This is a genomic window from Micromonospora sp. NPDC049240 (assembly GCF_040647835.1).
Taxonomy (GTDB): Bacteria; Actinomycetota; Actinomycetes; order Mycobacteriales; family Micromonosporaceae; genus Micromonospora.
Genome location: NZ_JBEZCX010000008.1, coordinates 1 through 53,044, shown reverse-complemented (window position 1 = coordinate 53,044; position 53,044 = coordinate 1). Strand labels below are relative to the sequence as shown.

Here is a 53,044-nt window from a genome sequence, read left to right as displayed (position 1 = left end):
AAGGGTGGTTCCGCGTGAGCGGGTCGGAGCGGCCCGTCGAGGGTGAGCGCCCGCGGGGGTACGACCGCGGCGCCGGCGACCGGCCGCGTGGCGCGGGTCGCGGCGGTGACCGGCCGTACCGGGGCGGCGCCGACCGGCGTGGCGGGCAGCGTCCGGTCCGGCCGACCGTGGACCTGCCCCGGCACGTCGCGTACGAGGCGCTGGCAGCGGTGCACCGCGACGACGCGTACGCCAACCTGGTGCTCCCGGCGATGCTGCGCGAGGCGGGGCTGAGCGGGCGGGACGCCGCGTTCGCCACCGAGCTGACCTACGGCACGCTGCGGCACACCGGCACGTTGGACGCGATCGTCACCGACGCGGCCGGCCGGGACGTGCAGCGGATCGACCCGCCGGTGCGGGACGCGCTGCGGCTCGGGGCGTACCAGTTGCTGCACACCCGGGTGCCGGCGCACGCCGCGGTGTCGTCCACGGTGGACCTGGTCCGCATGGTGGGGCCGGGCGCGACCGGGTTCGCCAACGCGGTGCTGCGGGAGATCGCCGGCCGGGACGCCGACGGCTGGGTGGCGAAGCTCGCCCCGGCCGAGGGCGTCGATCCGATCGGTCATCTCGCGCTGGCGTACAGCCATCCGCAGTGGATCGTGCGGTCGTTCGCCGAGGCGCTCGGCGGTGACCTGGGGGAGACCACCCGGCTGCTGATCGAGGACAACGAGCGCCCGCCGGTGCACCTGTGCGCCCGGCCGGGGCGGGCCGACGCGGTGGCGCTGGCCGACGAGGTCGGCGGCGCGCCCGGCGCGTTCTCGCCGTACGCGGTCTACCTGCCCGGCGGCGCGCCGGGTGACCTGGCGGCGGTGGCCGACGGGCGGGCCCACGTGCAGGACGAGGGCTCCCAACTGGTGGCGGACGCCCTGGCGAACGCGCCGGTGGACGGTCCGGACGGCCGCTGGCTGGACCTGTGCGCCGGTCCGGGCGGCAAGTCCGGTCTGCTCGGCGCGCTGGCCGCGCAGCGCGGGGCGCGGCTGACCGCGGTCGAGGTGGCGGAGCACCGGGCCCGGCTGGTCGAGCAGGCGACCCGGGGTCTGCCGGTCACCGTGCTGCACCTCGACGGGCGGGACGTCGGCGGTGACCCGAAGCTGCCGGAGGGGCACTTCGACCGGGTGCTGGTGGACGCGCCGTGCACCGGCCTGGGTGCGTTGCGGCGCCGGCCGGAGTCCCGCTGGCGCCGGCAGCCGGCGGACCTGCCGCCGTTGACCCGGTTGCAGCGCGAGCTGCTCACCGCCGCGCTGCGCGCGGTCCGTCCGGGTGGCGTGGTGGCGTACGTGACCTGTTCGCCGCACGTGGTGGAGACGCACGTGACGGTGACCGAGGCGTCCCGGCGGTGCGGTTTCCCGGTCGACTTCGTGGACGCCCGCCCGCTGCTGCCGGCCGGCATGCCCGGCCTGGGTGACGGCCCGACGGTGCAGCTCTGGCCGCACCGGCACGGCACCGACGCCATGTTCCTGGCGGTGCTCCGCCGCGGCTGACCCCGCGTCGGGTGCATCCCGGGCGGGGGAGGGGGGTGGTGGGATGTGACGGGCCGTTGACTAAGTGATCGATGCATGTAACTGTTCCGATCACCGGTCCTCGGCCGTCACCCCCGCCCGCACGACCCCCACGAGGAGTCTCCATGAGACGCAGTACGCCGACCACGAGCCTCGCGCTCGCCCTCGTCGCCACCCTGACGACGGCGAGCCTGGCCGGCACCGCCTCCGCCTCCGCCGCGCCCGCTCCGGCCGCCCCCGCCCCGGCCGTCGCCGCGCTCGCCGCACCGGACGTCTCGCTGACCAACGTCCAGGCCCACCTCACCCAGCTCAACTCCATCGCCAGCAGCAACGGCGGCAACCGCCGGGCCGGCTCGGCCGGCTACGCCGCCTCGGTCAGCTACGTCAAGGGCAAGCTCCAGGCCGCCGGCTACACGGTCACCGAGCAGACCTGCACCACCTGCACGTACCCGGGCAGCAACCTGATCGCCGAGTGGCCGCAGGGCCCGGCCGACCAGGTCGTCATGTTCGGCGCGCACCTGGACAGCGTCTCCGCCGGCCCCGGCATCAACGACAACGGCTCCGGCTCGGCCACGCTGCTGGAGAACGCGCTGGTGCTGGCCGCGCAGAACCCGACCATGACCAAGCGGGTCCGGTTCGCCTGGTGGAACGGCGAGGAGCAGGGCCTCCAGGGCTCGAAGCACTACGTCAACCAGCTCAGCAGCACCCAGCGGGGCTACATCAAGGGCTACTACAACTTCGACATGGTGGGCTCGCCCAACGGCGGCTACTTCATCAACCGGATCACCTCGGCCACCGCGGCGCCGCTGAAGGCGTACTGGGACTCGTTCGGCATCCAGCCGGAGGAGAACACCGAGGGGCAGGGCCGCTCGGACGACTACTCGTTCGCCAACGCCGGCATCCAGACCTCCGGCTACGCGGCCGGCGCCAGCTACACCAAGACCGCCGCCCAGGCCGCGAAGTGGGGCGGCACCTCCGGCGCGGCGTACGACGGCTGCTACCACCGCTCCTGCGACACCACCAGCAACATCAACACGACGGTGCTCAACCGCAGCGCGGACGGCGTGGCGTACGCGATCTGGGCGCTCGCGGTCGGCGGCGGCACCCCGGCCAACGACTTCTCCGTCGCGGTCAACCCCACCTCCGGCAGCGTCGCCCGGGGCGGCTCCACCACCGCCACCGTCAGCACCGCCACCACCAGCGGCAGCGCCCAGACGGTGGCGTTGTCGGCCAGCGGCGCCCCGAGCGGCGTCACGGTCGGCTTCAGCCCGTCGTCGGTCACCTCCGGCGGCTCCGCCACCATGACGGTCAGCGCCTCGTCCACGGCGACCACCGGCACGTTCACGCTCACCGTCACCGGCACCGGCTCGGCCACCCGCACCGCCACCTACACGATCACGGTGACCGGCGGCAGCGGCGGCTGCACCGCCGGGCAGCTCATCGGCAACAGCAGCTTCGAGTCCGGCACCACGCCGTGGACGACCAGCTCCGGCGTGATCACCAACGACGCCGGCCAGGCGGCCCGGACCGGGTCGTACAAGGCGTGGCTGAACGGGTACGGCTCCTCGCGTACCGACACGCTCTCCCAGTCGGTGACGCTGCCGACCGGCTGCACCAGCTACACGCTGGCGTTCTGGCTGCACATCGACTCGGCCGAGACCACCACCTCGACCGCGTACGACAAGCTGACCGTGCAGGTCGGCTCCACCACGCTGGCGACCTACTCGAACCTGAACAAGGCCACCGGCTACACCCAGCGCAGCTTCAACCTCGCCGGGTACGCCGGCCAGACGGTGACGCTCAAGTGGACCGGCGTCGAGGACGCCTCGCTCCAGACCAGCTTCGTCGTCGACGACGTGACGCTCCAGGTCGGCTGAGCGCGTGGGGCGGGGTGGGCCGACGCCCGCCCCGCCCGCGGCTCAGGTGATCGGCAGCGCCGAACCGCCGGCGCCCCGCACCGAGCGGGTCAGCGTCCGGTCGGAGATCCAGAGGAAGCACTGCACACCCCGGTCGCCGTCGCGCCACTGCTGCTCGTACGGGTGGTAGACGATGGTGCCCGCCCGGTACTGCATCTTCCCGTCGTTCGGCACCTTGGCGTACTTCGCGATCACCCCCCGGCACGCCTTGTGCGCGCGCAGCGAGGTGCGCTGGAACTCGGCGTAGCTGATGTCGGGCGCCTGGTAGATCCCGACGAACTCGGCGTGGTGCTTCGAGGTGCAGGCCACCGGCCGCATGGCCTGCACCTCGTCCTTGCTCAGCCTGGGGTTGAAGCAGCCCAGCGCCAGCGGAGAGCCGGGCTTGAGCGCGCCGCGCAGGCTGCCGGTGCGGGCGGCCACGTTGCCCTCGTCCAGGTCGGTCACCTCGGCGACGTCGCAGCGGTACCAGCGGGCGCCGCCGGACCAGGCCAGTGCGGACGGGAAGACCACGGAGAGTTGCAACCGCCCGGACCGCCAGTCCGCGCCGACGGCGCGGGTGACCTGCCGGGCGCACTCGGCGTGCGCGGAGCGGACGCCGGCCGAGCCGGCGCGCGGCGGCGCGGAGCGACCGGCGTCCGGGCCGCCCAGCGTGCCGACGTGCAGCGTCTCGGCGCGGTGCGAGGCGGCGCAGTCGACCGGCTGGTAGCCGCTGAGGTAGCCGACGTCGGCGACGGTCGGGTGGCAGACGTCGGCCGCGGGCACGAAGCCGACCGGGGCGGCGAAGGCCGGCCACTCGTCGGTGAGGTCGCGGTCCACCCCGGCCGGCGCGCTGCACCCGCCGACCGCCAGCACCGCCACCGCGCCCGCGGCGACCGCCGCCCACCATCGCCGCATCGCGACCGACCTCCCGCCGTCCGGAGCCGCCCGGCCGACCGGTACGCCTCGGCGACGCAGCATACGGCAACCGGGCCGGCGGCCGGTCGCACGAGGCGGCCGGCTCCTGGCGGAGCGGCGGTCAGATGACCGGCAGTCCCTCCGGGCCGGCGCCCCGCATGGAACGGGTCAGCTTGCGGTCGTCGCTCCACAGGAAACAGCGCACCCCCCGGTCGCCCTCCTCCCACTCCCGCTGCGACGGCGGGTAGAAGATGGACCCGGCCCGGTACGGCAGCTCGGCATTGTCCGGCACGTTGGCGAACGCGGCGATCAGCGTCATGCAGCGCCGGTGCGCGGACGGCGCGCGCCGGGCGAACTCGGCCCAGCCCATGTCGCGTTCGGAGTAGACGCCGACGAACTCGGCCCGGTGCGGCTCGGTGCACAGCACCGGGGCCATGTAGTTGAGGTTCGCGCCGATCAGCTTCGGGTCGAAGCAGCGGTGCACCAGCGGGTTGTCGCCGACCAGCGCGCCGCGCAGGCTGCCCACCCGGTTGACCGGCCGGGTGTTGTCGATGCTGTCGGTCTCGGCCAGGTCGCAGCGGAACCAGCGCGCGCCGGCCATCCAGGCGGTCGCCGGTGGCAGCGCGATGTTCAGGGTGAGCCGGGCGGCGTGCCAGTCCCCGCCGATCATCTCCCGGGCCCGCTGGTCGCACTCGGCCCGGGCGCCGCGCAGCTCCGGGGAGCCCGGCTCGGGGCGGGCGCCCTCGGCGGCCGAGCCGGTGAACGAGCCGACGTGCACCGCCTCGGCCAGGTGGCTGCCGGCGCAGTCCACCGTCTCGTACGTGGCCGCCTGCACCACGGCGGTGAGCCGCGGCAGGCACGCGTCGGTGGCCGGGACGAACAGTTGGGGCGCCGGCAGCGCCGCCCAGTCGTCGACGAGGTCCCCGTCGGCCCGGTGCGTCGGGGCGCAGCCGGCGAGCACCGCCGTCACGGCGCCGGCCAGCGTGAGGGCGTGGAGCCACCGTCGCATCGTCCGCTCCTTCGCCGGAGAGATGGCAACCGGTCGCCGCGGCCCGTGCGGCGTCCCCCGCGCCCGGGCGTGCAGCATATGTGACCGTCCCTGTAGGAGTTTCGTCATCTTTCAATCGGTCGGCCAGTCACCGGCGACTATTCGTGTCGATTTCCGCCCCGGACGACGGAATTCTGCACCGAAGGTGACGGGAGGGTCACAGTAGGTCCTTCGTGGTGCCGCGCCGCAGCCGGGGATGACCGCGTTCGTACACTGGCCCCGTGACCGTACCGCCGCCCGTCGTCGCGCCCAGCATCCTGGCCGCCGATTTCGCCCGCCTCGCCGACGAGGTCCGCGCCGTGGAGTCCGCCGCCGACTGGCTGCACGTGGACGTCATGGACAACCACTTCGTGCCCAACCTGACCATCGGCCTGCCGGTGGTGCAGAGCCTGCGCGCCGTCACCGAGATCCCGTTCGACGTGCACCTCATGATCGAGGATCCGCGCCGCTGGGCCCCCGGGTACGCCGACGCCGGCGCGTACAACGTCACGTTCCACGCCGAGGCGTGCGACGACCCGGTGGCGCTGGCCAAGGACCTGCGCTCGGCCGGGGCCAAGGCGGGGCTGGCGATCGACCGGGACACCCCGATCGAGCCGTACCTGGACCTGCTGCCCAGCTTCGACACGCTGCTGATCATGACGATCAAGGCCGGCTTCGGCGGCCAGCGGTTCCTGCCGGCGCTGCTGGACAAGGTGCGCGCCGCCCGCCGCCACGTCGACAGCGGCCACCTGGAGCTGCGCATCGAGGTCGACGGCGGCATCGCCGCGGACACCATCGAGCAGGCCGCCGCCGCCGGGGCCGACGCGTTCGTCGCCGGCACCGCGGTCTACGGCGCCGACGACCCGGCCGAGGCGGTACGCCGCCTGCGGGGCCTGGCGGAACGTGCGATGACCGGGGCCTGAGATGGACGCGGCCGGCGACCGACCCGACGTCATCCTGGTCGTCGACGACGACGAGGACATCGCCCGCTTCGTCGAGTTCAACCTGCGCCTGCACGGCTTCGAGGTGCTGCACGCCGCCGACGGCCAGGAGGCGCTGGAGGTGATCGAGCGGCAACGGCCGGACCTGGCCGTGGTCGACCTCATGATGCCCCGGGTGGACGGGCTGGAACTGACCCGCCGGCTGCGCGCCGACCCGATGACCTCGGCCCTGCCGGTGATCATGCTGACCGCCAAGGGCATGACCTCCGACAAGGTCAACGGCCTCAGCGCCGGCGCGGACGACTACCTGGTCAAGCCGTTCGACACCGCCGAGCTGGTCGCCCGGGTCAGCTCCACGCTGCGTCGCAACAAGGAGTTCCGGGAGGTCTCCCCGCTGACCGGCCTGCCCGGCAACAGCCGCATCCGGCGGGAGATCAGCGACCGGGTGCGCAGCGGCGTGGACTACGCCGTCGGTTACGTCGACATCGACCGGTTCAAGAGCGTCAACGACCGGTACGGCTTCGTCCGGGGCGACGAGTTCATCTCCGCGCTGGCCCGCAGCCTGCACCGCGCGGTGGTGTCGATCGGGCTGCCGCCGGCCTTCCTCGGCCACGTCGGCGGCGACGACTTCGTCATCGTCTGCGCCCCGACCCAGGTCCGGCCGCTGACCAGCCGCGCGGTGGTCGACTTCGAGAACGCCGCCGACACGCTCTACGACCCCACCGACGCCCAACGCGGCTTCGTCGAGCTGAAGGACCGGCGGGGCAACATCCGCCGGGCCGCGCTGGTCACGCTCTCCATCGGCGTGTCGCTGTCCGACAGCGGCAAGCGGTTCACCGACCCGCTGGAGGCCATCGCCGTGGCCTCGGAGATGAAGACGGTGGCCAAGAGCCAACCCGGGTCGTACGTCGCGGTCGACCGCCGCCGCGGAGTTACGTGATCGTGCGGTCCTGCTGTGAGGTAGCTCGCGCGGGTGGCGCGCGCCGCCGCGGAACGTGTAAGACTTCCGGAGTACCCACCACGCGCTGGCGGGGCTCGGTGAAATTCCGAACCGGCGGTGATCCACGGTCCGACCGTGGTAAGCCCGCGACCCGGACGGCTTCGGCCGGACGGTGGACCTGGTGAGAATCCGGGGCCGACGGTTGGGGTGCGGCTCGTCCGCTCCCCAGAAAGTCCGGATGGGAGACAGCGCGCGGAACGGGGGAGGCCCTGCCGGCCGCTGAGCACCCTCAGCCGCGCCTGTGGGCTCCCCGGGGTCGGCTGACGCCGTCCCCGGGTTCTCCGCCGCCGCGTGTCCGCGGCCCTCGTGCCGTCGCTCCCCACCCCGCCCGCGCGTGACCGGCGAGCGGAAGGGCAGGGCGGGCCATGGCGAGCGTCTCCGTCGACGAGGCGATGCGTCGCGCCGTCGCGCTGGCCGCCCGCGGCCTCGGCGCCACCAGCCCCAACCCGGTCGTCGGCTGCGTGCTGCTCGATCCCGACGGCGAGGTCGTCGGCGAGGGCTTCCACGCGTACGCCGGCGGACCGCACGCCGAGATCGTCGCGCTGGCGCAGGCCGGCACCCGGGCCCGCGGCGGCACCGCGGTGGTCACGCTGGAACCGTGCGACCACACCGGCCGCACCGGCCCCTGTAGCCACGCGCTCATCGCCGCCGGCGTCACCCGCGTGGTGATCGCCGTGCCCGACCCGAACCCGGTGGCCTCCGGCGGCGCGGCCACGTTGCGCGCCGCCGGGGTCCAGGTCGCGTTCGGGGTACGCGCCGAGGAGGCCGAGGCCGGCAACGTCGCCTGGCTCACCTCGATGCGCCGCGGCTGGCCGTACCTGATCTGGAAGTACGCGGCCACGCTCGACGGGCGCTCCGCCGCCGCCGACGGCACCAGCATGTGGATCACCTCGGAGGCGGCCCGCACCGACGTGCACGCGCTGCGCGGCACCGTCGACGCGGTGCTCGCCGGGGTCGGCACCGTGCTCACCGACGACCCCCGGCTCACCGCCCGCAACCTGCGCGACGGCACGCTCGCCATCCGGCAGCCGCTGCGGGTGGTGGTGGACAGCTCCGGGCGTACCCCGGTCGACGCCCGGGTCCGCGACGGCGCGGCCCGGACCTGGGTGGCCACCGCCGCGGAGGTCGGGGCCGGCCCGGACGGCCGGGTCGACCTGGCGGCGCTCCTGGCCGAGCTGCACCACCGCGGCGTGCGGGCCGCGCTGCTGGAGGGCGGTCCCACGCTGGCCGGCGCGTTCCTCGCCGCCGGCCTGATCGACAAGATCGTCGGCTACGTCGCGCCGAAGCTGCTCGGCGCCGGTCCGACCGCGCTGGGCCACGCCGGCGTGACGTCCATCGCCGACGCCGTCGACCTGGAGATCACCGACGTTACGCAGGTCGGTCCCGACCTGCGGATCACCGCGCTGCCCCGGAAGAGGGAGGCCTGACATGTTCACCGGCATCGTCGAGGAGCTGGGCGAGATCGTCCGGAGCACCGAGACCGGCGACGACTCGGCGCTGGTCGCCATCCGCGGTCCGCTCGTCACCTCGGACGCCCGGCACGGCGACTCCATCGCGGTCAACGGGGTCTGCCTGACCGTGGTCGACGTCGACGGCGGCGTCTTCACCGCCGACGTGATGGGTGAGACGCTGCGCCGCACCGCGCTCGGGGCGCTGCGCCCCGGCGACGCGGTCAACCTGGAACGGGCCGCGGCGCTGAACAGCCGGCTCGGCGGGCACCTCGTACAGGGGCACGTCGACGGCGTCGGCGAGGTCATCGGCCGGGAGCCGGCCGCGCAGTGGGAGACGGTCCGGTTCCGACTGCCCGCCGAGCTGGCCCGCTACGTGGTGGAGAAGGGCTCGATCACCGTCGACGGCGTGTCGCTGACCGTCGCGGAGGTGGGCGACGACTGGTTCTCGGTCGGTCTGATCCCCACCACGCTCAAGCTCACCGTGCTCGGCGGCAAACGGGTCGGTGACCCGGTCAACCTGGAGGTGGACGTGCTGGCCAAGTACGTCGAGCGACTGCTGGGCGGTGCCCGGTGACCGGCCCGCTCGGCTGGCTGCTCGACGCCCAGGTGCACGTCGTCGGCTCGCCGGTGCTGGTCCGGGAGATCGTCGGCAACGTCTTCGGGCTCGTCTCGGCGCTGCTCGGGCTGCGCCGGGTGGTCTGGGCCTGGCCGGTCGGCATGATCGGCAACGGGCTGCTGTTCACCGTGTTCCTCGGCGGCGTCTTCGCCACCCCGCAGGCGCACGACCTCTACGGCCAGGCCGGCCGGCAGGTCTTCTTCTTCGCGGTGAGCGTCTACGGCTGGTGGCGCTGGTCGCGCAACCGCCGGTCCGGCGACGGTGGGGAGCCGGCCGTGGTGCCGCGCTGGGCGACCGGCCGGGAACGGCTGGCCCTGCTCGTCGCCGCCGCCGTGGGCACCGCCGCCGCCTATCCGGTGCTGGCCGCGCTCGGCTCGTGGGGGCCGCTGCCGGACGCCTGGATCCTGGTCGGCAGCCTGCTCGCCACGTACGGCATGGCCCGCGGCTGGGTGGAGTTCTGGCTGGTCTGGATCGCCGTCGACGCGGTCGGCGTGCCGCTGCTGCTACGCGGCGGCTTCTACCCGTCGGCCGCCATGTACCTGGTCTACGGCGCGTTCTGCGCGGCCGGCTTCTACGCCTGGTGGCGCACGTCGCGGACCGCCACGCGGACCCGGATCCCGGCGACGTACTCGGAGGTCGTGGCATGAGCAGCTTCGGTTCGATCGAGCAGGCGGTGGCGGACGTCGCCGCCGGCCGGCCGGTGGTCGTGGTCGACGACGAGGGCCGGGAGAACGAGGGTGATCTGATCTTCGCGGCCGAACTGGCCACCCCGGAGCTGGTCGCGTTCATGGTCCGCCACACCTCGGGCTACGTCTGCGTGCCGTTGACCGAGGCCGAGTGCGACCGGCTGGACCTGCCGCCGATGCACCACACCAACCAGGACCGGCGCGGCACCGCGTACACGGTGACGGTGGACGCCCGCGAGGGCGTCAGCACGGGCATCTCGGCCGCCGACCGGTCGCACACCATCCGGCTGCTCGCCGACGCCGGCACCGACCCGACCGACCTGGCCCGCCCCGGCCACGTGGTGCCGCTGCGCGCCCGCGCCGGCGGGGTGCTGCGCCGGCCCGGGCACACCGAGGCGGCGGTGGACCTGACCCGGCTGGCCGGGTTGCGTCCGGCCGGGGTGCTCTGCGAGCTGGTCAACGACGACGGCACCATGATGCGCGTGCCGGACCTGGAGAAGTTCTGCGCCGAGCACGGGCTGACGCTGATCACCATCGCCGACCTGATCGCGTACCGGCGGCGGACCGAGAAGCAGGTGGAGTTGGCCGCCGAGGCGCGGATGCCCACGCCGTACGGCGTCTTCACGGCGCTCGGCTACCGTGCCGAGCACGACCCGGCCGAGCACGTCGCGCTGGTCTTCGGCGACCTCGGCGACGGCCGGGACGTGCTGGTCCGGGTGCACTCCGAGTGCCTCACCGGGGACGTGTTCGGCTCGCTGCGCTGTGACTGCGGCCCGCAGTTGCAGGCCGCGCTGGCCCGGGTCGCCCGGGAGGGCCGCGGGGTGGTGCTCTACGTGCGCGGGCACGAGGGGCGCGGCATCGGCCTGCTGCACAAGCTCCAGGCGTACCAGTTGCAGGACCAGGGGCGCGACACCGTGGACGCGAACCTCGACCTGGGGCTGCCGGCCGACGCGCGGGACTACGGCACCGGCGCGCAGGTCCTCTACGACCTCGGCGTCCGGTCGATGCGGCTGCTGACCAACAACCCGGCCAAGCGGGCCGGCCTGGAGGGGTACGGCCTGACCGTGACCGGCCGGGAGGGGCTGCCCGTGTCGTCGAACCCGGAGAACGTGCGCTACCTGCGCACCAAGCGGGACCGGATGGGCCACCTGTTGGACGGGCTGGACGAGGTGACCGAGGCGCCGATGGGCCGCCCGGTCGCCGGTGACGAGATCGGAGCGTAGGACGATGGCGGGTTTCGGGGAGCCGGGCGTCACCGAGGTGGACGCCGCCGGGCTGACCGTCGGTGTGGTGGCCGCGCGCTGGCACGGCGAGTTGACCGATCACATGGTGGAGCGCGCGGTGGCCGCCGCGCAGGCGTGCGGCGCGCGGGCCGTGGTGGCCCGGGTGGCCGGTTCGGTGGAGCTGCCGGTGGTGGCGCAGGCGATGGCCCGCCGCCACGACGTGGTGGTCGCGCTCGGCGTGGTGGTACGCGGCGCGACCGCCCACTTCGACTACGTCTGCCGGTCGGTCACCGACGGGCTGACCCGGGTGGCGCTGGACGAGGGCAAGCCGGTGGCGCACGGCGTGCTCACGGTGGACACCATCGAGCAGGCCCGGGACCGGGCCGGGCTGCCCGGCTCGGCCGAGGACAAGGGCTGGGCCGCCACCGTGGCCGCGCTGGACGCCGCACTGGCCATCCGGGCCCTGGACGCCGCCGGCGCCCACCGCGTGGGCTTCGCCTGACCGCCTGACCGCGCTCGGTGGCGGGCCGGCGCCCGACATGCGTGCCGCTCAGGCTACGAACTTGATGGCGTGGACGAGTCGCCCGGGGCCGCCTGCGGGCTCGGGCCTCGGGCTCGGGTCTTGGACCGGGACCCGGCCCCGCCGCCGGGTGGGCGCTTCGGCCGCTGCCGCTGTTCGCCGCGCCCGGGTGACTCGTCCGTGCCATCAAGTTCGTAGCAGACCATCCGCGACATCCGGCCCGCCACCGAGGCCCTCATGGGCCTGCCCCAGCACTGGCTCCGGCCCGATATCGTCAGGAGCCGCGAACGCGTCGCCCGTCAGCCGTCCGGTCGGGACCCGGACATCAGCCCGGACGGGCCGGCGGGGTGGGCCACCGTCGGGTCCTGCCGGGCGGCCAGGGGTGAGAGCCAGGCGACGCGGGTGGACCCGGTGGGCACGCTCACCCGGGGCGGCTGGAAGAATCGCGTTTCGTGAAGACGTTCGAGGAGTTGTTCGCCGAGCTGCAGGCCAAGGCCGCCGCCGGCACCCCGGGCTCGGGCACGGTCGACGCGCTCGCCAAGGGCGTGCACTTCATCGGCAAGAAGGTCGTCGAGGAGGCGGCCGAGTCGTGGATGGCGGCCGAGCACGAGGGCCCGGAACGGGCCGCCGAGGAGATCTCCCAGCTGCTCTACCAGGCGCAGGTGCTGATGCTGGCCACCGGCCTGGAGCTGAAGGACGTCTACCGACATCTCTGAGTGCCCGTCCGCTGATCATCCGATCGAACGAAGGAGCACTCCCATGCTGCGTGTCGCCGTACCCAACAAGGGCGCCCTGGCCGAGTCGGCCGCCGGGATGCTGCGCGAGGCGGGCTACCGCCAGCGCACCGACCCGAAGGACCTGGTCTGCCGGGACGAGCCCAACGACATCGAGTTCTTCTACCTGCGCCCCAAGGACATCGCCACCTACGTCGGCTCCGGCGACCTGGACGTCGGCATCACCGGGCGGGACCTGCTGATCGACTCCGGTGCGCCGGCCGAGGAGGTGGTGGACCTCAACTTCGGGCGGGCCACCTTCCGGTTCGCCGCCCGCCCCGACGACGTCGCCTCCGTCCAGCAGCTCGGCGGGCACCGGATCGCCACCGCGTACCCGGGTCTGGTCGAGCGGCACCTGGCCGAGCTGGACGTCAAGGCCGAGGTGATCCGGCTCGACGGGGCGGTGGAGAACGCCATCCGCCTCGGCGTGGCCGACGTGGTCGCCGACGTGGTGGAAACCGGCGCCACGCTGCGCCAGGCCGGCCTGGTGGTCTTCGGCGAGCCGCTGCTGCGGTCCTCGGCGGTGCTGGTGCGGCGGGCCGGCGCGCCCGGCAGCGCCCAGCAGGAGCAGCTCGAACGCCGGCTGCACGGCGTGCTGGTCGCCCGCCGCTACGTGATGCTCGCCTACGACGTGCCGGCCGGGCTGCTCGACCGGGCCAGCTCGCTCACCCCGGGCATCGAGTCGCCGACCGTCTCGCCGCTGCACCGGGAGGGCTGGGTCGCGGTACAGGCGATGGTGCTCCGCGAGGACGTCCACCGGATCATGGACGAGCTGTACGAGTTGGGCGCCCGGGCGATCCTGGTCACCAACATCCACGCCTGCCGCCTGTGAGGCCGCTGCCGCTCCCGGCCGCGCTGTCCGTCGTCGTCCTGGCCGGCGTGGCCTCGGCCGCGCAGGGCGTGGTCAACGCCGAGCTGGGCGCGCGGACCGATGCCCCGGTCCTCGGCGCGGTGGCGAACAACGTGGTCGGCTGCCTGGTCGTGCTGGTCGGGCTGGCGGTGGTGCCGTCGATGCGGACCGGGCTGGCCGCGCTGCGCCGGGCCGGCCTGCCCTGGTGGTCGTACCTGGGCGGGGTGGGCGGCGCGGTGGTCGTGCTGACCGCGCCGGTGGTGGTGCCGGTGCTCGGGGTGGCCGTGTTCACCATCGCCCAGGTGGCCGGCGGCAGCCTCGGCGGCCTGGCCGTCGACCGGGCCGGGCTGGCCGCGGCCGGCCGGCTGCGGCTCACCGCGCCCCGGGTGGCCGGCGCGCTGCTCGGCATCGGCGCGGTGGCGCTCGCGCAGCTCGGCCGGCCGGTGGGTGACCTGGCGATCGGCCTGGTGTTGCTCTCCGTGGTGGGCGGGTTGGCGGTGGCGTTCCAGTCCGCGCTCAACGGGCGGGTCGCGGCCGGGGTCGGGCCGGCCGCCGGGCTCGCGGTCAACTTCGTGGTCAGCACGTCGGTGATCGGCGCGGTGGCGCTGCTGGCCGGCGCGTTCGCCGGCCCGCCGCGCTGGCCGACCGAGTGGTGGCTCTACACGGGCGGCCTGTTCGGCGTCGGCATCGTGCTCGCGCTGCTGGTCGGGGTGCGGGCCGCCGGGGTGCTGCGGACCGGCCTGGCGCTGGTGGCCGGGCAGCTCGGCGGCGCGCTGCTGCTGGACCTGGCGCTGCCCGACGGCCCCGGCGTCCGGCTGCCGGTGCTGGCCGGCGCCGTGCTCACGCTGCTGGCGCTGCTGGTGGCGGGCGTCCGGCGGCGCGGTCCGGCCCGTGTGGCGGCCGAACGCGAGCGCGAGCCGGATGGCAGACTGGTCGGGTGAGCGATTCCGTGGTGACCGTGCGGCCCCGCCGCGTCCGGGTGGTCTGCTGGGCAGCGGCCGTCACGCTGCTGGTGGTGTTCAGCCTCGTCGCGACGTCCCTGACCGGCGCGACCGGCGACGGTTACGGCTCGTTCCAGCGCGGCGACCAGTTCGCCATGATCGGCCTGGGCGTCTTCGGCGCGCTCGGCTTCCTGCTGTTCACCCGTCCCCGCGTGGTCGCCGACGCCAGGGGCGTCCGGGTGCGCAACGTGGTCGGCTCCTACGAGCTGCCGTGGGAGGTGATCCGCGGGGTCCGGTTCGACCGGGGCGCCCCGTGGGCCAGCCTGGAGCTGCACGACGACGACCTGCTGCCGATGGTGGCGCTCCAGGCCGCCGACAAGGAGAGCGCGGTCGAGGCGGTCCGCGCGTTGCGCCGCCTGCACCAGGCGCACCTGGCCACGCTGGCCGCCGGGCAGTCCGCGCCCCGCTGACCTGCGGGCCCGGTTTGGGTGGGCCTGGGTCGAGGGTGTAGTGTTGCGGGGTCGACCAGACTGCCCCCGTCCCTGACGTGCGGGCGGTCGCTGAAGCGGAGCGCCCGCTCCCACCCGAGTCGCCGTCCAGGTGTCCGGGTCCGGTCCCCGGTTTCGGGCACGTCCCGATCCCGGATGCGCGATCCTGTGATCGTGCCGACCGGTCGAGTGGGCCCTGGCATACGCCGGGGCCTTCTGCTTTCCGGGTCGGCTCCCGCCCGGGAGCCCGCGGAGTCGGCACCGTAGGACACTCGACTCGAGGAGGCCCCATCAGCGTCGAACCACGCGTGAACGAGCAGATCCGGGCACGTGAGGTCCGACTGGTCGGCCCTGAGGGTGAGCAGGTGGGCATCGTCCCGCTGGAGCGCGCCCTGCAGCTGGCCGCGGACGTCGACCTGGACCTGGTCGAGGTTGCGCCGATGGCGCGCCCGCCGGTGTGCAAGCTCATGGACTTCGGCAAGTTCAAGTACGAGAGCGCACTCAAGGCGCGCGAAGCGCGGCGTAACCAGCAGCAGACCGTCATCAAGGAAATGAAGCTCCGGCCGAAGATCGACCCGCACGACTACGAGACCAAGAAGGGTCACGTGGTGCGGTTCCTCAAGGCGGGCGACAAGGTCAAGGTGACGATCATGTTCCGCGGTCGCGAGCAGAGCCGCCCGGAGCTGGGTTACCGGCTCCTGCGCCGGCTCGAGTCCGAGATCACGGACCTGGGATACGTCGAGGCCGCCCCGAAGCAGGACGGCCGAAACATGATCATGGTTCTCGCTCCGCACCGGGCCGTCAAGGCCTCCGCGGTCGCCGCCACGGCGTCCCGCGGTGGGCCCCGGGACCGGGCCGCGGAGGAGTCGGCAGCCCCGGCAGGTGGCGAGACCCCGGCGGCCGGCGAGACCGCAGCAGCCGGTGAGACCGGCCCGACCGCTGACACCAGCGGCCAGTAACAGGGAGAGACGTTCCACATGCCGAAGATGAAGAGCCACACGGGTACGGGCAAGCGGGTCAAGGTGACCGGCTCGGGCAAGATCGTTGCCCAGCAGGCCGGCCTCCGCCACAAGCTGGAGAAGAAGCCTTCCACCCAGACCCGCCGGCTGACCGGCACCGTCGAGCTGGCCAAGGCCGACGTGAAGCGCATCAAGAAGCTGCTCGGCCGCTGACGCGCGCCACCTGAACCGAAGAAGGAGTTGAGATGGCACGCGTCAAGCGGGCTGTGAACGCCCAGAAGAAGCGTCGTACCCTGCTGGAGACCGCGAGCGGTTACCGCGGTCAGCGCTCCCGGCTCTACCGCAAGGCCAAGGAGCAGGTGCTGCACTCGATGCAGTACTCCTACCGGGACCGCCGCGACCGCAAGGGCGACTTCCGGCAGCTCTGGATCCAGCGGATCAACGCCGGCGCCCGGGCCAACGGCCTGACCTACAACCGGCTGATCCAGGGCATGCGCCTGGCCGGCATCGAGGTCGACCGCAAGATCCTGGCCGACCTGGCCGTCAACGACGCCGCCGCGTTCGCGGCGATCGTCGAGCTGGCCCGCGCCGCCGTGGCGGCCGAGGGCACCGGTGGCGCCGCGGCCCAGGCCGCCTGACCCACCTGTACGCGGCCCCAGGCCGCCTGACCCACCCGTACGGCAGATCGAGGCGTCTCCCATGCAGTCACCGTCGCAGGGGAGACGCCTCGACGCCGTCTCCGGCCCGTTCACCCCGCGTACCCCGAGGGTCGTGGCGGCCCGCCGGCTGCACCGCCGGCGCGACCGCGAGCAGGCCGGCCGCTTCCTCGCCGAGGGGCCGCAGGCCGTCCGCGAGGCGCTCGCCCGCGCCGGCACGGTGGTCGAGCTGTTCGGCACCCCGACCGCGCTGGACCGGCACGCCGACCTCGCCGCCGTCGCCGCCCGCGCCGACGTGCCGGTCTCCGAGGTCACCGACGAGGCACTCGCCGCGCTCAGCGAGACCGTGGCCCCGCAGGGCCTGGTGGCGGTCTGCCGGCACCTCGACGTACCGCTGGCCGAGGCCGTGGCGCGCGGGCCGCGACTGGTCGCGGTGCTCGCCGGGATCCGCGACCCGGGCAACGCCGGGACGGTGCTGCGCACCGCCGACGCGGCCGGCGCGGGCGCGGTGGTCTTCGCCGGCGAGGCGGTCGACCCCTACAACGGCAAGTGCGTGCGGGCGTCCGCCGGCAGCCTGTTCCACGTCGACGTGGTGCGCGACGCCGACCCGCTCGCGGCCGTCGAGGCGCTGCGGGCCGCCGGTCTGACGATCCTGGCCACCACCGGGTACGGCGACAGCGACCTCGACGACCTCGACGACGCCGGCCGGCTCGCCGCGCCCACCGCGTGGTTGTTCGGCGCGGAGGCGCACGGCCTGCCCGAGGAACTGACTGCGGTCGCCGACGCCCGGGTCCGGGTGCCGCTGCACGGTCGCGCCGAAAGTCTCAACCTGGCTGCGGCGGCGGCCGTCTGCCTGTATTCTTCGGCCAGAGCACTGCGTGCCCCCAGGGCCACGCGGCATACCGCAGGGGAGTCCACCTCGTGAGGAACGCGCCACGGCGTTCGTTTAGCCAGCCCGCCGGTGTCGGCGGGCGGCAGGTCTGACCCTCCCCCTGCACGACTCCCACCGGCGGGCTGCGGCGAAGCCGCGCGTCCGTAGACTCGCCTGGCCGCCTGTAGTCGGGCCGGCGCCGCCCTTGAGGGAGTGCCCGTTCACCATGAGTTACCGCAACGATCCGTACGACCCGAAGCAGGTCGCCCTGCTCGACCCGGACGCCCTGGCCGGGGCCGTGGCCGACGCCGAGAAGGCGTTCGCCGCCGCCACCGACCCGGACGCGCTGACCGCGCTGCGCCCGGCGCACCTGGGGGATCGTTCCCCGGTGTCGCTGGCGCGTCGGGAGATCGGCGCGCTGCCGCCGGCCGCGAAGTCCGACGCCGGCAAGCGGGTCAACGAGGCCCGCCGAGCCATCGAGTCCGCGTACGCCGCCCGCCAGGAGGTCCTGGACCGCGAGCAGGCCGAGCGGGTGCTGGTCGAGGAGCGGGTCGACGTGACCCTGCCCCACGACCGCCGGCCGCGCGGTGCCCGCCACCCGCTGACCGTGCTGATGGAGCAGATCAGCGACCTGTTCATCGGCATGGGCTACGAGGTGGCCGAGGGGCCCGAGGTCGAGTTGGAGTGGACCAACTTCGACGCGCTCAACATCCCGGCCGACCACCCGGCGCGCGGGCTGATGGACACGTTCCACATCGCCCCCCAGGGGTCGGGCCTGGTGCTGCGCACCCACACCTCACCGGTGCAGGCGCGCACCATGCTCAGCCGCAAGCCGCCGATCTACGTGGTGGTGCCCGGCCGGGTCTACCGCACCGACGAGCTGGACGCCACCCACGCGCCGGTCTTCCACCAGGTCGAGGGCCTGGTGGTGGACAAGGGCATCACCATGGCGCACCTGCGCGGCACGCTCGACCACTTCGCACGCGCCATGTTCGGCGAGGGCGCCAAGACGCGCTGGCGTCCGCACTACTTCCCGTTCACCGAGCCGTCGGCCGAGTTCGACGTCTGGTTCCCGGAGCACCGGGACGGGCCGCAGTGGGTCGAGTGGGGCGGCTGCGGCATGGTCAACCCGCGGGTGCTACGCGCCTGCGGGATCGACCCGGAGGTCTACTCCGGATTCGCGTTCGGCATGGGCATCGACCGGACCGTGATGGTCCGGCACGGCGTCAGCGACATGCGGGACATGGCCGAGGGCGACGTGCGGTTCACCCGCGCGTTCGGCGCCTGAGCTACGGGAACGGTGGTAGAGGAATCATGCGAGTTTCAGTCAGTTGGCTGCGGGAGTACGTGGATCTCCCCGCCGACCTGCCCGCCGACGACCTGGAGCAGGCGCTCGTCGACCTCGGCATCGAGGTCGAGTCGATCGTGGACCTGCGGGCGACCGTCACCGGCCCGCTGGTCGTGGGCGAGGTCCTGGAGATCGAGGAGCTGACCGGCTTCAAGAAGCCGATCCGCTTCTGCCGGGTGGACGTCGGCGGCGCGAACGGCACCGGCGAGCCGCAGGAGATCGTCTGCGGGGCGCGCAACTTCGCCCCCGGCGACAAGGTCGTGGTGATCCTGCCGGGCGGCGTGCTGCCGGGCAACTTCGCCATCGGCGCGCGCAAGACGTACGGGCGCAACTCCCACGGGATGATCTGCTCGGCGCTGGAACTGGGCCTGGGCGACGACCACTCCGGCATCATCGTGCTGCCCGCGGACGTCAAGGCCCAGCCCGGCGACGACGCGCGCCCGGTCGTCGGCCTGGACGACGTGGTGGTCGAGATGGAGATCACCCCGGATCGCGGGTACGCGCTCAGCGTCCGCGGCATCGCCCGGGAGCTGTCGCACGCGCTCGGCGTGCCGTTCCGTGACCCGGCCGACGCGCCGGCGACGGGCGGGACCGCCGAGCCGGCGTACCCGGTGGAGGTCCGTGACCCGGTCGGCTGCGACCGGTTCGCGGCCCGGATGGTGCGCGGCGTCGACCCGACCGCGGCCACGCCCGGCTGGATGCGGCAGCGGCTCACCGCGGCCGGCGTGCGCAGCATCTCGCTGCCGGTCGACATCACCAACTACCTGATGCTCGAACTCGGCCAGCCGATGCACGCGTTCGACGCGGACCGGATCACCGGGCCGCTGGTGGTGCGCCGCGCCGAGCCGGGGGAGAAGCTGACCACGCTGGACGGGGTGAGCCGCAGCCTGGTCGCCGAGGACATGGTGATCTGCGACGACAGCGGGCCGATCTCGCTGGCCGCGGTGATGGGCGGCGAGACCAGCGAGGTGCTCGCCTCCACCACGAACGTGCTGTTCGAGGCCGCGCACTGGGACCCGGCCATGGTGGGCCGCACCGCCCGGCGGCACAAGCTGTTCAGCGAGGCCGCGAAGCGCTGGGAGCGGGGCGTCGACCCGACGCTGCCGCTCGTCGCGCTGGAGAAGGCGGTCCGGTTGCTCACCGACCTGGCCGGCGGCACGCCCGGCGCGGAGGTGCTCGACCTCGACCACGTCCGCCCGCCGTCGCCGGTGACGCTGCCGGTGGACCTGCCGACCCGCCGGGTGGGTGTGTCGTACCCGGCGGACCGGGTGGTGGAGCTGCTGGAGCAGGTCGGCTGCGCGGTCAGCCGCGGCGCCGACCGGCTCGGCGAGGACCCGGGCACGGTCGGGGTGGCCACCGGCGGGGCCGCCGAGGTGCTGACCGTGACGCCGCCGAGCTGGCGGCCCGACCTGACCGACCCGGCCGACCTGGTGGAGGAGGTGGTCCGCCTCGACGGGTACGACCGGGTGCCGTCGGTGCTGCCCACCGCGCGGCCCGGCCGGGGCCTCACCCCGGCACAGCAGCGCCGGCGCGCGGTGGCTCGCTCGCTCGCCGAGCGCGGCTGGGTCGAGGTGCTGGCGCAGCCGTTCGTCGCCCCGGAGCTGGCCGACCAGCTCGGCCTGCCGGCCGACGACCCGCGCCGCCCCGCGGTGCGGGTGGCCAACCCGCTGTCCGAGGAGGAGCCGCTGCTGCGCACCACGCTGCTCGGCCCGCTGCTCGGCATCGTCCGGCGCAACGTCGGCCGGGGCCAGCGGGACGTGGCGATCTACGAGATCGGCGCGGTCTTCCGTCCCCGTCCGGGCGTCGGCGCCCCGCCCGCCATGGGCGTGGACCGGCGGCCCACCGACGAGGAGTTCGCCGCCGCCGACGCGGTGGTGCCGGCGCAGCCGCGACACGTCGCGGTGGCGCTCTGCGGCGAGATCGAGCCGGCCGGGTGGTGGGGCGCGGGTCGCGCGGCAAGCTGGGCGGACGCCGTCGAGGCCGGCCGGGCGGTGCTCGCCGCCGCCGGCATCCCGGCCGACCGGGTGACCGTGCGGGCCGGTGAGTACGCCCCCTGGCACCCGGGCCGCTGCGCCGAGCTGCTCGTCGACGACACCGTGGTCGGGCACGCCGGCGAGCTGCACCCGGCCGTGGTGACGGCGCTGGAACTGCCCCGGCGCACCAGCGCCATGGAGCTGGACCTGGACGCGCTGCCCGCCGCGCCGCTGGTGGCCGGGCCGGCCATCTCCACGTTCCCACCGGCGCTGATCGACGTGGCGCTGGTGGTGGACGAGGCGGTGCCGGCGACCGAGGTCCGGGCGGCGCTCGTCGAGGGCGCCGGCGCGCTGCTGGAGGACGTCCGGCTCTTCGACGTCTACGCCTCGGCGCAGCTCGGCGCCGGACGGAAGTCGTTGGCGTACAAGCTGACGTTCCGCGCCCCGGACCGCACCCTCGCGGGTGAGGAGGCGGTGGCCGCCCGGGACGCCGCGGTGGCGCTCGCCGCGCAGCGCTTCGGCGCCACCCTCCGCGGCGCCTGACGTGCAAGGAAGGGCCCCCGCTTAACGCCTAAGGTAGAGGCGGGGGCCCTTCTCAACACTCGGACATCCGCAGGACCTCCCGCCGGCGGTTACTCCTCGTCGGCGGGCAGCTCGCCGAGTTCCCGCAGGCGTCGCAGGTCCCGCACGGTAATCCGCCGGTAGTCGGTGTCCACGAGCCGCTCGGCGCGCAGGTCGCGCAGCGCCTTCTGGATCGAGGTCTCGGCAGCCCCGCAGATCGTCGCCAGCTCGGGCTGGGTGAGCCGGACGTCGATGACGACTCCGTCCGGGCTCCGTCGGCCGTGCGTGCGGCACAGCTCGGCGATCACTCTGGCCACCCGGATCTTCACCGCGTACGAGCTGAAGTCGATGCGGCGGCGGTTGGACCAGCGCAGCCGGTCCGCGACCATCGCCGCGAGTTCGAGCGCGGCCTCGGGGTGCTCCCTCAGGAAGCGGGTGAAACGGTCCCTCGTGACGACGCTGTAGCGCGTCGGGCCGCAGGTGGTGATCGTGGCCGAGCGTGGCTGGTCGTTGAGGGCGGACATCTCGCCGACCAGGTCGCCGCCGACCCGCAGCGAGAGCAGCGCCGACCGGCCGTCGGGGAGACTCGCCGTCACCTTGGTCAGCCCCTCCTCCAGCAGCACCAGGTGCGACTCCCGAACGCCCTCATGGATGAGAATCTGCCCGGCCGGCACCTGACGCCGGACGCCGAGGTCGAGCACGATCGCGCGGGTGTCGGGCCGCAGCCGTTGCAGGAAGGTGCCGTACGGCCACTGGACGTCCGGGGGTGCACCTCGACGCATCGACAACCTCACTCTCGTCTTCCCGCGAAGGCGGTCGAAGCGTAGCCGAAACTGAGCGGAGCGCGACGCCCGGCGCAGCAGGGCGACGGCCCCGGCGTACAGCGCCACCAGGGCCAGCACCTGCGCCGGCTGCCAGCCTGCCGCGAGGAGCAGTTCGCTGAGGACCTCGACCATGTCCCCAGTGCAACGCGGATCCGGCCGCCGGATCCCGGACGGAGAGGGGAAGACCGGTTTCGGACGGTCCGGCGGATGCCGTACTTCTACGGGGTGCGGCCCGGGTGAGCCCGGTTCGATGTCCCTTGTGGTCCCGCCGGTGTTGGCGGGCGGGTGACGAAGGGGCGACACGTCGATGCACCATCCCGAGCGACGACTGTTGATCAGTGTGGACATGGAGCGGTACAGCCGCCGCAGCAACCTCCAGCAGTACGAGGCGCAGCAAGAGTTCCGGCGTCTGCTGCACGAGGCGGCCGCCGCGGTCGGGCTGGACCGGACGGCCTGGCGTACCCAGCAGGCCGGAGACGGCGAGCTGGCGATCCTGCCCCGGGACGCGCCGGAGGCGCGCGTGATCGGCCGGTTCGTGCCCGAACTCAGCCGACGGTTGCGGGGGTACAACAGCAGCCGCGTCCCGGCGGCGCGGATCCGCCTGCGGATGGCCGTACACCAGGGGATCGTGCACCTCGACGGCGCGAACGGCTTCCCGGGCACCGCCGTGGTGCGGGTCTGCCGACTCTGTGACGCCGATCCGGTGAGGCGTGCTCTGGCGGACTTCCCGGGCGCGGGCGTGGCTCTCGTCGTCTCCAGCGACATCTACCAGGACGTCGTCTGCGAATACCCGGAGGAGTTGCGGCCCGAACGGTTCCGCCGGGTTCGGGTCAGCCATCCTGGTAAGGACTTCGAGGAGCATGCCTGGCTCCACGTGGTCGACGAGGACATGTCGTCGGCGTCGCCGGAGGGCGGGGGACCGACCGCGCCGGCCGGTGACGCCGAGCGGGCCCCGAGCGCCGCTCCGGCTCCCGCCCCGGGCGTCGCCGGACCCGGCAGCTCCGGTATCCATATCGGTAGCCTCCAGGTGGACGGACAGAACGCCATCGGCGCGAACGCGACCGCGATCGGATCCGTCGGCCGGGACGCCAGCATCGGCCGGGACGGTGGTGACCGGTGACCGGGTTCGCGCCGCAGCCGGAGATGGACGCCGTGTCGGTGCCGGTCGCGCCGGCCGGTCAGGAATCTGCCGAGGAGCATTCGCCGCCCGTCACGGCGGACGCTGGGCCCGGGGAGGAGCCGGCGGAGGACGACCAGGGCGGTGTGGAGGACGTCGAGGACGATTCCCCGCTCGATCCCGGCGAGGTGCTCGACCGATTGTCCGCGCTGCTCGGCACCCCGGCCGGCGTCGAGGTCGGGGAGATGCGCGTCCGTGGGCAGAACGCGACCGGGGCCGGAGCCACCGCCATCGGTACGATGAACGTCACGATGGCCGGCGCCGTCGGTGGCCGGACCTGGTCCGAGACCCTGAGCGGGACGGTCGTCCGCCAGTCTGCCGACGGCTACGCGCCCGCGCCCAGCGACCAGCAGATCGACCGACGGCTGAAGCAGGTGGCCCTGGTCTGCCTCTCCGGGCCGGAGGGCACCGGCCGGCACACGGCGGCGCGTCTGGCCGCCGCTCGGCGGCACGGCTACGACCGCGTGGGACTGGTCAACGTGGAGGGTCCCGGGGATCTGATCCAGGCGGCCGGAGCCCTGCGTGCCGGTCACGGCTACGTGCTGCCCCTGAGTGATCGGGCGGTTCGGGAACTGGACGGTATGACGCTGGTCGGTGCGGCGAACCGGGTCGAGGCGGCGGGCTGCACGATGGTGCTCGTCGGCGATTTCCGGTCGCGGATCCGCGAGTTCACCGACCAGCTCGTCGAACACCGCCCCCCGGCGGCGGTGGATGTCTTCCGCGCCCAACTACGCCGGCAGTTGCGCGGCCGGTGCGTCGGCTGGTGCGGCAACGGTTGCGCCGGTGGGTGCGTCGACAGCTATGTCGAGGAGGAGTGCGCCGGGCATCCCCTGCTGATCGGCTATCTGGGTGGTGACCCGCGCCCGGGTGAGGTGGTCCGGGTGGTGCAGTCGATCGCCCGGAACCCGGTGAGCGGCGCGGACCTCACCCAGCAGTTGGAGCGCCTGCTGCCCCGGCAGGTGCGCGAACGGGCGGCGCGGATCCTCGACTGCGCCGACGCGGGGCGGGACCTGTCGGGGAGCTGGACCGCCGACGAGCGGCGCGCTTTCCGGCTGTCCTGCGCGGTGCTGGCCGGTCAGCCGGTGTCGGAGGTCCACCAGGCGGCCCGGTTGCTGACTCTGCCCGGGTTCGACGAGCCGGGACGGGCGTCCTCGGCGCGTACCTCGGCTGCGCTCGACGAGCTGCTGGGGCCGGAGCTGCGCCAGGCCGTGCGGGTGCTCGACGACGACCGGATCGCGGGTGGGCGGCGGGTGGAGTTCACCCCGGGCAATGACGCGCTGCGGGCCAGCCTGCTGGAGGTCGCCTGGCAGGACTGGTTCCTGCCGGGGCAGCTCCTGGGGTGGTGGGTCGAGCTCGCACGCGGTGACGTGCCGGGGGTACGGCAGGCTGCGGCGGGTGCGATCGGCTGGTCGGCGGGGCACGCCGTGCGTTCCGCGCTGGATGCCGTGGACCAGTTGGCCCGGGAACGCCGCGCGGGCGTACGCCAAGTGGCTGCCATCGCCCTGGTCGCCATGGCGATGCAACCCCCGCTGCGGCAGCGGATCCGCACCGAGTTGGACCGCTGGGCCGAGAGCGGCGCCGCGCACCGGCGCGACACCGTGGCCCGGGCGTACGCCCTCGGCCTGGCTCGTCTCTGGCCTGACACGGCGCTGCTCCAGCTACGGCAGGTCGCCGAGGCCCGTATGCAGCGGTGGCAGAACTCCGTGGTCCGTGGACTGGTGGAGGTCTACGACGCGGGCCACGCGCCGGCCGTGCTGGCCGCGCTCGCGGAGTGGGCCGCCTCGGCAGACCCCGAGGTACGCCTGCATGCGGGGCGGGCGTTGCGGACCCTCGCCGACCGCTGGTCGCCCGTCCCCCGGGAGCACTGGCCGGAACTGCTGGACCTGGTGCGAAGCGGCACGCTCCGACTGCCAGACCTGGCCATGTGTTGGGCCGCCGCGCTCTCCCTTCCCGGGACCGCGTTCCGTGCGTGGCGGACGCTCGGGTTCTGGCTCAACCGCGCGGACGGACATCCGGAGGTGGCGGCGTACTGCCTGGAGCTGCTCCGGGCGGTCGTGGCCGGCCGCGAACCGCTCCGGCGCCGCCTCGACCATCAGCTCCGGCACGTCTGGCGGCCCGTGATGCGCGGCAACCCCCTGCTCGACGACATTCGACGACTCACCGAAGAGGAACAGCGATGAGCACTCACCCCACGGCGCGTCCGGCCACCCGACCGTCCGTTCCCGACCAGCCGGAGCGCCGCCGCTGGTGGCACGCGATCTTCCCACCCACCACGGCGCCCCTGATCACCGCTCCGCCGGTGCCGGCGACTCCCGTCACCGTGTCGTACCGGCAGGAGGCGCCGCAGCCCGTCCTGGTGCCGGCGAGGGGCGACGCCTTCGACTTCCGGCTGAACCCGGTGTTCGTCTGGACTGCCCAGCACATGACGTCCGAGTATCTGCGGTTACGGGCGGACAGTTACCTGACCTGGGCCGGCGGCATTCTCCGGGAGGAGGCGGTCGGCCTCTCCCGGCAACACGAGCCCCATCGATCCCACGAACTGGAGCAGGCGTTGAACACGCGCCTGACGGGTCGACGCTGGCCCCGCGAGGGGACGGCGCCCTTCTTCACCGTCCAGGTACGGGTCAGTCCCGACGAGCGGGTGCGGGAACGGCTGCGGCCGTACTGGGAGGACCGGATCCGGTTGGAGTGCGACCACGAACTGCAGAAGATCCGGGCCCGTCAGGCCGACGAGCTGACCCGGCGGTGGTGTGCGGTGCTCCAGAACCTGGAGGACGACCCGGTGACGGCGCACGCCGCCCGGCTCACCGGGGAACAGTTCGCCGAGGTGTTCCGCCGCTACGTGGCGGAGCGCCGGGAGACCGTGCCGGAGCTGGTGGACCTGCTCCGTGAGGCGGTCCGGGGACACAACGACCTGAACATGGGGCCGTCGGAGTACACCCAGGCGTGGGACACGGCCCTGCGCACGTACCAGCAGCAGCACGGGCTCGCCGAGCATCGTCGCTGACCCTGAGCCGGCGCGGCCCTTCCCGACAGGTCCCCGGGAAGGGCCGTCGTCGTCTCAGGCGGTGTACGGGAGGGTGAGCTGCGACCCGTCGCCCACGGCGAGGGTGGACGGGGCGGCGCCGATGGCGTTCCACACCTCCACCCGTACGCTGCCGCCCCGCAGGTCGCCGAGGGTGCCGGTGGCCGTCGCCAGTCCCCGGTCCTGGGTGTAGTCCTCCCAGCCGGTGAGCGGGTCCGTGGCGAAGTAGTGGTACGTCTCCATCCGGTCCCAGGTGCCGTCTCCGGTCAGGTCGTAGGAGACCCGGAGCTGGGTGCCGTTGCCGACCGCGGTGCCGGCGTCGACGAGGAGACGGAACGAGGTGGTGCCGCCGGTCCACCGCGCGGTCAGGTGGTCCGCCCGATAGACCCGTGGCGTGTGTGGGGTGCCGACCCAGGTGCCGTCCGCTGCCGCGATCGTGGCCCGGGCCGTGCTCGCCGGACGCTGCCGGAGCAGGTCGGGTTCGCCGAGATAGAGCTGTGGCCCGAACGGGCTCGTCGTCGGTTCCGGCGACGGGCTGTCGGACACCGAAGGGGTGGGGTCCGGCGAGGTCGGCGTAGGCGTCGGGCTCGGGCCCGGGCCGCCGCCCGGACCGAACGGGCTCAGGTCGATGCGCGCGGCGCGCGGGTCGCCGTCGTGCACCAGCGACTCCTGGTTGAGCACGTCGTCGAAGGCGAAGCCGTACGCCTTCCCGTCGACCATGGTGGCGTGCACGATCCGGGAGTAGTGGTTGGTGAGCGTGCCCCGGTAGAAGTCGGCCGGGCCGCCGGAGGGCTGCACGTCGCGGACGCCCAGGGTGGAGCGGTGCAGCGCGGCGCAGAGCGTCCGGGCGATCGGGCCGACCACGAGGTCGTTCGGGGCGGCGAGCGCGCCGTCGCAGTCCCACACGTCGGAGCTGGTGGGCCTGGTGAAGCTGGCGACCCGCTGACCCGCGCCGTCGGTGAACGTCATGACGTCGCCGCTGGTGCGTCCGGTGTACCTGATCGCGGGCTGGTCGAGGAAGGGCGTCACGGTCAGCGCCCGGGTGGCGTACGCCTGCCAGGCCGAGGCGATGTACGGGTCGAGGTAGCCGGCGTCGAGAAGGCCGGCGTCGGCGGCCTTGCCGGGGGAGAGCACCCGCAGCACGGTGCCGTCGGCCCTGGTCTGCACCGTGCCGTCCCAGCCGGCCTGGGCGCGGATCGCCGCGACGACCCGGTCGCGGCCGTCGTCGACGAGTCGGCCGGTCTCCCGGGAGGCGCCGTCGGCGCCGGTCACGCCGACCACGTGCGGGACGGCGAACATGTCGACCTGTGAGCTGTTCAGCCAGAGCCCGGCGTCGTTGTAGGTGAACTCGGACCAGTCGAACAGGACGTCCCGGTTGGGGTCGCCGGGGGCCCAGGGCGCGGGCTGGACCAGGCCGTCCGGGGTGAGGCGGAACGTCAGTTTCGCGCCGAACGCGAAGTAGACCCGGCCGGAGATGTTGCGGGGGACCTGGAGCGTGGTGGCGCCGCCGTTGGCCGGGCCGGGGATGGCCACGTCGGGGGCGGGGGTGGGTGGCAGGCCGCCGGCCGGCCAGGGGGTGAACGTGCCGGCGGCGTCGACGTGACCGAGCCGGCCGGAGGCGAGGTCGGTGCCGAGCACGTAGAGCCAGGTGGCGTCGGCTCGGCCGGTGTGGTTGGTGACGGTGAGGGGCAGCAGGTTCGGGCCGGTGGCCCGGGCCAGCGAGGCGGCCGCGACGACCGAGCCGGCGGTGGTGACCAGGAGCGCGAGCAGGGCGCGCAGGATTTTCGTACGGGTGGGCAAGGACGACTCCGAGGGTGGTGGGGGCACGGTGCAGCGGTCGCGCGGCACGGCGGGACGACCCGTGAGAGCGCTCTCTCAGCATCGGCGTGGAATGGGTGACTGTCAATGTGAAGCACGCCGATGCAGCTTCATGCGTCACACTGCATGACCTTGCAGGCGCCTGCGTCGACTGCTAACCTTTCTGCATAGTCATGCGGAGGTTTGTATGGGCATTCGAGTAGCGGTGGCCGGCGCGAGTGGATACGCGGGCGGCGAACTGCTGCGCCTGCTCGCCGGCCACCCCGAGTTCGAGCTGGTCACCGCCACCGCACACAGTCAGGCCGGCCAGCCCGTCGCCGCCGTACACCCGCAGCTCGCCGGCCTGGACCTGGTGTTCGGGGCGACCGAGGCGGAAACCCTGGCCGACGCGGACCTGGTCTTCCTGGCGTTGCCGCACGGCCAGTCGGCGACGCTCGCCGCGGCGCTGCCCGACGCGGTCATGGTGGTCGACCTCGGCGCCGACCACCGACTGCGCGACGCCGATGCCTGGGCCCGCTACTACGGTGGCGCGCACGCCGGTGCCTGGACCTACGGGCTGCCCGAGCTGCCCGGCCGGCGGGCCGAGATCGCGGCGGCGCGGCGGGTCGCCAGCACCGGCTGCTACGCGGTGGCCACCACGCTGGCGCTGGCCCCGCTGATCGCCGCCGGCGCGGTACGCCCCGACGACGTGGTGGTGGTCGCCGCCTCCGGCACCTCCGGCGCCGGCCGGGCCGCCAAGGCCCACCTGCTCGGCAGCGAGGTGATGGGCGACCTCTCCCCCTACAAGGTGGGCGCCCACCAGCACGTGCCGGAGATCAAGCAGGCCACCGGCGCGACCTCGCTGTCGTTCACGCCGGTGCTGGCCCCGATGCCCCGGGGCATCCTGGCCACCGTCACCGCGGTGCCGGCCGGCGACGCCGACCCCCGCGCGGTGCTGGCCGACGCCTACGCCGGCGCGCCCTTCGTGCACCTGCTGCCCGAGGGGGCGTGGCCGCACACCGCCGCCACCGCCGGCGGGAACTCCTGTCACCTCCAGGCGACGGTGGACACCGACTCGGGCCGGGTCGTCGTGGTCAGCGCCATCGACAACCTGGGCAAGGGCGCGGCCGGTCAGGCCGTGCAGAACGCCAACCTGATGGCCGGGCTCCCCGAGACCACCGGCCTGTCCGCCTACGGAGTCGCCCCGTGAGCGCGAGGAGTGCAGCGAAGCGGAGCCCCGCAGTCGCGAACGAAAGGAAAGCTCGGTGACCGTCACCACCCCCCGCGGCTTCCGCGCCGCCGGTGTCGCCGCCGGCCTCAAGACCTCCGGCGCCGACGTCGCCCTCGTCGTCAACGACGGACCGGACGCCGGCGTCGCCGGAGTCTTCACCGCCAATCGGGTGAAGGCCGCCCCGGTGCTCTGGACCCAGCGGGTCGTGCACGGCGGCGTGGTCCGGGCGGTGGTGCTCAACTCCGGTGGCGCGAACGCCTGCACCGGCCCGGCCGGCTTCCAGGACACCCACGCCACCGCCGAGCACACCGCCGCCGTGCTCACCGGCAGCAGCGCCCGGCTGATCGTCGGCGCCGGCGAGGTCGCGGTCTGCTCCACCGGCCTGATCGGCGAGCGGCTGCCGATGCCGAAGCTGCTGCCCGGCGTCCGAAACGCGGTGCGCGCCCTGTCCCGCGACGGCGGCCGGCCGGCCGCTGAGGCGATCATGACCACCGACACCCGGCCGAAGACCACGGTGGCCCCCGGCAGCGGCTGGACCGTCGGCGGGATGGCCAAGGGCGCCGGCATGCTGGCCCCGGCCATGGCCACCATGCTCTGCGTGCTCACCACCGACGCGGTGGCCGGGCCGGACGTGCTGGACGCCGCGCTGCGGGCCGCCACCCGGGTCACCTTCGACCGGGTCGACTCCGACGGCTGCATGTCCACCAACGACACCGTGCTGCTGCTGGCCAGCGGCGCCTCCGGCATCGAACCCAGCCTCGCCGAGCTGACCGATGCGGTGACCGCCGCCTGCCACGACCTGGCCCGGCAGTTGATCGCCGACGCCGAGGGCGCCACCAAGCAGGTCGCGATCGAGGTGGTCGGCGCGGCGAGCGAGGACGACGCGGTCGAGGTGGGGCGCGCGGTGGCCCGCAACAACCTGGTCAAGACCGCGCTGTTCGGCAACGACCCGAACTGGGGCCGGATCCTCGCCGCCGTCGGCACCACCGCCGCCGCGTTCGAACCGGACGAGGTCGCCGTGGCGGTCAACGGCGTCTGGGTGTGCCGGGGCGGCGCCGCCGCCGAGGACCGGGCCAAGGTGGACCTCGCCGGCCGCGACGTCGCCATCCGCATCGACCTGCACGCCGGCGACGCCGCCGCGACCATCTGGACCAACGACCTGTCGCACGGTTACGTGCACGAGAACTCGGCGTACTCCACATGATGAGTGACAACCTCACCCGCGCCCAGGCCAAGGCCGCCACGCTGATCGAGGCGCTGCCCTGGCTGGCCCGGTTCGCCGGCGCCACCGTGGTGGTCAAGTACGGCGGCCACGCGATGACCGATCCCGAGCTGCGGCGGGCGTTCGCCGCGGACATGGTCTTCCTCCGGTACGCCGGCCTCAAGCCGGTCGTGGTGCACGGCGGCGGCCCGCAGATCTCCGCCATGCTCGACCGGCTCGGCATCGCCAGCGAGTTCCGGGGCGGCCTGCGGGTCACCACCCCGGACGCCATGGACGTGGTGCGGATGGTGCTCGTCGGGCAGGTCGGCCGGGAACTGGTCGGGCTGGTCAACGCGCACGGCCCGTTCGCGGTCGGGCTCTCCGGCGAGGACGGCGGGCTGCTCACGGCGGTGCGCCGACCGGCGTACGTGGACGGGCAACCGGTCGACGTCGGGCAGGTCGGCGACGTGGCGTCGGTGGACGTCTCCGCGGTCACCGACCTGATCGCGGCCGGCCGGATCCCGGTCATCTCCACGGTCGCGCCGGACGTCGACGGGGTGCTGCACAACCTCAACGCGGACACCGCCGCCGCCGCGCTCGCGGTCGCGCTCCAGGCGCGCAAGCTGGTCGTCCTCACCGACGTCGCCGGCCTCTACGCGGACTGGCCGGACACGACGAGCCTGGTCAGCGAGATCACCGCGGACGACCTGGCGACGCTGCTGCCGTCCCTGGAGTCGGGCATGGTACCGAAGATGGAGGCCTGCCTGCGGGCGGTGCGCGGGGGAGTGCCCGCCGCGCACGTCGTCGACGGGCGGGTCGCCCACTCCACGCTGCTGGAGGTCTTCACCTCGGAAGGGTTCGGAACGATGGTCGTGAGCGCGAGGAGCGAGCTTGCGAGCCCCGCAGTCGCGAACAGGGAAGGCACGGTCGGTTCATGAGCACGCTGGTGCGGCGCTGGGGCGCGACCATGATGGACAACTACGGCACGCCGCCGCTGGCGCTCGTCTCGGGCGCCGGCGCCGTCGTGGTCGACGAGACCGGCCGGGAGTACGTCGACCTGCTCGGCGGCATCGCGGTCAACGCGCTCGGCCACGCCCACCCGGCGGTGGTGGCCGCCGTGTCGAAGCAGGTCGCCACGCTCGGCCACGTGTCGAACCTGTTCGTCGCCGAGCCGCCGGTCGCGCTCGCCGAGCTGCTGCTGGCGCTGGCCGGCCGACCCGGCCGGGTGTTCCTCGCCAACTCCGGCGCGGAGGCGAACGAGGCCGCGTTCAAGCTCTCCCGGCTCACCGGGCGACGGCACGTGGTGGCCACCCACGGCGGTTTCCACGGCCGGACCATGGGCGCGCTGGCGCTCACCGGCCAGCCGGCCAAGGCCGACCCGTTCCGCCCGCTGCCCGGCGACGTCACCCACGTGCCGTACGGCGACGCCGACGCGCTCGCCGAGGCGGTCACCGACGCCACCGCCATGGTGATCGTCGAGCCGATCCAGGGCGAGAACGGCGTGGTCGTGCCGCCGCCCGGCTACCTCACCGCGGCCCGGCGGATCACCGCCGCACACGACGCGCTGCTGGTGCTCGACGAGGTGCAGACCGGCGTCGGCCGTACCGGGCACTGGTTCGCCCACCAGGCCGAGGGCGTCGAGCCGGACGTGGTCACGCTGGCCAAGGGGCTCGGCGGCGGCCTGCCGCTCGGCGCCTGCCTGGCCTTCGGCCCGGCCGCCGACCTGCTCACCCCCGGCTCGCACGGCACCACGTTCGGCGGCAACCCGGTCAGTTGCGCCGCCGCGCTCGCGGTGATCGCCACGATCGCCAACGAGGGGCTGCTCGACCACGTCACGCGCATCGGTGAGCGGCTGCGGCGCGGCGTCGAGGCGCTCGGGCACCCGCTGGTACGCGAGGTGCGCGGCGCCGGCCTGCTGCTCGGCGTCGTGCTCGACCGGCCGGTGGCCGGCGCGGTGTCGACCGCGCTGCGGGAGGCCGGTTTCCTGGTCAACCCGGTGCAGCCGGGCGTGGTCCGGCTCGCCCCGCCGCTGATCCTCACCGTCGAGCAGGCCGACGCGTTCCTCGCCGCGCTCCCCGCCGCGCTCGACGCCGCCCCCGCAGACACAACCGTTCCCGCCGGGGCGACCGCGACCGTTCCCGCCGAGGCGGCAACCGTCTCCGCGCCCACCCCCGCAAGCCGCACGGAGGCCCCCGCATGATCCGCCACTTCCTGCGCGACGACGACCTCACGCCGGCCGAGCAGGCCGCCGTGCTGGACCTCGCCGCCCGGATGAAGACCGACCGTTACACCCACCGGCCGTTGGCCGGCCCCCGATCGGTGGCGGTGCTGTTCGACAAGCAGAGCCTGCGCACCCGGATCTCGTTCGACGTCGGCATCGCCGAGCTGGGCGGTCATCCCCTCGTGGTGGACACCCAGGTCACCCACTTCGGCCGGGGCGAGACGCTCGGTGACGCCGGCCGGGTGCTGTCCCGCTACGTCGCCGCGATCGTGCTGCGTACCCACGGCGACGACCGGATCGCCGAGGTCGCGGCGCACGCCGCCGTGCCGGTGGTCAACGCGCTCACCGACACGTTCCACCCCTGCCAGTTGCTGGCCGACCTGCTCACCGTGCGGGAGCGGTTCGGCGCCACCGCCGGCCGGATCCTGGCGTACGTCGGTGACGCGGCGAACAACATGGCCCACTCGTACCTGCTGGCCGGCGCGACCGCCGGGATGCACATCCGGGTCGCCGGCCCGGCCGGGTTCCAGCCGGACCCGGCGATCGTGGCCCGGGCGGAGAAGATCGCCGCCGGCACCGGCGGCTCGGTCGACGTGCACACCGACCCGGTCGAGGCGGTACGCGGGGCGCACGTGGTCGCCACCGACACCTGGACGTCGATGGGTCAGGAGGCCGACGGGCAGGACCGGGTCACCCCGTTCCGGCCGTACCAGGTGAGCGACGCCCTGCTCGACCACGCCGCGGCGGACGTGATCGTGCTGCACTGTCTGCCCGCCCACCGGGGCGAGGAGATCACCGACGAGGTGCTCGACGGGCCGCGCAGCGCGGTGTTCGACCAGGCGGAGAATCGCCTGCACGCCCAGAAGGCGCTGCTGACCTTTCTCCTGGAGGCATCCACATGACCGCCCCGCTGACCCGCGCCGCCCGCCACGCCCGCATCGTCGAGCTGATCCGCGACGGCGCCGTCCACTCGCAGACCGAGCTGGCCGACCTGCTCGCCGGCGACGGCATCCAGGTCACCCAGGCCACGCTCTCCCGTGACCTGAAGGAGTTGGGCGCGGTGACCGCGCGCGGCGGCGACGGGCGGGGGGTCTACCTGATCCCCGAGGACGGCCACCGGCCGCTGCGCGACGCCGAGGGGGCACCCGCCCGGCTGGTGCGGCTGCTGCGCGAGCTGCTCAACGGCGTCGACGCCAGCGGCAACATCGCCGTGCTGCGCACCCCGCCCGGCGCCGCGCACTACCTGGCCAGCGCGTTGGACCGGGCCGGCCTGTCCGAGATAGTCGGCACCATCGCCGGCGACGACACCATCCTCGTGGTGGCCCGCGAGGCCGACGGCGGCGCCGCGCTGGGCGACCGGCTCGCCGCGTGGGCCCGCCGGGACGAGACCGTGGAAGGGAACACCACACCATGACCGAGCGGGTCGTCCTGGCGTACTCCGGGGGTCTCGACACCTCCGTCGCCATCCCGTACCTGGCCGAGCAGACCGGCGCCGAGGTGATCGCGGTCGCGGTCGACGTCGGCCAGGGCGGCGAGGACATGGACGTCATCCGGCAGCGCGCGCTGGACTGCGGCGCCGCCGAGTCCGAGGTGATCGACGCGCGCGACGAGTTCGCCGCCGACCACTGCCTGCCGGCCGTGCGGGCCAACGCGCTCTACATGGACCGCTACCCGCTGGTCTCCGCGCTGTCCCGGCCGCTGATCGTCAGGCACCTGGTGGCCGCCGCGCGCCGGCACGGCGGCACGATCGTGTCGCACGGCTGCACCGGCAAGGGCAACGACCAGGTCCGGTTCGAGGTCGGCCTACAGGCGCTCGCGCCCGACCTGAAGGTCGTCGCGCCGGCCCGGGACTACGCCTGGACCCGGGACAAGGCGATCGCGTTCGCCGAGGAGAAGGGGCTGCCGATCGACGTCACGGCCCGGTCCCCGTACTCGATCGACCAGAACCTGTGGGGCCGGGCCGTGGAGACCGGCTTCCTGGAGGACATCTGGCACGCGCCGGTCGAGGACCTGTACGCGTACACCGCCGACCCGGCCGAGGAACGCGACGCCGACGAGGTGGTGATCACGTTCGACGCCGGCGTCCCGGTCGCCCTCGACGGCGAGACGGTCACCCCGTACCAGGCGATCCTGGAGCTGAACCGCCGCGCGGGGGCGCAGGGCGTGGGGCGGCTCGACATGGTCGAGGACCGGCTGGTCGGCATCAAGAGCCGCGAGGTGTACGAGGCGCCCGGCGCGATCGCCCTGATCACCGCGCACCAGGAGCTGGAGGCGGTCACCGTCGAACGGGACCTGGCCCGGTTCAAGCGCGGCGTCGACCAACGCTGGGGCGAGCTGGTCTACGACGGACTCTGGTTCTCCCCGCTCAGGCGGGCGCTGGACGCGTTCGTCGAGGAGACCCAGCGGCACGTCAGCGGCGAGGTGCGGCTGACGTTGCACGGCGGCCGGGCGGTGGTGACCGGCCGGCGCTCCGAGGTCGGCCTCTACGACTTCGGCCTGGCCACCTACGACACCGGCGACACGTTCGACCAGTCGCTCGCGACGGGCTTCGTGCGGCTCTGGGGGCTGCCCAGCGCGATGGCGGCCGCACGGGACGCCCGGTGGGACGGGGCGCGGTCGTGACCACCAGAATGGGAGGGGTGGACGACAAGAGCCTGACCGAGAACAGCGCCGCCGCCAACCGGACGAGCCTCTGGGGAGGCCGGTTCGCCGGCGGACCCGCCGAGGCGCTCGCGCGGCTGTCGGTGAGCGTCCAGTTCGACTGGCGCCTCGCCCCGTACGACATCGCCGGTTCCCGGGCGCACGCCCGGGTCCTCGCGGGCGCCGGGTTGCTCGACCCGGACGAGTTGGGGCGGATGCTGGCCGCGCTGGACGACCTGGAGGCGGCCTGCGCCTCCGGGGCGTTCCGCCCCACAGTGGACGACGAGGACGTGCACACCGCCCTGGAGCGCGGCCTGCTGGAGCGGCTGGGCAGCCTCGGCGGCAAGTTGCGCGCCGGCCGCTCCCGCAACGACCAGGTCGCCACCGACCTGCGGCTCTATCTGCGCGACCACGCCCGCGGGGTGGCCGCCCGGCTGGTCGAGTTGGCCGAGGCGCTGGTCGAGCAGGCGGAGCGGCACGTGGACACCGCCGCGCCCGGCATGACGCACCTCCAGCACGCCCAGCCGGTGACGTTCGGGCACTGGCTGCTCGCCCACGTGCAGCCGCTGCTGCGGGACCTGGACCGGCTGCGCGACTGGGACGAGCGGGCCGCGGTCAGCCCGCTCGGCGCCGGCGCGCTGGCCGGCTCCGGGCTGCCGCTGGACCCGATGGCGGTCGCCAAGGAGCTGGGTTTCCGCACCTCGTTCGCCAACTCGATGGACGCGGTCGGGGACCGGGACTTCGTGGCCGAGTTCCTCTTCGTCACCGCGATGGTCGGCGTGCACCTGTCCCGCCTGGGCGAGGAGGTGGTGCTCTGGACGTCGCAGGAGTTCGGCTGGGTCGAGCTGGACGACTCGTTCGCCACCGGCTCGTCGATCATGCCGCAGAAGAAGAACGCGGACATCGCCGAGCTGGCCCGGGGCAAGTCCGGCCGACTGGTCGGCGGCCTGATGAGCGTGCTCACCATGCTCAAGGGCCTGCCGATGACCTACGACCGGGACATGCAGGAGGACAAGGAGCCGGCGTTCGACGCGGTCGACACGCTGGAGCTGCTGCTGCCCGCGCTGGCCGGGATGATCTCCACGATGACGGTCCGGGTGGACCGGCTCGTGGCCACCGCGCCGTCGGGCTTCTCGCTGGCCACCGAGGTCGCCGACTGGCTGGTCCGCCGGCACGTGCCGTTCCGCGACGCGCACGAGATCACCGGGAGGCTGGTGGCGCTCTGCGCGGCCCGGGACTGCGCGCTGGACGAGGTCTCCGACGCCGACCTGACCGCGGTGAGCGAGCACCTGGACCCCTCGGTGCGCGACGTGCTCTCGGTGCGTTCGGCGCTCGCCGCCCGCACCACCCCCGGCTCCACCGGCCCCGGGCCGGTCGCCGACCAGCTCGCCAGCGCCGCCGACAAGCTGGCCGGCTGGCGCGACTGGGCGGCCGAGCAGGTCGTGCCCCGCTGACTGGGACGCCCCGCGTGGTGGTCCGGCCACCGCGCGGGGCTCAGGCCGTCGGCCGCTCCCGCTTCGGCAGCTTGGCCACCACCGCGTCGTACGATCCGTCGGCCGCCTCGATCAGCTCGTCGTCGGGGATGCCGCCGTCCAGCCGTAACGTGTTCCACCCGGACCGGCCGATGTAGGGCGAGGGCCGGGCGTCGGCCGGGAACCGGTGCAGCCACTCGTCGGCCACCTCCCGGGACGCCCCGCACTTCACCCCGAGCCGGGCCTCACCGTCGGGCGAGCCGAGGAACGCGAAGATCCGGCTGCCCACCTTCACCACCTCGTCGGCCTCCCACGGCCGGTCGAGCCAGGCTCCCGGCTTGGCCAGGCAGTAGGCCAGCATCTCCTCGCGCGTCATCGCGTCCTCCCGTGCCGTCGTCGTCCGGCACAGTCTCGCCCGAAGCTGTGACAGCGGGCGGAATCAGTCGCCGGTGCCGGTGCGGACGGTGAGCCGCTCGTAGCGCTGCCGGGCCGCCTGGGCGCTGCCCAGCCCCAGCCCGAACGCGATCGCCTGCCAGGTCATGCCACGCCCGCGGGCCACCTGCAACAGCCCGGCCTCCAACACGTCCACCTCGGCCCGCACGTGCGGGATCAGGGTCAGCGCGGCCATCAGGTCGGCCTGGTCGACCGGCTCCTCGCCGGCGTCCAGCTCCGCGCCGCCGGCCAGCGCCATCACCAGCGTGGCCGCCTCGTAGGCGTCGGGCACGTCGGGGTGGGCGTAGCGCCGGCGGCGGGCGTTCGTGCCGGCGTGCCGTTCGGCGATCCGCAACAGCGCCGCGTAGTTGCGGTGGGCCCGGGCCTGGGCAGCATCCGGGGCGGTGAACGGGTCGTTGTCCACGGTGACCATACCGTCCATCCCACACCCAAGAATGCTCTGTTGTCAACACCTCGTTGAAAGTCCTTCGTACGCAACATCATGCCCTCCCGGGTTCAGACGCGCCCGGAGCGCCACGGGTTGCGAAAACCGCCCCACCGGTCCCACCGGTCCCACCCGTCCCACCCGGACCGGTCGATCAAGGAGTTCGCGTCGCCCGTGCGGCGTCCCCCGGACACAAACTCCTTGATCAACCGGGGGGTGGGTGGGGTGGGGGCGGGGCGGGGTGGGTGCTGTTACGGGGTTGCCGGTTGGCGGCGGCGCGGGGTGTGCCGGCGGTAGACGCTCACGCTCGGCTCGTCGGCCAGCCAGAACCGCCACGGCAGGTCGTGTGCGGCGGCCACGCCGACCCGGGGGCCGGCGACGATCCGCGCCGGGTCGACCGGGCTCTCCGGCGGGGCCAGCAGCAGCGGCCCGGCGCCGTCGACCGCGCTGGTGCCGTTGGCGTCCCGACCGAGGCCCAGCGCGGTCACCAGTCGGGCCGGGCCCCGGGCCAGGTCCCGGTCCGAGGCGCGGGGCCGCCGCTCGCGGGCCGTGTCGACGCCGTCGACCACCGCGCCGGCGCGCAGCAGCACGGCCGCCGCCTCGCCGTCGCGACCGCAGACGATGTTCGCGCACCAGTGCATGCCGAACACGAAGTACACGTACACGTGCCCGGCCGGGCCGAACATGACCCGGTTGCGCGGGGTCGGCCCCCGGTGGGCGTGCGAGGCCGGATCCGCACCGGTGCCGGCGTACGCCTCCACCTCGGTCAGCCGCACGCGGACGCCGTTCGCCGACACGGTCCAGCCGAGCAGGGTCCGCGCGGTGTCCGCGATGTCCGCGGCCGGCGCGTCGAGCCAGGGGTACGTCATGGCCGGCAAGCGTATCGGCCCTCACCTGCCGCTGTTCAGCCGAGAAGGGCGAGGAACTCCGAGGGCGTCAGCCCGGCCTGGCGAAGGATGGAAGCGAGGGTGCCGCGCTTGACCGTGGCGTGTTGCGGGGGACGACGACGACCAGGGCGGCCGGGCTGCGATAAACCGCGTGGCTGCCCTTGGTGCGGACGTGCTCGAAGCCGGCCCTGCTCAGACCGTTGAGCACCTTGCGCAGCGGCAGGTCCGCCAGGGCTGGGCTCACGCCGCCCGTCCGGCCTGGAAGGACGTCACCAGCGGCGTGGTCTCGATCGCCGGGTTCTCGACCTCCTCCAGGTACGCCTCGACGGCTTCACGAAGGTTGGTCAGTGCCTCATCGACGGTCTCGCCCTGGCTGGCGACCTCGATCTCGAGGCACCGGGCGACGTACCAGCCGTGTCCCGGCAGTAGACAAATGCTACGTGGCGCGGGCGGTCGATACGTGACCCGGGCCACGCCGGAGCGCAGGCGCGTCGGAATAGTTGACTCGTCAAATAGGTTGTGCGGGACGATGCCGGGCCGGCCGGTCCGGATCTCACCCCGAGGAGCTGGTCATGCAGTTCGGAATCTTCACCGTCGGTGACGTCACCGTCGACCCGACCACCGGGCGGCTGCCGTCCGAGCGTGACCGGATCAAGGCCATGACCACCATCGCGCTCAAGGCCGAAGAGGTCGGTCTGGACGTCTTCGCCACCGGTGAGCACCACAACCCGCCGTTCGTGCCGTCGTCGCCGACCACCATGCTCGGCTGGATCGCGGCCCGCACCGAGCGGCTGATCCTGTCCACCTCCACCACGCTGATCACCACCAACGACCCGGTCAAGATCGCCGAGGACTACGCGATGCTCCAGCACCTGGCCGACGGCCGGGTGGACCTGATGATGGGTCGCGGCAACACCGGCCCGGTCTACCCGTGGTTCGGGCAGGACATCCGCAACGGCATCCCCCTCGCGATCGAGAACTACGACCTGCTGCACCGGCTGTGGCGCGAGGACGTGGTCGACTGGAAGGGCCGGTTCCGCACCCCGCTCCAGTCGTTCACCTCGACCCCGCGTCCGCTCGACGGCGTACCGCCGTTCGTCTGGCACGGCTCGATCCGTAGCCCGGAGATCGCCGAGCAGGCCGCCTACTACGGCGACGGCTTCTTCGCCAACCACATCTTCTGGCCCAAGGAGCACACCGAGCGGATGGTCGGCCTCTACCGGGAGCGGTTCGCGCACTACGGCCACGGCTCGCCGGACCAGGCGATCGTCGGACTCGGCGGGCAGGTCTTCATGCGCCGCAACTCGCAGGACGCGGTACGCGAGTTCCGGCCGTACTTCGACAACGCCCCGGTCTACGGGCACGGCCCGTCGCTGGAGGAGTTCACCCGGGAGACGCCGCTGACCGTCGGCAGCCCGCAGCAGGTCATCGACCGCACGCTGGGCTTCCGCGAGTACGTCGGCGACTACCAGCGGCAGCTCTTCCTGATGGACCACGCCGGCCTGCCGCTGAAGACGGTGCTGGAGCAGCTCGACCTGCTGGGCGAGGAGGTCGTCCCGGTGCTGCGCAAGGAGTTCGACTCGATGCGTCCGGTGCACGTGCCGGAGGCGCCCACCCACGCCGCCCTGCTGGCCGCCCGGGACGCCGCGACGAGCCCGGAGGAGGCGCGATGACCCGGCGTACCCTCGCGGTCGTCTCGGCCGGTCTCGGCCAGCCCTCGTCCACCCGCCTGCTCGCCGACCAGCTCGCCGCGGTCGCCCGCGACGACCTGGTCGGCCGGGGGGCCGACGTGGAGCTGCGCCCGGTGGACCTGCGCGAGCACGCCCACGACGTGGTGAACCACCTGCTGACCGGCTTCGCGCCCACCGCCCTGCGCCGCACGCTGGGCGCCGTCGCGGCGGCGGACGGTCTGATCGCCGTCACCCCGATCTTCAACGCGTCCTACAACGGGTTGTTCAAGTCCTTCTTCGACGTGGTGGACCGCGACGCGCTGGCCGGCACGCCGGTGCTGGTCGGGGCGACCGGCGGCACCGCGCGGCACTCGCTCGCGCTGGAGCACGCGGTCCGGCCGATGTTCGCCTACCTGCGGGCGGTGGTGCTGCCGACAGCGGTCTTCGCCGCGCCCGAGGACTGGGCCGGTGACGACGGCGACAGCGCGTTGCGGGCCCGGATCCGGCGCGCCGCAGCCGAGCTGGCCGAGCAGGTGGACCGCCGCCCGGCCGCGTCCGGGCCGGCCGACCCGTTCGCCCTCACCACCGACTTCGCCGACCTGCTCGCCGGCCGCGACCCGTCCTGACCCGGCCGGTCGGCCTCAGTCACCGACCGGCTCCGGACGACGGGCGATCAGCACCGGGCAGTGGGCGTGCTGCACCAGGGCCTGGCTGACCGAGCCGAGCAGCAACCCGGTGAAGCCACCCCGGCCCCGGGAACCGACCACCACCAGCGACGCGTCGGCGCTCGCGTCCCGCAGCGCGGTCTCCGGTGAGGCGGCGACGACGGGGCGTTCGGTCACCCGCAGTTCCGGGTGGGCCACCCGGATCCGAGCGGCAGCGGCGCCGAGCAGCTCGGCCGTCTCGGCCCGCTCCGCGGTGGTCGCCTCGGCCGCGACCTCCGGGGCCGGCGCGCCGCGCTCCGGCGCGCGCACGTGCGTCAGCACCAGCTCCGCGTCCCGGCGGTCGGCTTCGTCCGCGGCGAGTTCGACGGCGTACGCCGCGGACTCGGAGCCGTCCACCCCGACCAGCACCGGACCGCCGACCGGGATCGGCTGCTCCGCCGGCCGCACGACGAGCACCGGACAGTGCCCGTGCTGGGCGAGCTGCGCGCCGACCGAGCCGAGCAGCAGCCCGGCGAAGCCGCCCACCCCCCGGCTGCCCACCACCACCAGTTCCGCCCGGCGGGACTCCTCGACCAGCGTCGCGCCGGGCCCGCCGGCGACCTGGCGCACCTCCACCCGCAGCCCGGGGTGCCGGTCGGCCAGCTCGGCGGCGACCCGTTCGAGCATCTTCTCCGCCTCCGCGGTGGGCGCCGGCACCCCGAGGTCGTACGGGTTGAGCGGCACGCCGTAGCCGAGCGGGTGCAGGTAGCCGTGCACCAGCAGCAGCGGCCGGGCGCGTGCGACGGCGGCCACGGCGGCCTGGTCGGCGGCGGTCAGGCTGGACGGGGACCCGTCCACCCCCGCCACGACGGGTCGGTTCATCGGATGATCCCTCCGGTCGACTCAGGCCATTGTGGCCGTCCCCCGTCCCACGAGCGGGCGCCGCCACGCCCGGCCCGGTCAGGCGGGGGCCCGCCGTCGGTCACCGTGCCGGTCACCGCGAGGTCCGCGCGTCGATCTTGCGGGCCTCCTCGACCGCCTCGGCGACCAGCTTCCCGGCCGCCCGCCGCACCTCGTCGTCGGGGAGCACGACGGCGACCGGGCCGAGCGGGGTACCGACCGGCTGCCAGCGGAACGCGTGCACCACCCGCAACGGCCGGTGCCGCGACGCCGCCTCCCGCGCGGCCAGCCGGACCGCGTCCAGCGCTGACGGGGAACCATCCACGCCCACCACGACGGGGACGCCGGATCTGTCGGTCATCACGTCCTCCTTCGGTCCACCTCCAGCCTGGACCGGGCCGTCGCGGCGGGGCAGAGGCGACCGCCCGCGCGGCGCGGGACCATCGGCCCTGCCGGATCGCGGCGCGGTGGGGTGCAATGGAGTTTCGGCTCCCACCTGTCGATCGTGGAGGCGCGATGACCCCGCTGGAGATGCTCCGCGTGCACCCGTTCCTGGCCGGGCTGCCGGACGAGTGGCTGCCGCCGCTCACCGGCTACGCCCGCCCGGTGGCCTGGCACCCGGGGCACCGGCTGTTCCGGGCCGGGCAGCCGGCCGAGCGGTTCTGGCTGGTCCGGGACGGCCAGGTGGCGCTGGACTTCCCGGTGCCCGGTCGCGGCGACGTGGGGATCGAGACGATCGGCGCGGGCGGGGTGCTCGGCTGGTCCTGGCTGTTCCCGCCCTACCGCTGGCAGTTCGGCGTGGTGGCCACCCGGCGCAGCACGGCGGTGGAGTTCTCCGCCGAGGGGGTACGCCGGCTGATGGGGTCCGACGACACGCTGGGCCGGCAGCTCACCGCCCGGTTCATGAGCGTCGTGGTGGACCGGCTCCAGGCGTCCCGGGTGCGCCTGCTCGACCTGTACGGCTATCCGACGTCCGCGGCGGGCTGACTCACCCCGCGGCGGAGTCGCGCCGGATCACCAGCTCGTCCACCTCGAGCCGACCGATGCGCAGCTCGCGGACCACCGCGCGGCGCACCACCAGCCGGCCGATCACGAGCGCGCCCACCGACACGGCGCCGAGCGCCAGCGCGCCCACCGCCAACGCGCCCACGGCCGTACCGCCGAGGGCCCGCGCCCCGGTCGCCTGGGCGCCGGTGGCCTGCGCGCCGGTGGTCCGCGCGCCGGTCGCGACCAGGTTCCGGAGACGCGAGGTGCGGTGTGCGGTCGACATGCCGCCATCGTAGTGCGGGCCGGGACCGTCGGGCGGCCCCGCGCCACCGGAGGTCAGGTGACGGTGAGCCCGCGCGCGGCGAACTGACCGCGGACCCGGGCCAGCAGCTCCGGGTCCGGCGGCGCGGTGTCGGCGAGCGGGAAGGCGAGGCCCAGCTCGGCGTACTTGTGCGCGCCGCGATGGTGGCGACCATCTCGTCCACCGTGCGCCGCCGGCCGCTGCCGGCATCGAGTACCGGCCGCCGGAGCGGACCGCCAGCAGCAGCGGGCCGCCCGGGTCGCCGAGCCGCCGGTCCAACCGCGCCTCGACCTGACGCAGGTGCGCGTTGATCTCCTCGTACAGCCCGTCCGGCGGCGTGCCGGTGGCCAGGTAGGCGCGGCACGCGTCGGTGGTCACGGTGAACCCGGGCGGCACCGGCAGCCCGAGCCGGGTCATCTCGGCCGGGTTGGCGCCCTTGCCGCCGAGCAGATCGGCCCGGCTCCGGTCACCCTCGATGAAGTCGTAGACGTACTTCCGCATGGTCCGGCCTCCTCGGCTGCGTGGTACCTCCTCCTTGGTATCGGTCCGGCCGGCCGCCCCGGCAGGGCCGGACGGGACCCGGGAGGGGCCGGAGGTCCCGAACGGTGTCGGTGGGTCCGCGTATCCTTCCCGGCCGTGAACCCCGCTGTGGAAATCCGTCCGGTCCGGGACGACGACCTGCCCGCGTTCTTCGCCCACGAGCAGGACGCGCAGGCCAACTGGATGGCCGCGTTCGGTCCGAAGGACCCGGCGGACCGGGCCGCGTTCGACGCGCACTGGGCGCGGATCCGCGCCGACGAGCGCATCGTCAACCGCACGATCGTCGCCGGCGGCGAGGTGGTCGGCCACGTGGCGGCGTTCCCGGTCGACGACCGGACCGAGGTCAGCTACTGGATCAACCCGGAGCGCTGGGGGCGCGGCCACGCCACCGCCGGGCTCACCGCGCTGCTGCGGGAGCTGCCGCAGCGGCCGGTGCGGGCCCGCGCCGCGAAGGACAACGCCGCCTCGCTCGCGGTGCTGCGCAAGTGCGGCTTCGTCGTGGTCGGCGAGGACGCGGGGTACGCTCCCGGCCGCGGCGTCGAGGTCGAGGAGTGGGTGCTGGAGCTGCCCGCCGAGGGGCCTGACCAGCGCGACCACTAGTGTCCCCGGGGTGAACTGGCTGGAACTCGTCGGCTGGGCCGGCTCCGCGCTGCTGGTCTGGTCCCTGCTGCAGACGCGCATCCTGCGGCTGCGCGCGCTCAACCTGGTCGGCTGCCTGATCCTGATCGGCTACAACGCCGCCCTGCACGTGTGGCCGATGGTCGGGCTGAACGTGGTGCTCACCGTGATCAACCTCTGGTACCTGCGCAAGTTGCTGGCCACCCGGCACGACGAGCAGACCTACCAGGTGGTGGAGGTGGGCACCGGCGACGCGTTCCTGGCCCACACGCTGCGGGTGCACGCCACCGACATCGCCCGGTTCAACCCGGCGTTCCGCTGGGACCCGGCCGCCGCCGACCGCTCGGCGTTCCTGGTGGTCCGCGCGGACGAGGTGGTCGGCGTGATGGTGTCGCACGCCGAGGCCGGCGGGGTGGCCCAGATCGACCTGGACTACGTGACCCCGCCGTTCCGCGACTTCACCCCCGGCGAGTTCGTCTACCGGCGCAGCCGGCTGTTCACCGACCGGGGTTTCCGCCGGGTGGTCAGTCCGCCGGGCATGGTCGCCCCCTACTACCACCGGCTCGGTTTCCGCCCGGAGGGCGGCGCGTACGTGCTGGACCTGCCCGCCCCGGCCTGAGCCAGGTCAGGCCGGTGTGCTCGCGTGGTCGCGGGGCCGGCCGAACCAGTGGGTGAGCGCGGCGCGCAGCCCGTCCCGGTCCGGTGCCGCCGCGTCGGAGGCCCAGGCCAGGTAGCAGTCCGGGCGCAGCAGCAGCGCGGTCGAGGCGGTGCCCGTCAGCCGGCCGTCGACCACGTCGACCCGGTCCCGCCACGGCTCGGCGGTCCCGCCCAGCGTGCCGGTGCCGTCGAGCAGCAGCGGGCGCGCGTCCCGGGTCAGCTCGGCCAGCCGCACCGGCCCGGTGTCGCGGTGCACCACCAGGTCCGGCGCCCAGGTGCCGACCGGCGGCCCGTCCGGTCCCCGGTCGTAGCGGATGTCCGCGCCGGCCATCAGCGCGGCCACGTGCCCGGCGTTCTCCGGCCGGGCGAGCAGCTCGCCGACGAGTTCGCGCAGCGCGGTGACCTCGGCGCCCGGCGCGATCAGGGCGGACTGGGCCTGGGTCGACATGGTCACCCGCCGGGCCGCCGGTCGGCGCTCGGCCTCGTACGTGTCGAGCAACCCGTCCGGGGCCCAGCCGTGCAGCCGCGCGGCCAGCTTCCAGCCGAGGTTCACCGCGTCCTGGAGGCCGAGGTTGAGCCCCGGCCCGCCGATCGCGGAGTGGACGTGGGCGGCGTCGCCGAGCAGCAGCACCCGGCCGGCCCGGTAGCGCTCGGCGAGCCGGGTGTTGCCGCCGGCCAGGCGGCGCAGCAGGTGCGGACCGGGCCCGGCCGGCGGGCCGAGCGGCACCTCGACCCCGAGCACCCGGGCCACGCTGGCCCGCATCCCGTCGAGCGTCAGCGGCGCGTCGGCCTCCGGCGCCGCCGGCCACTCGACGGTGCTGACCAGGGGCGCCCGGTCGGGAAACGGCGCCCAGACGATCAGCCCGTGCTCGGTGCGGGTGTGCTGGAACGGCGGCACGACCCCGTACCCGGGCGCGACGAGGCTACCGGTGGTCGGGTCGACCAGCTCCGGCGGCACGCCCACCTGGGCGGTACGCGAGACGGACCGGTCCGTGGTGACGCCGGGGAAGCCGATCCCGGCCAGCTTCCGCACCGTGCTGCGTCCGCCGTCCGCGCCCACCAGGTAGCGGCAGTCGAGCGTGGTGCCGTCGGCGAGGCCGACCTCCACCGCGTCGGAGCGTTGCCGCAGCGCGGTCACCTCGCACCCGCGGCGGACCGGCACGCCCAGTTCCGCGACCCGTTCGGCGAGCACCCGCTCGACCTGCCGCTGGGGCACCGCCAGCCCGTACATCGGGTTGTCCGCGACGGCGGTCAGGTCCAGCGGCAACGCGCCGAAGACGAACCCGGGCGTCGGTCGTGGCGGCGCGGCGGAGCCGGCGAGGCGCTCGTGCAGGCCGCGCCGGTCGAGCATCCGGACGACTTGGCCGACCAGCCCGTTCGCCCGGTTCTCGGTGGTCGGCGCGGTCAGCCGGTCGCACACCACCGGACGGATCCCGGCCAGCGCCAACTCGACCGCGAGCATGAGCCCATTGGGCCCCGCCCCCACCACAAGCACATCAATCACCACAAACCTCCAAGGATGAAAGGCCGGGCCCCCTGTTAACGCCTGCGGTAGACAAGGGGCCCCTTCTCACGGGGCGGGGTGGGTCAGCGCGGCGGGGGCAGCCCGGCGGCGAGCTGGGCCAGCGCGTCGGAGAGCAGCCGCTCCATCGGCTCGGGGCGCTCGGCGCGCAGGTAGTGCCGCATGGCCGCGCCGACGCCCGCGTTGACCGCGGCGGCCACCAGGTGCGGATAGAGATCGCGGCCGGCGTCGGTGCCGGTGCGCTCCGCGACGACCTCGGCCAGTTCGGCGGCGGCGACCGCGCCGGCCCGCAGCATCTCGCCCTGCAACGCCGGCTCGGCGAGCATCACCCGCAGCCCGGCGACCCACTCCTCGTGGGCGCCCGGTGGTGACTGCTCGACCTCCGGACCGGGCGCCCACGAGGTGAGGAACGCCGCCTCGATCGCGCGCCAGAGCGGCTCGCCGGCCGGCCGGGCGCGGAGCGCGTCCACCACGCGGCGGCTGCGGTCCAGGTGTCGGGCGGAGATCGCCTCGGCCTTGCTGGCGAAATAGTTGTTGAACGTCCGTGGGGACACGCCGGCGGCCTGCGCGATGTCCTCCACCAGCACGGCGTCGTAGCCACGCGTCACGGTCAGGCGGATGGCCGCCCAGCTCAGCGCCGCTCTGGTCGCTGCCTTCTTGCGTTCCCGCAGCCCGCTCACCCACCGACCGTAGCAAAATATGCGTGGCACGCAAATATGCGGGACACGCAAAAATCTGTCCGGTCAGCAGAAGCACAGGATTCAGGCACGAGCCGGCGGGGCACAGAGGGGCCACGCCGACCGGGTCTGCCGGCCGGCGAGTCGGCCATCGGCCGACCCGGATCGGGTCGAGGGAGACAACCGGTCGTGCAGAGCTACTGGAGCCAGTTGGCCCTGGTCGGGGTACTGGTCATCGTCAACGCGGCCTTCGCCGGCAGCGAGATGGCCCTGGTGTCGCTACGGGACAGCCAACTGCAACGGCTGGAGCGCAGCAGCCGCGCCGGCCGCACCCTCGCCCGGCTGGCCAAGGACCCGAACCGGTTCCTCGCCACCATCCAGATCGGGATCACCCTCGCCGGCTTCCTCGCCTCCGCCGCCGCGGCCGTCTCCCTGGCCCGCCCGCTGGTGCCGCTGCTCGGCGTCTTCGGCGACGCCGCCGAGACGGTCGCCATCGTCGCGGTCACCCTGGTGCTCACGTTCGTCACGCTGGTCTTCGGCGAGCTGGCACCCAAGCGCATCGCCATGCAGTCCGCCGAGCGCTGGGCGCTGGTGGTGGCCCGACCGCTGGACGTGCTGGCCAGCCTCACCCGGCCGGCGGTCTGGCTGCTCGGCGCCACCAGCGACATGGTGGTCCGCCTGTTCGGCCTCGACCCGAAGCACGAGCCGGAGGAGATCGGCCCGGACGAACTGCGCGACATCGTGGCCGGCAACCACGGCTTCACCAAGGAGCAGCGCACCATCATCGCCGGCGCGGTGGAGATCGCCGACCGGCAGTTGCGGGCCGTCCTCGTACCCCGGTTGCAGGTCTTCACGCTCGACAGCGGGACCACCGCGGAGGCCGCGCGGCTGGTCCTGGCGGCGACCGGGCACTCCCGGGCGCCGGTGGTCCGGCACGGCGGCCTGGACGACGCGGTCGGCGTCATCCACCTGCGCGACCTGGTCGGCGTCCCCGACGACCGGCCGGTCGACGAGATCGCCCGCCCGCCGATGCTGCTGCCCGACTCGCTGCCCGTGGTCGACGCGCTGCGCCAGTTCAAGGCCGAACGCCAACACATCGCGCTGGTGGTGGACGAACGCGGCGCGGTCGACGGGATCGTGACGCTGGAGGACATCCTCGAAGAGATCGTCGGCGAGATCTACGACGAGACCGACCGCGACCTCCAGGCGGTCCACACCGAGGCGGACGGCACGCTGGTGCTGCCCGGCACCTTCCCGGTGCACGACCTCACCGATCTCGGGGTCGACCTGCCCAACCGGCCCGCCGGCGACTACACCACCATCGCCGGGCTGGTGCTGATCTGCCTCGGGCACATCCCGACCGTGGCGGGGGAGCAGGTCGCCGTGGACGGCTGGGAGCTGACCGTGGCCGGCGTGGACCAGCGCGCCATCGTCGAGGTGCGTCTCCGCCGCCGTCCCCGTCGCGAGCGGAACAACGGCGACGACGCGGACGGCGCCGAGCCGGCCGACGCCGCTGACCCGGCGGACACCCCGGAACTCGACGAGGCACGCCGCTGACGGTCCCGCCGCCCCGCGCCGGTCGCCCGGCGCGGGGATCAGCCCTACCGCGTCCGGCGCAGGGGTCGGCTCAGCGCCGGTCGGCGGGTGGGCCGAACGGGAAGCCGGGCACCGGCGGATGCAGCCGCACCGCGTCGGCCGGCACCTGGTGGGTGCTGCGCCCCACCAGCCGGGCGACCGCCCGCAGCAGCCACGGCCCGGCCGGATGCAGCTCCGGCCCGATCAGCCGACCGGTCACCCGGGTCCACCAGTGACCGGCCACGATCACGTCGGCGATCCGCAGCCGCTCCGGCGGCCAGCCCCCGCGCACCACCACGTCCACCACCCGGCCCAACCGCCGGCCGTGCAGGTCGTACGCGGTGCGCCCGAGCAGCTCACCCGCTCGCACGGTACGCCCCCGGGATCCGCTCGATCAGGTGGCGGCGCAGCCACGACTCCACCGGTGAGGACGGCAGCTCCGCCGCCCGGCAGCGCAGCCGGACCGCGCTGTCCACCCGGTCCACCACCGCCAGCGGCACCCGCAACGGCGGCACCGGCGGATCGTCGGTGAACCGGTCGGCGACCGCCACCAGCAGCCGCCCGACCCGGCCGCCGATCCGCTCCCCGAGCGCGCCCTGGCCGGTGAGCAGGCTGTCCACGTACGGGTAGCCCGCCCCGTCCACCGCAAACGCGATGTCGTCCACGCGCCCCACCAGCCGGCCCTCGGCGTCGACGATCTGCCGGTCGAGCAGTTGCCTGGCGAGCTGGACCCTCATCGCCCCATCCCCGTCATGATCGCCAGTGGGATCGCCGCCACCGAGGCGGCGACGATGAGCAGCAGGAACACGGCGCCGAGCAGGTTCGCCCACCACCCGTTGACCCGGTCCCCGAGGTAGGTGCGGTCGTTGGCCACCACCAGGATCGGCAGGTAGGTCAGCGGCAGCACCACCGCGCTCAGCACCAGCATGTACTCGGTCAGCCGCACCGGGTCCACGGTCGTCATCAGCATCACCACACCGAGCAGCAGCCCGAGCAGCAGCACGCTGTGGAACCGGGCCGCCTCCCGCGGGCTGACCCGCTTGCCCCACTGCCAGCCGAAGTACTGCGCCGCCGCGTACGCCGCCGACAGGCCGGTCTCCAGCGCCGCGCCGAACGTCACCGCGAAGAACGCCAGCACCGCGGCGACCAGACCGGCGCCGCCGAGCGCGGTCGCCACCGGCCGCGCCACCTGGTCGAGCGAGGTCAGGGACGCATCGGACGGGTGGTAGGCCACCGTCGCCACGGCGATCAGCGACAACGCCAGGAAGCCGCCCACCGGGAAGCCGATCAGCACGTTCGACCGGGCGCGCGCCAGGTCGGCCGGGCTCCACCGCTCCTCCACCCCGCCGGAGGAGAAGAAGAAGACCTCGTACGGGCTGACCGTGGACGCGAACAGCGCCACCGCCACGAACCAGTACAGCGGCCAACCGTGACCGGCCGAGCTGACCCGCCACGCCCCCTGCCCGAGTTCCGCCCAGTCGGTCGGCAACGCCGCCAGCGCGACCGCGAAGACCAGCAGCGCCAGCCCGGCCAGGCCGAAGATCCGCTCCATCAGCTCGAAGCGCATCCGCCACAGCACCAGCCAGACCGCCAGCGCGGCCAGCGGCACCCAGAGCAGGTGGCTGAGCCCGGTGGCCAGCGTGAGCGCCAGCGCCACCCCGCCCAGCTCCGCGGCCAGCGTCACGACCGTGACCAGCCACGACGCCACCAGATTGAGCAACGCGACCCGGGGCCCGAGCCGCTCCCGGACCAGGTCGAACACCGCCCGGCCGCTCACCGCCGCGATCCGGCCCGCCATGTCCGCGTACGCGCAGATGCCCACCACCCCGACCAGCAGCACCCAGGCGTGGGCCATGCCGAAGAGCGCACCGGCCTGGCTGGCCGCCACCAGGTCGCCGATGTCGACGAAGCCGCCGATGGCCGAGAGCACGCCCAGCGTGGCGGCGAGCAGCTTCCTCACGTCGGGTCGGGGGCGGCTGGTCTCATCGACGCGACGATATCGGCGTCAGTGCCCCGTTATCGTGGGAATCGGGCAGCCCGACGTCAGTCGGCGGTCAGGTTCTGCAACCGCACCTGCCCGCGGGCGACCAGCCGGGCGTCGCTGTCGGTGATCTCCACCAGCCACAGTTGCTGACTGCGACCCCGGTGCACCGGCGTGCCGACCGCGGTCAGCTCGCCGTCACGGACGGCGCGCAGGAAGTCGGTCTGGTTCGACACCCCGACCACCCGGCCCCGGTCGCCCAGCCAGAGCGAGCCGCCGACGCTGGCCGCCGTCTCCACCACCGAGCAGTAGACCCCGCCGTGCTGGATCCCGTGCGGCTGGTGCAGCTCCGGGCGGACCCGCCAGCGGATCACCACCCGGTCGGCGCTGGCCTCGCCCAACTCAAGCCCCAGCAGGGCCACGTAGCCCCCGGTCAGGTCCGGTGTCTCCACCCTGGTTCCTCCTCGCGCTCGACGGCGCCGCCAGCCTAGTCGGCGCCGCCGTCGGCAAACCCGGTACGGCCCCGGGCCGGGGATGGGGGAGAATCGGTGACCGTGACCGACAGCAACCTCCCGCCGGGGCGGGACTCCCTGACCGAAGACCTGCTGTGGCGGGGCCTGATCCAGGACTCGACCGGCCCCGACGAGCTGCGTGCGCTGCTCGACGGCCCGAGCGCCACGTTCTATGTGGGCTTCGACCCGACCGCCCCCAGCCTGCACGTCGGCAACCTCATGCAGGTCGTCACCGCCCGCCGGCTCCAGCTCGCCGGGCACCGGCCGCTGCTGCTGGTCGGCGGCGCCACCGGTCAGATCGGTGACCCCAAGGAGAGCGCCGAACGGACGCTCAACCCGCCGGAGGTCATCGCCGGCTGGGTCCAGCGCATCCGGGACCAGCTCTCACCGTTCGTCGCGTACACCGGCGACAACGCGGCCCGCATGGTCAACAACCTGGAGTGGACCGGCGAGATGTCGGTGGTGGAGTTCCTCCGGGACGTCGGCAAGCACTTCCCGGTGAACAAGATGCTGGCCCGGGAGGTGGTCAAGGCCCGGCTGGAGAGCGGCATCAGCTACACCGAGTTCAGCTACCAGCTCCTCCAGGCCAACGACTTCTTCGAGCTGCACCGCCGGCACGGCTGCCAGCTCCAGTACGGCGGCTCGGACCAGTGGGGCAACATCACCGCCGGGGTGGACTACGTCCGCCGGCGCGGCGCCGGCCCGGTGCAGGCGTTCACCACCCCGCTGGTCACCAAGTCGGACGGCACCAAGTTCGGCAAGAGCGAGACCGGCGCGGTCTGGCTCGACCCGGAGATGACCAGCCCGTACGCCTTCTACCAGTTCTGGCTCAACGCCGACGACCGCGACGTGACCCGTTACCTGCGGTACTTCAGCTTCCGCTCCCGGTCGGAGCTGGAGGAGTTGGAGAAGGCCACCGCCGAACGTCCGCAGGCGCGGGCGGCCCAGCGGGCCCTGGCCGAGGAGCTGACCACGCTGGTGCACGGCGAGCGGGAGACGGCCCAGGCGATCGCGGCGAGTCAGGCGCTTTTCGGGCGGGGGGCGCTGGACGAACTGTCGCCGGAGACGCTGCGGGCGGCGCTCGCCGAGGCGGGGCTCGTGCCCGTCGACGAGCTGCCGGACGTCGCCGGCCTGCTCAAGGAGTCGGGTCTGGTCCCGAGCATGAAGGAGGCCCGGCGGGTGATCGCCGAGGGTGGCGCCTATGTCAACAACGTCCGGGTCGCCGAGGTCGACGCGACGGTCTCCGACGCCGACCTGCTGCACGGCCGCTACCTGGTGCTGCGCCGGGGGAAGCGTTCTTTCGCGGGTGTTGAGCTGCGGGGATAGTCGACCGTCGACGATGTGACGGGGGACGCGCCCGGCGGATTTGACGATCAATCCGTCGGGCGCGTAACTTTCTCTCTGCCAGCGCGGAACGGACGAACAGGGCGAAAGACCTGGGAGGCCGGAGCGCAGGACCTGGAAACCGGGTGGTGCCCCGGATCCGCCGGGAGGCGGATTTGGTGAGGCGGAACCGACCGGGTAAGGTTATCGGCCGGCAGGGAAACGGACGGGCCAGCGGGAGACCGCGAACGGCCGTCCTGCCGAATTCCTCGACGCGACCGACGCGAGTCGGCCGAATCGTGGTGCCCGGCAAAAAGGTGACGCACGACAAACTGGCAAACACCGGTTTGACACGGCGGAAACCACCGGGTAACGTAGTAAAAGTGCCCGGCGCGAGAGCGGCGGGGATGCGAACGAAATGCCCCGGGTCGGGGGCCTCCTGGTGGGGGTTTCCGGTGTGGTGTGTGGTTGTTCTTTGAGAACTCAACAGGGTGCTTGATAAGCCAGTGCCAATTGTTTTATACCCCGGACTGGTCAGGCTTTGGTCTGTCTG

The 53,044-nt window shown here is 73.9% G+C and carries 55 protein-coding genes, 1 pseudogene and 1 riboswitch; of the genes and pseudogenes, 37 read left to right on the top strand and 19 right to left on the bottom strand.

Annotated elements, in window-relative coordinates:
- Window positions 1-14 precede the first annotated feature (14 nt).
- Together AB0B02_RS13795 and AB0B02_RS13790 are read left to right on the top strand one after the other, a co-directional pair.
- Complete coding sequence (locus tag AB0B02_RS13795; RefSeq protein ID WP_357300323.1) at window positions 15-1,520, top strand: transcription antitermination factor NusB; 1,506 nt, start codon at window positions 15-17, stop codon at window positions 1,518-1,520.
- Window positions 1,521-1,663: 143 nt separating this feature from the next.
- The gene (locus AB0B02_RS13790) at window positions 1,664-3,415 is read left to right on the top strand and encodes a M28 family metallopeptidase (RefSeq protein ID WP_357300321.1); all 1,752 of its coding nucleotides are present in this window, start codon (window positions 1,664-1,666) and stop codon (window positions 3,413-3,415) included.
- A 42-nt stretch (window positions 3,416-3,457) separates the two neighbouring features.
- On the opposite strand, the gene AB0B02_RS13785 is transcribed toward AB0B02_RS13790, so the two are convergent.
- Window positions 3,458-4,348: a septum formation family protein gene (locus AB0B02_RS13785; RefSeq protein ID WP_281939756.1), complete on the bottom strand. Its 891-nt coding sequence runs from the start codon at window positions 4,346-4,348 to the stop codon at window positions 3,458-3,460.
- A 121-nt stretch (window positions 4,349-4,469) separates the two neighbouring features.
- A complete protein-coding gene (locus tag AB0B02_RS13780) occupies window positions 4,470-5,357 on the bottom strand; it encodes a septum formation family protein (RefSeq protein ID WP_281939758.1) in 888 nt (295 codons plus the stop codon).
- A 260-nt stretch (window positions 5,358-5,617) separates the two neighbouring features.
- Here AB0B02_RS13780 and rpe point away from each other — a divergent pair, with 260 nt between their 5' ends.
- The 7 genes from rpe (at window position 5,618) to ribH (ending at window position 11,794) form a co-directional block, all read left to right on the top strand.
- Complete coding sequence (rpe, locus tag AB0B02_RS13775; RefSeq protein WP_107160083.1) at window positions 5,618-6,298, top strand: ribulose-phosphate 3-epimerase; 681 nt, start codon at window positions 5,618-5,620, stop codon at window positions 6,296-6,298.
- Between the two features lies 1 nt (window position 6,299).
- Window positions 6,300-7,256, top strand: a complete 957-nt coding sequence (locus tag AB0B02_RS13770; RefSeq protein WP_281939761.1) for a response regulator — start codon at window positions 6,300-6,302, stop codon at window positions 7,254-7,256.
- 80 nt (window positions 7,257-7,336) lie between these two features.
- Window positions 7,337-7,510: riboswitch (FMN riboswitch) on the top strand.
- Between the two features lie 171 nt (window positions 7,511-7,681).
- Window positions 7,682-8,743 carry a bifunctional diaminohydroxyphosphoribosylaminopyrimidine deaminase/5-amino-6-(5-phosphoribosylamino)uracil reductase RibD gene (gene ribD, locus AB0B02_RS13765; protein ID WP_281939762.1) on the top strand — a complete coding sequence of 354 codons (1,062 nt, stop codon included), beginning with the start codon at window positions 7,682-7,684 and terminating at the stop codon, window positions 8,741-8,743.
- A 1-nt stretch (window position 8,744) separates the two neighbouring features.
- A complete protein-coding gene (locus AB0B02_RS13760) occupies window positions 8,745-9,341 on the top strand; it encodes a riboflavin synthase (protein ID WP_281939764.1) in 597 nt (198 codons plus the stop codon).
- Window positions 9,338-10,030, top strand: coding sequence for a nicotinamide riboside transporter PnuC (gene pnuC, locus AB0B02_RS13755; protein ID WP_281939766.1), 693 nt, complete (start codon window positions 9,338-9,340; stop codon window positions 10,028-10,030). The genes AB0B02_RS13760 and pnuC overlap by 4 nt, the downstream gene beginning before the upstream one ends.
- Complete coding sequence (locus AB0B02_RS13750) at window positions 10,027-11,292, top strand: bifunctional 3,4-dihydroxy-2-butanone-4-phosphate synthase/GTP cyclohydrolase II (protein ID WP_281939768.1); 1,266 nt, start codon at window positions 10,027-10,029, stop codon at window positions 11,290-11,292. Before pnuC ends, AB0B02_RS13750 begins: the two co-directional genes overlap by 4 nt.
- 4 nt (window positions 11,293-11,296) lie before the next feature.
- Window positions 11,297-11,794: a 6,7-dimethyl-8-ribityllumazine synthase gene (gene ribH / locus AB0B02_RS13745; RefSeq protein WP_281939770.1), complete on the top strand. Its 498-nt coding sequence runs from the start codon at window positions 11,297-11,299 to the stop codon at window positions 11,792-11,794.
- 317 nt (window positions 11,795-12,111) lie between these two features.
- Here ribH and AB0B02_RS13740 read toward each other — a convergent pair whose 3' ends face one another.
- A complete protein-coding gene (locus tag AB0B02_RS13740; protein ID WP_281939772.1) occupies window positions 12,112-12,237 on the bottom strand; it encodes a hypothetical protein in 126 nt (41 codons plus the stop codon).
- 27 nt (window positions 12,238-12,264) lie between these two features.
- Here AB0B02_RS13740 and AB0B02_RS13735 point away from each other — a divergent pair, with 27 nt between their 5' ends.
- The 10 genes from AB0B02_RS13735 to pheT all read left to right on the top strand — a co-directional run bounded on the left by AB0B02_RS13735 (window position 12,265) and on the right by pheT (window position 21,214).
- Complete coding sequence (locus AB0B02_RS13735) at window positions 12,265-12,528, top strand: phosphoribosyl-ATP diphosphatase (protein ID WP_043324932.1); 264 nt, start codon at window positions 12,265-12,267, stop codon at window positions 12,526-12,528.
- A gap of 43 nt (window positions 12,529-12,571) precedes the next feature.
- A complete protein-coding gene (gene hisG / locus AB0B02_RS13730) occupies window positions 12,572-13,417 on the top strand; it encodes an ATP phosphoribosyltransferase (protein WP_281939776.1) in 846 nt (281 codons plus the stop codon).
- Complete coding sequence (locus tag AB0B02_RS13725) at window positions 13,414-14,376, top strand: DMT family transporter (RefSeq protein WP_357300309.1); 963 nt, start codon at window positions 13,414-13,416, stop codon at window positions 14,374-14,376. The genes hisG and AB0B02_RS13725 overlap by 4 nt, the downstream gene beginning before the upstream one ends.
- Window positions 14,373-14,846, top strand: coding sequence for a PH domain-containing protein (locus AB0B02_RS13720; protein ID WP_199199889.1), 474 nt, complete (start codon window positions 14,373-14,375; stop codon window positions 14,844-14,846). Before AB0B02_RS13725 ends, AB0B02_RS13720 begins: the two co-directional genes overlap by 4 nt.
- A gap of 326 nt (window positions 14,847-15,172) precedes the next feature.
- Window positions 15,173-15,823, top strand: a complete 651-nt coding sequence (gene infC, locus AB0B02_RS13715) for a translation initiation factor IF-3 (RefSeq protein WP_091263828.1) — start codon at window positions 15,173-15,175, stop codon at window positions 15,821-15,823.
- Window positions 15,824-15,841: 18 nt separating this feature from the next.
- Window positions 15,842-16,036, top strand: a complete 195-nt coding sequence (gene rpmI, locus AB0B02_RS13710; RefSeq protein WP_107160101.1) for a 50S ribosomal protein L35 — start codon at window positions 15,842-15,844, stop codon at window positions 16,034-16,036.
- A 32-nt stretch (window positions 16,037-16,068) separates the two neighbouring features.
- Window positions 16,069-16,461 (top strand): 50S ribosomal protein L20, encoded by a 393-nt coding sequence (gene rplT / locus AB0B02_RS13705; protein WP_222957518.1) that lies wholly within the window; start codon window positions 16,069-16,071, stop codon window positions 16,459-16,461.
- A 61-nt stretch (window positions 16,462-16,522) separates the two neighbouring features.
- Window positions 16,523-17,404, top strand: a complete 882-nt coding sequence (locus AB0B02_RS13700; protein ID WP_357300303.1) for an RNA methyltransferase — start codon at window positions 16,523-16,525, stop codon at window positions 17,402-17,404.
- Window positions 17,405-17,576: 172 nt separating this feature from the next.
- On the top strand, window positions 17,577-18,638 hold the full coding sequence (pheS, locus tag AB0B02_RS13695) for a phenylalanine--tRNA ligase subunit alpha (RefSeq protein ID WP_281939787.1): 1,062 nt from the start codon (window positions 17,577-17,579) through the stop codon (window positions 18,636-18,638).
- Window positions 18,639-18,664: 26 nt separating this feature from the next.
- Window positions 18,665-21,214, top strand: a complete 2,550-nt coding sequence (gene pheT / locus AB0B02_RS13690) for a phenylalanine--tRNA ligase subunit beta (RefSeq protein WP_357300298.1) — start codon at window positions 18,665-18,667, stop codon at window positions 21,212-21,214.
- A gap of 89 nt (window positions 21,215-21,303) precedes the next feature.
- Here the strand turns inward: pheT and AB0B02_RS13685 are convergent, their stop codons facing one another.
- Window positions 21,304-22,188, bottom strand: coding sequence for a Crp/Fnr family transcriptional regulator (locus AB0B02_RS13685; RefSeq protein WP_357300295.1), 885 nt, complete (start codon window positions 22,186-22,188; stop codon window positions 21,304-21,306).
- A 175-nt stretch (window positions 22,189-22,363) separates the two neighbouring features.
- Here AB0B02_RS13685 and AB0B02_RS13680 point away from each other — a divergent pair, with 175 nt between their 5' ends.
- Genes AB0B02_RS13680 through AB0B02_RS13670 form a run of 3 tightly spaced genes read left to right on the top strand, consistent with a single transcriptional unit; the run spans window position 22,364 to window position 26,240 of the window.
- Window positions 22,364-23,176 (top strand): hypothetical protein, encoded by an 813-nt coding sequence (locus tag AB0B02_RS13680; RefSeq protein ID WP_357300292.1) that lies wholly within the window; start codon window positions 22,364-22,366, stop codon window positions 23,174-23,176.
- Window positions 23,173-25,413: a hypothetical protein gene (locus AB0B02_RS13675; RefSeq protein ID WP_357300289.1), complete on the top strand. Its 2,241-nt coding sequence runs from the start codon at window positions 23,173-23,175 to the stop codon at window positions 25,411-25,413. The genes AB0B02_RS13680 and AB0B02_RS13675 overlap by 4 nt, the downstream gene beginning before the upstream one ends.
- The gene (locus AB0B02_RS13670; RefSeq protein ID WP_357300286.1) at window positions 25,410-26,240 is read left to right on the top strand and encodes a hypothetical protein; all 831 of its coding nucleotides are present in this window, start codon (window positions 25,410-25,412) and stop codon (window positions 26,238-26,240) included. The genes AB0B02_RS13675 and AB0B02_RS13670 overlap by 4 nt, the downstream gene beginning before the upstream one ends.
- A gap of 54 nt (window positions 26,241-26,294) precedes the next feature.
- Here the strand turns inward: AB0B02_RS13670 and AB0B02_RS13665 are convergent, their stop codons facing one another.
- On the bottom strand, window positions 26,295-28,058 hold the full coding sequence (locus tag AB0B02_RS13665; protein WP_357300283.1) for a beta-1,3-glucanase family protein: 1,764 nt from the start codon (window positions 28,056-28,058) through the stop codon (window positions 26,295-26,297).
- Window positions 28,059-28,263: 205 nt separating this feature from the next.
- On the opposite strand from AB0B02_RS13665, the gene argC reads away from it, so the two are divergent.
- Genes argC through argH form a run of 8 tightly spaced genes read left to right on the top strand, consistent with a single transcriptional unit; the run spans window position 28,264 to window position 36,802 of the window.
- Window positions 28,264-29,265: an N-acetyl-gamma-glutamyl-phosphate reductase gene (gene argC, locus AB0B02_RS13660; protein ID WP_357300280.1), complete on the top strand. Its 1,002-nt coding sequence runs from the start codon at window positions 28,264-28,266 to the stop codon at window positions 29,263-29,265.
- 55 nt (window positions 29,266-29,320) lie between these two features.
- On the top strand, window positions 29,321-30,490 hold the full coding sequence (gene argJ / locus AB0B02_RS13655; protein WP_357300276.1) for a bifunctional glutamate N-acetyltransferase/amino-acid acetyltransferase ArgJ: 1,170 nt from the start codon (window positions 29,321-29,323) through the stop codon (window positions 30,488-30,490).
- The gene (argB, locus tag AB0B02_RS13650) at window positions 30,487-31,425 is read left to right on the top strand and encodes an acetylglutamate kinase (RefSeq protein WP_281939796.1); all 939 of its coding nucleotides are present in this window, start codon (window positions 30,487-30,489) and stop codon (window positions 31,423-31,425) included. The genes argJ and argB overlap by 4 nt, the downstream gene beginning before the upstream one ends.
- The gene (locus tag AB0B02_RS13645; protein WP_357300273.1) at window positions 31,422-32,687 is read left to right on the top strand and encodes an acetylornithine transaminase; all 1,266 of its coding nucleotides are present in this window, start codon (window positions 31,422-31,424) and stop codon (window positions 32,685-32,687) included. The genes argB and AB0B02_RS13645 overlap by 4 nt, the downstream gene beginning before the upstream one ends.
- Window positions 32,684-33,610, top strand: a complete 927-nt coding sequence (gene argF, locus AB0B02_RS13640; protein ID WP_357300269.1) for an ornithine carbamoyltransferase — start codon at window positions 32,684-32,686, stop codon at window positions 33,608-33,610. The genes AB0B02_RS13645 and argF overlap by 4 nt, the downstream gene beginning before the upstream one ends.
- Window positions 33,607-34,122: an arginine repressor gene (locus tag AB0B02_RS13635; protein ID WP_281939801.1), complete on the top strand. Its 516-nt coding sequence runs from the start codon at window positions 33,607-33,609 to the stop codon at window positions 34,120-34,122. Before argF ends, AB0B02_RS13635 begins: the two co-directional genes overlap by 4 nt.
- On the top strand, window positions 34,119-35,330 hold the full coding sequence (locus tag AB0B02_RS13630; protein ID WP_357300265.1) for an argininosuccinate synthase: 1,212 nt from the start codon (window positions 34,119-34,121) through the stop codon (window positions 35,328-35,330). The genes AB0B02_RS13635 and AB0B02_RS13630 overlap by 4 nt, the downstream gene beginning before the upstream one ends.
- Before the next feature lie 8 nt (window positions 35,331-35,338).
- The gene (argH, locus tag AB0B02_RS13625) at window positions 35,339-36,802 is read left to right on the top strand and encodes an argininosuccinate lyase (RefSeq protein WP_281942616.1); all 1,464 of its coding nucleotides are present in this window, start codon (window positions 35,339-35,341) and stop codon (window positions 36,800-36,802) included.
- A gap of 40 nt (window positions 36,803-36,842) precedes the next feature.
- Here argH and AB0B02_RS13620 read toward each other — a convergent pair whose 3' ends face one another.
- From AB0B02_RS13620 to AB0B02_RS13600, 5 genes are all read right to left on the bottom strand, one after another.
- A complete protein-coding gene (locus AB0B02_RS13620; protein WP_357300262.1) occupies window positions 36,843-37,196 on the bottom strand; it encodes an MmcQ/YjbR family DNA-binding protein in 354 nt (117 codons plus the stop codon).
- A gap of 63 nt (window positions 37,197-37,259) precedes the next feature.
- Window positions 37,260-37,694: a DNA-binding protein gene (locus AB0B02_RS13615; protein ID WP_233220091.1), complete on the bottom strand. Its 435-nt coding sequence runs from the start codon at window positions 37,692-37,694 to the stop codon at window positions 37,260-37,262.
- Window positions 37,695-37,948: 254 nt separating this feature from the next.
- Complete coding sequence (locus AB0B02_RS13610; protein WP_357300258.1) at window positions 37,949-38,566, bottom strand: DNA-3-methyladenine glycosylase; 618 nt, start codon at window positions 38,564-38,566, stop codon at window positions 37,949-37,951.
- A gap of 67 nt (window positions 38,567-38,633) precedes the next feature.
- Window positions 38,634-38,828 (bottom strand): hypothetical protein, encoded by a 195-nt coding sequence (locus AB0B02_RS13605; protein WP_357300256.1) that lies wholly within the window; start codon window positions 38,826-38,828, stop codon window positions 38,634-38,636.
- Window positions 38,825-39,058, bottom strand: coding sequence for a type II toxin-antitoxin system HicB family antitoxin (locus AB0B02_RS13600; RefSeq protein WP_357300253.1), 234 nt, complete (start codon window positions 39,056-39,058; stop codon window positions 38,825-38,827). The genes AB0B02_RS13605 and AB0B02_RS13600 overlap by 4 nt, the downstream gene beginning before the upstream one ends.
- Before the next feature lie 98 nt (window positions 39,059-39,156).
- Here AB0B02_RS13600 and AB0B02_RS13595 point away from each other — a divergent pair, with 98 nt between their 5' ends.
- Both AB0B02_RS13595 and AB0B02_RS13590 read left to right on the top strand, forming a co-directional pair.
- Window positions 39,157-40,257, top strand: a complete 1,101-nt coding sequence (locus tag AB0B02_RS13595) for an LLM class flavin-dependent oxidoreductase (protein WP_281939809.1) — start codon at window positions 39,157-39,159, stop codon at window positions 40,255-40,257.
- Window positions 40,254-40,880, top strand: a complete 627-nt coding sequence (locus AB0B02_RS13590; RefSeq protein ID WP_357300249.1) for a CE1759 family FMN reductase — start codon at window positions 40,254-40,256, stop codon at window positions 40,878-40,880. Before AB0B02_RS13595 ends, AB0B02_RS13590 begins: the two co-directional genes overlap by 4 nt.
- Window positions 40,881-40,895: 15 nt before the next feature.
- On the opposite strand, the gene AB0B02_RS13585 is transcribed toward AB0B02_RS13590, so the two are convergent.
- Both AB0B02_RS13585 and AB0B02_RS13580 read right to left on the bottom strand, forming a co-directional pair.
- Window positions 40,896-41,780, bottom strand: coding sequence for a universal stress protein (locus AB0B02_RS13585; protein WP_281939811.1), 885 nt, complete (start codon window positions 41,778-41,780; stop codon window positions 40,896-40,898).
- A gap of 112 nt (window positions 41,781-41,892) precedes the next feature.
- Window positions 41,893-42,159 (bottom strand): universal stress protein, encoded by a 267-nt coding sequence (locus AB0B02_RS13580; protein WP_281939812.1) that lies wholly within the window; start codon window positions 42,157-42,159, stop codon window positions 41,893-41,895.
- A gap of 155 nt (window positions 42,160-42,314) precedes the next feature.
- Here AB0B02_RS13580 and AB0B02_RS13575 point away from each other — a divergent pair, with 155 nt between their 5' ends.
- A complete protein-coding gene (locus AB0B02_RS13575) occupies window positions 42,315-42,785 on the top strand; it encodes a cyclic nucleotide-binding domain-containing protein (RefSeq protein ID WP_357300243.1) in 471 nt (156 codons plus the stop codon).
- Window positions 42,786-43,290: 505 nt separating this feature from the next.
- Here the strand turns inward: AB0B02_RS13575 and AB0B02_RS13570 are convergent.
- A pseudogene (locus AB0B02_RS13570) lies at window positions 43,291-43,587 on the bottom strand (PEP/pyruvate-binding domain-containing protein); the annotation flags it as partial.
- Window positions 43,588-43,722: 135 nt separating this feature from the next.
- Between AB0B02_RS13570 and AB0B02_RS13565 the strand changes: the two are divergent.
- A complete protein-coding gene (locus AB0B02_RS13565; RefSeq protein WP_281939814.1) occupies window positions 43,723-44,226 on the top strand; it encodes a GNAT family N-acetyltransferase in 504 nt (167 codons plus the stop codon).
- Between the two features lie 10 nt (window positions 44,227-44,236).
- Complete coding sequence (locus AB0B02_RS13560; protein ID WP_281939815.1) at window positions 44,237-44,863, top strand: hypothetical protein; 627 nt, start codon at window positions 44,237-44,239, stop codon at window positions 44,861-44,863.
- Window positions 44,864-44,869: 6 nt separating this feature from the next.
- Here the strand turns inward: AB0B02_RS13560 and AB0B02_RS13555 are convergent, their stop codons facing one another.
- Entirely contained in the window at window positions 44,870-46,405 is a 1,536-nt protein-coding gene (locus AB0B02_RS13555; protein ID WP_357300239.1) for an FAD-dependent monooxygenase, read from the bottom strand.
- Window positions 46,406-46,488: 83 nt separating this feature from the next.
- Window positions 46,489-47,103 carry a TetR family transcriptional regulator gene (locus tag AB0B02_RS13550; protein WP_281939817.1) on the bottom strand — a complete coding sequence of 205 codons (615 nt, stop codon included), beginning with the start codon at window positions 47,101-47,103 and terminating at the stop codon, window positions 46,489-46,491.
- Between the two features lie 186 nt (window positions 47,104-47,289).
- Between AB0B02_RS13550 and AB0B02_RS13545 the strand changes: the two genes are divergently transcribed.
- On the top strand, window positions 47,290-48,657 hold the full coding sequence (locus tag AB0B02_RS13545) for a hemolysin family protein (protein WP_357300234.1): 1,368 nt from the start codon (window positions 47,290-47,292) through the stop codon (window positions 48,655-48,657).
- A 70-nt stretch (window positions 48,658-48,727) separates the two neighbouring features.
- On the opposite strand, the gene AB0B02_RS13540 is transcribed toward AB0B02_RS13545, so the two are convergent.
- The 4 genes from AB0B02_RS13540 to AB0B02_RS13525 form a co-directional block, all read right to left on the bottom strand.
- Window positions 48,728-49,045: a PRC-barrel domain containing protein gene (locus AB0B02_RS13540; RefSeq protein ID WP_281939819.1), complete on the bottom strand. Its 318-nt coding sequence runs from the start codon at window positions 49,043-49,045 to the stop codon at window positions 48,728-48,730.
- Window positions 49,032-49,412 carry a hypothetical protein gene (locus AB0B02_RS13535; protein WP_281939820.1) on the bottom strand — a complete coding sequence of 127 codons (381 nt, stop codon included), beginning with the start codon at window positions 49,410-49,412 and terminating at the stop codon, window positions 49,032-49,034. The genes AB0B02_RS13540 and AB0B02_RS13535 overlap by 14 nt, the downstream gene beginning before the upstream one ends.
- Window positions 49,409-50,635, bottom strand: a complete 1,227-nt coding sequence (locus AB0B02_RS13530) for a divalent metal cation transporter (protein ID WP_357300230.1) — start codon at window positions 50,633-50,635, stop codon at window positions 49,409-49,411. The genes AB0B02_RS13535 and AB0B02_RS13530 overlap by 4 nt, the downstream gene beginning before the upstream one ends.
- An 83-nt stretch (window positions 50,636-50,718) precedes the next feature.
- Complete coding sequence (locus AB0B02_RS13525; RefSeq protein ID WP_281939822.1) at window positions 50,719-51,108, bottom strand: PaaI family thioesterase; 390 nt, start codon at window positions 51,106-51,108, stop codon at window positions 50,719-50,721.
- Window positions 51,109-51,210: 102 nt separating this feature from the next.
- On the opposite strand from AB0B02_RS13525, the gene tyrS reads away from it, so the two are divergent.
- Window positions 51,211-52,494, top strand: a complete 1,284-nt coding sequence (gene tyrS / locus AB0B02_RS13520; RefSeq protein WP_357300594.1) for a tyrosine--tRNA ligase — start codon at window positions 51,211-51,213, stop codon at window positions 52,492-52,494.
- The last annotated feature ends 550 nt before the right edge of the window (window positions 52,495-53,044 follow it).

What these genes read in the sequence shown, in the direction of transcription:
- AB0B02_RS13790 (WP_357300321.1), top strand. Translation starts at nt 1,664, where the DNA reads ATGAGACGCAGTACGCCGACCACGAGCCTCGCGCTCGCCCTCGTCGCC.
- AB0B02_RS13785 (WP_281939756.1), bottom strand. Translation starts at nt 4,348, where the DNA reads ATGCGGCGATGGTGGGCGGCGGTCGCCGCGGGCGCGGTGGCGGTGCTG.
- AB0B02_RS13780 (WP_281939758.1), bottom strand. Translation starts at nt 5,357, where the DNA reads ATGCGACGGTGGCTCCACGCCCTCACGCTGGCCGGCGCCGTGACGGCG.
- AB0B02_RS13770 (WP_281939761.1), top strand. Translation starts at nt 6,300, where the DNA reads ATGGACGCGGCCGGCGACCGACCCGACGTCATCCTGGTCGTCGACGAC.
- ribD (WP_281939762.1), top strand. Translation starts at nt 7,682, where the DNA reads ATGGCGAGCGTCTCCGTCGACGAGGCGATGCGTCGCGCCGTCGCGCTG.
- AB0B02_RS13760 (WP_281939764.1), top strand. Translation starts at nt 8,745, where the DNA reads ATGTTCACCGGCATCGTCGAGGAGCTGGGCGAGATCGTCCGGAGCACC.
- AB0B02_RS13750 (WP_281939768.1), top strand. Translation starts at nt 10,027, where the DNA reads ATGAGCAGCTTCGGTTCGATCGAGCAGGCGGTGGCGGACGTCGCCGCC.
- ribH (WP_281939770.1), top strand. Translation starts at nt 11,297, where the DNA reads ATGGCGGGTTTCGGGGAGCCGGGCGTCACCGAGGTGGACGCCGCCGGG.
- hisG (WP_281939776.1), top strand. Translation starts at nt 12,572, where the DNA reads ATGCTGCGTGTCGCCGTACCCAACAAGGGCGCCCTGGCCGAGTCGGCC.
- rpmI (WP_107160101.1), top strand. Translation starts at nt 15,842, where the DNA reads ATGCCGAAGATGAAGAGCCACACGGGTACGGGCAAGCGGGTCAAGGTG.
- rplT (WP_222957518.1), top strand. Translation starts at nt 16,069, where the DNA reads ATGGCACGCGTCAAGCGGGCTGTGAACGCCCAGAAGAAGCGTCGTACC.
- AB0B02_RS13700 (WP_357300303.1), top strand. Translation starts at nt 16,523, where the DNA reads ATGCAGTCACCGTCGCAGGGGAGACGCCTCGACGCCGTCTCCGGCCCG.
- pheS (WP_281939787.1), top strand. Translation starts at nt 17,577, where the DNA reads ATGAGTTACCGCAACGATCCGTACGACCCGAAGCAGGTCGCCCTGCTC.
- pheT (WP_357300298.1), top strand. Translation starts at nt 18,665, where the DNA reads ATGCGAGTTTCAGTCAGTTGGCTGCGGGAGTACGTGGATCTCCCCGCC.
- AB0B02_RS13685 (WP_357300295.1), bottom strand. Translation starts at nt 22,188, where the DNA reads ATGGTCGAGGTCCTCAGCGAACTGCTCCTCGCGGCAGGCTGGCAGCCG.
- AB0B02_RS13680 (WP_357300292.1), top strand. Translation starts at nt 22,364, where the DNA reads ATGCACCATCCCGAGCGACGACTGTTGATCAGTGTGGACATGGAGCGG.
- AB0B02_RS13670 (WP_357300286.1), top strand. Translation starts at nt 25,410, where the DNA reads ATGAGCACTCACCCCACGGCGCGTCCGGCCACCCGACCGTCCGTTCCC.
- argC (WP_357300280.1), top strand. Translation starts at nt 28,264, where the DNA reads ATGGGCATTCGAGTAGCGGTGGCCGGCGCGAGTGGATACGCGGGCGGC.
- argB (WP_281939796.1), top strand. Translation starts at nt 30,487, where the DNA reads ATGATGAGTGACAACCTCACCCGCGCCCAGGCCAAGGCCGCCACGCTG.
- AB0B02_RS13645 (WP_357300273.1), top strand. Translation starts at nt 31,422, where the DNA reads ATGAGCACGCTGGTGCGGCGCTGGGGCGCGACCATGATGGACAACTAC.
- argF (WP_357300269.1), top strand. Translation starts at nt 32,684, where the DNA reads ATGATCCGCCACTTCCTGCGCGACGACGACCTCACGCCGGCCGAGCAG.
- AB0B02_RS13635 (WP_281939801.1), top strand. Translation starts at nt 33,607, where the DNA reads ATGACCGCCCCGCTGACCCGCGCCGCCCGCCACGCCCGCATCGTCGAG.
- AB0B02_RS13630 (WP_357300265.1), top strand. Translation starts at nt 34,119, where the DNA reads ATGACCGAGCGGGTCGTCCTGGCGTACTCCGGGGGTCTCGACACCTCC.
- argH (WP_281942616.1), top strand. Translation starts at nt 35,339, where the DNA reads ATGGGAGGGGTGGACGACAAGAGCCTGACCGAGAACAGCGCCGCCGCC.
- AB0B02_RS13620 (WP_357300262.1), bottom strand. Translation starts at nt 37,196, where the DNA reads ATGACGCGCGAGGAGATGCTGGCCTACTGCCTGGCCAAGCCGGGAGCC.
- AB0B02_RS13615 (WP_233220091.1), bottom strand. Translation starts at nt 37,694, where the DNA reads ATGGACGGTATGGTCACCGTGGACAACGACCCGTTCACCGCCCCGGAT.
- AB0B02_RS13610 (WP_357300258.1), bottom strand. Translation starts at nt 38,566, where the DNA reads ATGACGTACCCCTGGCTCGACGCGCCGGCCGCGGACATCGCGGACACC.
- AB0B02_RS13595 (WP_281939809.1), top strand. Translation starts at nt 39,157, where the DNA reads ATGCAGTTCGGAATCTTCACCGTCGGTGACGTCACCGTCGACCCGACC.
- AB0B02_RS13590 (WP_357300249.1), top strand. Translation starts at nt 40,254, where the DNA reads ATGACCCGGCGTACCCTCGCGGTCGTCTCGGCCGGTCTCGGCCAGCCC.
- AB0B02_RS13585 (WP_281939811.1), bottom strand. Translation starts at nt 41,780, where the DNA reads ATGAACCGACCCGTCGTGGCGGGGGTGGACGGGTCCCCGTCCAGCCTG.
- AB0B02_RS13580 (WP_281939812.1), bottom strand. Translation starts at nt 42,159, where the DNA reads ATGACCGACAGATCCGGCGTCCCCGTCGTGGTGGGCGTGGATGGTTCC.
- AB0B02_RS13575 (WP_357300243.1), top strand. Translation starts at nt 42,315, where the DNA reads ATGACCCCGCTGGAGATGCTCCGCGTGCACCCGTTCCTGGCCGGGCTG.
- AB0B02_RS13535 (WP_281939820.1), bottom strand. Translation starts at nt 49,412, where the DNA reads ATGAGGGTCCAGCTCGCCAGGCAACTGCTCGACCGGCAGATCGTCGAC.